Consider the following 56,481-nt stretch of genomic DNA (forward strand, 5'->3'; position numbering starts at 1 on the left):
ATGCTCCTGGACGTGCCCAGGGCCACGCCCCGCTACAACGGCGCGCTGCCCGGCGTCGTGGAGGGTGAACGCCCCACGCTGGATCAGATCCGCCGCGAGCTGGGCGACTGCCGCCGCTGCAAGCTGTGCTCGGGCCGCAAGAACATCGTGTTCGGCTCCGGCAACCCTCGCGCGGACCTGGTGTTCGTGGGCGAGGGCCCCGGTGAGAACGAGGACCTCCAGGGCGTGCCCTTCGTGGGCGCCGCGGGCGACCTGCTCACCAAGATGATTGGCGCCATGGGCTTCACCCGGAACGACGTCTACATCGCCAACGTCGTGAAGTGCCGCCCGCCCGGCAACCGCAACCCGGAGCCGGATGAGATCGCCGCGTGCGAGCCCTTCCTGCGCTCGCAGTTGCTCGCGCTCCAGCCCAAGGTCATCGTCGCGCTGGGCAAGTTCGCGGCGCAGACGCTGCTCAGGGACACCACCCCCATCACCCGCATGCGGGGCCAGTGGCGCGAATACGAGGGCATCCAGCTCATGCCCACCTTCCACCCCGCGTACCTCCTGCGCAACAGCGCGGAGAAGCGCAAGGCGTGGGAGGACCTGCAGCAGGTGATGAAGCTGTTCGGCAAGCACCCGGGCTCCAGCGCGTAGAACGCGCGGCGCACCGCGACCAGGAGAGGCATTGATGAAGGGCGTGCTCGAGACGCGTGAAGTGCATTCCCCCGCGCTGGAGAACAACCCGCTGGGAGATCCGGCCCGCCGCCGGCTCACCGTGTACCTGCCGCCGGGCTACGCGGAAGGCACGCAGCGCTACGCGGTCGTCTACTTCCTGCACGCCTTCGGCAACGGCGGCGGCTCGTGGACCAACGCGTCCGGCTTCTCGCCCTCCGTTCCGGACCGCCTGGACGCGCTCATCGAACAGGGCGCCATCCCGCCCGTCATCGGCGTCTTCCCGGACGCGTGGACGAAGCTGGGCGGCAGCCAGTGGGTGAACAGCGACGCCATCGGCCGCTACCGCGACTACCTGGTCAAGGACATCGTCGGCTTCGTGGACAAGACCTTCCGCACGCTGCCCAAGGCCGCGTCCCGCGCGGTCGTGGGCCACAGCTCCGGTGGCTACGGCGCGCTGGTGATGGGCCGCTACCACCCGGAGATATTCTCCCTGGTCGGCGCGCACGCCCCGGATTCCTACTTCGAGTACTCGTACATGCCGGACCTGCCCAAGGCCGCCACCTCCCTGATGAAGGCCGGCGGCGTGGAGGCGTGGGTGACGGAGCTGCGCCAGCGCGCCGTAGCCACCAAGGTGCGCGGCGACGACTTCCCGGTCATCAACATCCTGGCCATGGCGGCGGCGTACTCGCCGAAGAAGGGCGAGCCGCTCAACCTGGAACTGCCCTTCGAGCAGCACAACGCGAAGCTGCGCCTGGACGTGTGGAACCGGTGGCTCGTGCACGACCCCGTGCGCTTCGTGCCCAAGTTCATGGACTCCTTCCGCAAGCTGAAGACGGTCTACCTGGACGCCGGCACGCGCGACGAGTTCAACCTGCGCTGGGGCACGCGCATGGTGGCGGACGACCTGAAGGCCGGCGGCGTGGACGTGGCGCACGAGGAGTTCGAGGACGGGCACTCGGGCGTGTCGTATCGCTTCGAGCGATCGCTTTCGGTGCTGGTGCCGCTCCTGGCGCGGGACTGATAAGGGGGAGCCCATGGATACCTACGGACTGTCGCGCGTCGTGGCGGAGAAGGGCGTGCTGCCGCAGCGCGCCCGCAAGCTGGACCCCTCGCTGCCGTGCCGCGAGGCGGAGCTGCTCATCGACGTGGAGAGCCTCAACATCGACGCCGCGTCCTTCAAGCAGATCAAGGACGACGTGGGCGGCGACCCCGCGCGCATCGCCTCGCGCATCCAGGACATCGTCCTTGAGCGCGGCAAGATGCAGAACCCCGTCACCGGCTCCGGCGGCATGCTCATTGGCCGGGTGAAGGAGCTGGGCGCGAAGCACCCCGCCAACGGCGTGCTCAAGCCCGGGGACCGCATCGCCACGCTGGTGAGCCTGACGCTCACGCCGCTCGTCATCGAAGAGGTGAAGGCGGTGCACGCGGACATCGACCGCGTGGACATCCGCGGCCACGCGCTGCTCTTCGCGAGCGGCATCTACGCGAAGCTCCCGACGGACATGCCGGACACGCTGTCCCTGGCGGCGCTGGATGTCTGCGGCGCGCCCGCGCTGGTGGCGCGCCACGTGCGCCCGGGCATGACGGTGGCGGTGCTGGGCGCGGGCAAGAGCGGCGCGCTGTGCCTGGCGCAGGCCCGTCGCAGCCTGGAGAGCCGCGGCAAGCTGCTGGCGCTGGACATCTCCCAGAAGGCGCTGGACGCGCTGTCCGCCATCGGCCTGTGTGACGAGGCGCTGAAGGTGGACGCCACCCAGGGCGTGGACGTGATGGAGGCCGTGTCCAAGGCGACCAACGGTCAGCTCTGCGACCTGGTGGTCAACTGCGCCAGCGTGGGCAACACGGAGATGGCGTCACTCTTGTCCGTGAAGGACGGCGGCACCGTCATCTTCTTCTCCATGGCCACCAGCTTCACCACGGCGGCCCTGGGCGCGGAGGGCGTGGGCAAGGACGTCACCATGCTCGTGGGCAATGGTTACGTGCCCGGCCACGCCACCCTCACGCTGGACCTGCTGCGCACCGAACCGTCGTTGCGCCAGCTCTTCGAGTCCCGCTACGTCTAGGGCTTGAGGAAGGCCGCGTGCACGGCCTTCAGCAGCGGATCCCGCTCACCCGCCGGGGCCTCCTTGAGGTGGCCCTGGTTGATGGTCCAGATGATGGCGCCCCCCAGGCCCTGCTCCCGCGTCCAGCGTCCCTTCTCCGTCACGGAGGGGATGTCCTCATAGGAGACGAAGTTGCAGGACTGCGGGCCCTTCGCGTCGGCGTCGGAGAGGTAGGGCACCCGCGCCGTGGCGTCCCAGATGTACTTCATCTTGGGCAGGTACTCCTTCTGGATGTTGGCGTAGCTCATCCGGTTGTCGCTCTGCTCCTCGTACGGATTGTTGGGGCCGTCCACGGGCTGGCCTGGCTCGGTGGCGTTCTTCCAGCAGGTTCCGAAGAAGCCGGTGCCGACGCCCAGGCGCTGCGCGGGGATGCCCGCCGCGAGGTACGCCTTCACGGAGCTGGAGACGGAGGTGGGGTGGGCCAGCGTGTCGCCGAAGAGCGCGCTGGAATGCCACACCTCCCAATCCGCCCAGTCGCCGCTCATCTTGTACGACATGATGTTCAGCTGGTCGACGCGGGCCACCAGCTGGGGGTAGAACTCCTTCTCCTCCTTGCTCAGGCCGAAGTTGGAGTTCACCCAGCCCACGGGCACGGTGATGATGAGCTTGTCGTCCAGGGCGCGCAGGTCGTCCAGGAGGGCGAGCAGCGGCGGCCCATCCCCCGCCGACAGGTCGATGGGTTCCCAGTCCACGTCGACGCCGTCGTAGCCGAACTCGTGCACGGTAGCGACGATGTTGCGGGCGAAGTTCCGGCGCTTCTCGACCGTCTCCGTCGCGCCCTTGAAGCCCGCGTGCTCATCCATGCCGCCCAGCATCAGCAGGGCCTTCTTGCCCGCGGCGTGCGCCTGCTCCGCGATCTTCCGGGCATGGATCGGCCCCTCGTGTTCGCTGATGTCGAAGAGCTTGATGACCGTTCCATCCTCCTTCGGCCGGATGCGTCCCATGGCCACGTGCGTGAGCAGCGACATGTCCACGGTTTCCGCCGGGTAGAGGTCCTTCTGGTAGCCCACCCAGTAGCCCATGACCCAGCTGACCGGGGCGCCACCGCTCCGCGGCGACACTGGCGCGGGCACCCGGGTGCAAGGACCCTCGCCCATCTCGTTGGCCGCGCAGACGCTGAAGGTGTACGCGGTGCCGTTGGCGAGGCCCTCGAACAGCATCCCGGAGGAGGGGGCGTTCACCCGCTGGGTGAGGCCACCGGGCTCCGCCATGATCTTGTAGTAGCTCAAGGGCCGTCCCCCGAAGCTCGCCGGGGCCAGCCAGCTCACGTAGGCCTGTCCATTGCCCGCCGTGGGGTTCACCGCGCGCGGCTGCCCCGGCACCGTGGGGGTCGCGATGGCCATGCCCGCCTGGGGCGTGACGATTTCGGAGTTCATGGAGCCCGGGCCCTCGCCCATCGCGTTCACCGCGGCGACCTTGAAGGCGTAGGGGAAGGCGTTGTTCAGCCCCCGGATGGTGGCCTGCGTGTCGGGCGCGTTCACCAGCGCGCCGCCACACTCGGGGATGCAGCGCACCACGTAGTAGAGGATCGGGCTGCCTCCATCCTTGGGCGGCACCGTCCACGTCACCAGGGCGGAAGCGTCCGCCGGCTGCGCGACGACCTGTTGTGGAGCCTCGGGCGCGGCGGGAGGGGCTTCCTCCTTGTCCGGGCCCATTCCGAAATCACAACCGCCAAACATCCCCGCGAGTGCCAAAACCACACATCGCTGCAACCGCTTTGACCAATGGCTGTTCATTCCCGCACTCCTGATCGGACGCGGGATGTTATGCGGTAGGACCCCCTGTAAGAGTCAAGGTTAGACAAAATATTGCGGTATTTTTGTATGCCTCGTAAAACACTTATTAAGCCGACTAATCCCATTCCCGTAGGTCATCACAGAACCTCCGTGGGTGGGAAATGAAGCCCTGGGGATGGCTGGTGTCCGGGGCGGCTGACAGGCGGCCCCGTCCCTGGCGTGCGGACCTCAGCGCACCTGTGCGGTGGGGGCGTCCGGAAGCGGGGTGGGCGCCACGGGGGCGTCCGGCGTCTGGGTCTGGGCCCAATCATTGGCGGAGCGGCCGCTGGCGTCGCGCAGAGCGGGGGATGCGCCCTGGTGGCGCAGCTGGTCGGCCACCTCCGTGCGGCCGAAGAGGACGGCGAACATCAGGGCCGTCTGGCCCAGCCGGTTGGTCTGGTCCACCGCGCAGGGTTGGGCGGAGAGCAGCTTCACCACGTCCGCGTAGCCCTTGAAGGCGGCGCCCATGAGGGCGGTGTTGCCCCGGCTGTCACCCGCGCACGCGTCCGCCCCGGCGTCGAGCAGCGCCTGCACCGTCTGGGTGTGGCCGTAATAGGCGGCGAGGATGATGGGAGAGAAGCCTCGCGCGTCGCGGGCCTCCACGGGCGTGCCGGCCTTGACGAGCCCCTGGACGATGTCCGTCTCGCCCTCGCGCGCGGCGGCGAGCAGGTAGCGCTCCGCGTCGCTGGTGGCGAGCAGCCGTCCGGCGGGCGTCGCCGGAGCGCGCAGGGACATCCACGCGGCGGTCAGCACCGTGCACACCAGCATCACCAGACCTAGCGAACCGAGCAGCAGCTTGCGAACCATGAGGGCATCTCCAGGGGCCCCGCGCGCGTGCGGGCGGGGACGGGAAAGAGGGGAGGGCAGTGGGGCCGCCGTGGCGTCACCGGCGGCCCCGGTGCGTCAGGTCACGGCTGGCCGGTGGTGGCGAGCGGGGCGATGGTGGCCTTCGCGTCGTCCAGCTTCACGTTGACGGCCTTGGCCAGGCGCGTGCCGTAGTCCGGGTTGGCCGCGTAGAAGTGGCCCACCATGCGCGCCTTGACCTTCGCGTCGCGCACCTGGCCCAGGTCGCCGGCCAGGTTCTGGATGAGCCGCTCCTTGCCGCCCGCGTCGAGCGCCGTCCAGAAGGCGCCCGCCTGCGCGAAGTTGTCCGTCTTCGCGATGGGGCGCTGCTGCGTGGTGCCGGTGAGCGGCGCGTTGGAGAAGAGGGCGGAGGGCGTGTCCTGCGTCTCACGCGTGACGCTGGGCTCGTAGTTCACGTCCGACTTCGTGTTGCCGCTGTTCATCGCGCCGGCCTGGCTGTTGTTGTTCACCGCGGCGCGTGCGCGGTTCACCGGCAGCGACAGGTAGTTGGCGCCCAGGCGGTAGCGCTGCGTGTCCGCGTAGGAGAAGAGGCGGCCCTGCAGCAGCCGGTCCTCGGACGGCTCGATGCCCGGCGGCATCACGCCCGGGGAGAAGGCGGACTGCTCCGTCTCCTCGAAGAAGTTGTCCGGCATCTTGTTGAGCGTGAACTTGCCCAGCTTCACCGGGGGCAGCTTGTCCTTGGGCCACTCCTTGGTGGCGTCCAGCGGATCAAACGTGAAGCCGTCCAGGTCCTTGGGATCCAGCACCTGCACGCTCAGCTCCCACGAGGGGAACTTCCCGGCCTGGATGTTCGTGTAGAGGTCGTGCGTGGCGTGCTGGAAGTCCTCGCCACCCAGCTTCGTGGCCTCCTCCACGGTGAGGCCCTTCACGCCCTGCTGCGACTTCCAGTTGAACTTGACGTACTTCACCTGCCCCTTGGCGTTGACGAACTTGAAGGCGTGCACGCCATTGCCATCCATCTGCCGGTAGCTCGCCGGGATGCCCAGGTCCGAATAGAGCTGGGTGAGCATGTGCGTGGATTCCGGCTGGTGGCTGAAGAAGTCGAAGTAGCGGCCCGGGTCCTGCCGGTTGGTGACCGGGGACGGCTTCAGCGAGTGCACCATGTCCGGGAACTTGATGGCGTCACGGATGAAGAAGATGGGCAGGTTGTTGCCGACCAGGTCCCAGTTGCCCTCGTCCGTGAAGAACTTCAGCGCGAAGCCGCGCGGGTCGCGCAGCGTCTCCGGCGAACCACTGGGGTGGATGACCGTGGAGAAGCGCACGAACATCGGCGTCTTCTTGCCCTTCTGGGAGAAGACGGACGCGCGCGTGAGGTTGGAGAAGTCACCGTAGCTCTCGAAGGAGCCGTAGGCGCCCACGCCGCGCGCGTGCACCACGCGCTCCGGGATGCGCTCACGGTCGAAGCGCGCGAGCTTCTCGATGAGGGCGAAGTCCTCCAGGAGGATGCCGCCCCGCGGGCCGGCCGTCTTGGAGCTCTGGTTCGTGCCCAGCGGCGCGCCCGAGTCGGTGGTGATGGGCGGCGGGTTGCCGGCTGCGAGGACGGGGGCGCCAGACAGCAGGACGGCGAACATCAACGAGCGTCGGTTCAAGGGGGACTCCTTGGGTTACGGGGGAACCGGGCCACCCCTAGAGCACGCCTCGTGCCGACCCTTCGGGCCTTGTGAATTCAACAGGTTGGATACAGGTCGGCGGTGCCTTCCACCGTCATTTCGGTGTGTTCACCGAATTGCCGGTAGTCCTCGTCACCGATTCTTCGGTGCTGGAGGCGGCAATGAAATTTCGGTGAGAAGGTATTTGCGTGATGCGTCTCGCCATTCAAGAGGCGCGGTGCGGCATCGTTTGCTGGCAGTGCGGGGGCCGTGTTCTTGAGCCGAAGGACGCTGCGCTCGGGTAGGGTGCGCGCATGTCAGGCCCGTTCATCGACGACGCGCGGATTGCCGAAGCGCGCAAGCTGGCGGACGAGATCGTCAATCCGATCTTCGACCTCATCCAACGCAACACCACTGTTTCCAATGAGCGCACCGTGTTGCGCTTCTTTGGCATTTCCGGCGCGGGTACGCGCGGCGTACCCCTGGCCAACCTCATGGTGGACAAGCTGCAGTCCGCCGGGGTGCTCAACCGGGGCGCCGCGTACTGGTACGGCCGCGCGCTGCAACTGGGCGCCAGCAGTCCGCTGGACGCCGTGGAGCGCATCACCGCGCTGCCCACGGACAAGCTGGGCGCGCTGTCTCCGGAGATGGAATCCAATCTCCGCGACGCCGTGCGCGAGGAGGCCCGCGCGGCGATGGCGGAGCTGAAGTCCCGCATCGCCCAGCGCAACGCCCTGCGCGAGCAGTTCCCCATGTCGCCCGCGCCGCACAAGTACGTCATCGTCGCCACCGGCAACATCTACGACGACGTGGACCAGGCGCGCGCCGCGGCCCAGGCGGGCGCGGACGTCATCGCGGTCATCCGCTCCACGGCGCAGTCGCTGCTGGACTACGTGCCCCACGGTGCGACGACGGAGGGCTACGGCGGCACCTACGCCACCCAGGAGAACTTCCGCGTGATGCGCGAGGCCCTGGACGACGAGAGCCGCAAGCTCAAGCGCTACATCCAGCTGACCAACTACTCGTCCGGCCTGTGCATGTCGGAGATCGCCTTCTGCGCGGCGTACGAGCGGCTGGACATGCTCCTCAACGACGCGATGTACGGCATCCTCTTCCGCGACATCAACATGCGGCGGACGTTCATCGACCAGTACTTCAGCCGCCGCATCTGCGCCCTGGCCGGAATCATCATCAACACCGGCGAGGACAACTACATCACCACCGCGGACGCCTACGACGCGGCCCACACCGTCATCGCCAGCCAGTTCATCAACGAGTGCTTCGCCAAGCGCGCGGGCCTCAAGGACTGGCAGCTGGGCATCGGGCACTCGTACGAAATCGACCCGTACCGGGACGACACGCTGCTCTTGGAGCTGTCGCAGGCGATGCTGGTGCGCCGCTGCTTCCCGGACGCGCCGCTCAAGTACATGCCGCCCACGAAGCACAAGGAGACGGACATCTTCTTCAGCCACGCGTACGACGTGATGGCGGACCTGGTGGCCATCTGGACGCGGCAGGGCATCCAGCTGCTGGGCATGATGACGGAGGCCATGCACACTCCGCTGCTCGCGGACCGGTACGTGGCGCTCAAGTCCGCGTCGTACATCCACCGCGCGGCGCGGGGCATCGACGAGGAGTTCACCGTTCGCGAGGACGGGAAGATCGCCAACCGCGCGCGTGAGGTCTTCGCCAAGGCGGAGGAGCTGCTGCGCGAGTGCCACACCGAGGGCATGGTGGCGGCCATCGGCAAGGGGCGCTTCGGCGACGTGAAGCGCGAGGAGACCGGTGGCAAGGGCCTGGACGGCGTGCTGGAGAAGGCGCCGGATTACTTCAATCCGTTCCTGGAAATGCTGGAGGCGTCATGATCCTGAGTACCTTTGTTGCCGTGATGATGGCCGCGGGCGGCAGCGCGGATGCGTTGAGCAGCGTCACGGTGAAGAACATCGCGCTGAAGGCCCCGGCGGCGTGGACGCGCTCCAACGTGGACGGCTCCGAGAAGTTCCTGGCGCCCTCTGGCGACGCGTACTTCATGGTGGACGTGGGCACGGTGCAGACCGCGGGCATGAAGGCGGAGCTGTGCCGCACGAAGATCCTCGCGAACATGGGCGGCGACAGCTGGACGATGCTGAAGGTCGGCGGCCAGCCGGCGGCCACGAAGATGGACACGGACGCGGCGCCGGACGGCAGCGGCAACGTGGACACCGTGACGTACGTGGGCTGCAACGGGAAGACGACGTGGTCGGTGGTCTTCTACATGGAGCAGGGCAAGAAGGATCGTTTCTCCGCGGTGGCCGAGAAGGTGGGCACCAGCGTGTCGTTCACGCCGCCCAAGGGCAAGAAGGGCTAGTTCGATGGTGAAGCCGAGCAAGCAGATCATCCGCCCCTACGGCGACCGTCGCGACGACGGCATGGTGCAGCTGTCGTTCACGCTGCCGGTGCCGCTGTCGGAGAAGGCCAAGGAGGCCGCCGCCCAGTTCACGAAGAAGATGGGCTTCACGGACGTGAAGGTGGCCGCCGCCGAACGCGCGGCGGACCAGTACACGTTCTTCGTCGTCTACGCCCGCTCCAACGTGACGCTGGACTACGCGGAGATCGACGTGCCGGAGGTGGTGGTGCGCAAGATGGGGTTTGATGACCTCAACGCGCTCATCAAGGAGAAGGTGCGCCGGCGCATCGTCGTCTTCGGCGCGTGCACGGGCACGGACACGCACACGGTGGGCATCGACGCCATCCTCAACATGAAGGGCTACGCGGGCGACTACGGCCTGGAGCGCTACCCCGGCTTCGAGGCGTTCAACCTGGGCAGCCAGGTGCCCAACGAGGACCTCATCAAGAAGGCCACCGCGAAGCACGCGGACGCCATCCTGGTGTCCCAGGTCGTCACGCAGCGCGACGTGCACAAGGACAACTCGCGCCAGTTCATCGACGCGGCGAAGGCGGCGGGCATCCACGGCAAGACGCTCTTGCTGCTGGGCGGGCCGCGCGTGGACCACAAGCTGGCGCTGGAGCTGGGCTTCGACGCGGGCTTCGGGCCGGGCACCAAGCCGTCCGACGTGGCGAACTACATCGTGCACGCGGTGATGAAGAAAGAGGGCACGGAGTCCGCGGACTCCCACTACCAGGGGGAACCCACGTGAGCACTGGCACCAAGGCGGTACTGCGGCTGCGCATGGGCAGCCACGACGCGCACTACGGCGGCAACCTGGTGGACGGGGCGCGGATGCTCGGTCTGTTCGGGGACGTGGCCACGGAGCTGTGCATCCGCTCGGACGGGGACGAGGGCCTGTTTCGCGCCTACGACTCCGTGGAGTTCCTGGCCCCGGTGTACGCGGGCGACTTCATCGAGGCGGAGGGCGAGATCATCAGCGAGGGCAACACGTCGCGGAAGATGCGCTTCGAGGCTCGCAAGGTCATCAAGCCCCGGCCGGACGTGAATGACTCCGCGGCGGACGTGCTGCCGGAGGCGGTGGTGGTGTGCCGCGCTTCGGGCACGTGCGTGGTGCCCAAGGACAAGCAGCGGGTGAAGCGATGAGCAGGCCCATGGTCATCACCGCCGCCCTGGTGGGCGCGGAGACGACGCGCGAGCAGACGCCGTACCTGCCCATCACCGCCGAGGAGATCGCGGAGGACGCGGCGAAGTGCCGCGAGGCCGGCGCGGCGATGGTGCACATCCACGTGCGCACGGCGGAGGGCAAGCCGTCGCAGGACGCGGAGTTGTTCCGCGCGGCCATTCGCGCCATCCGCAAGCGCACGGACGTGCTCGTCCAGGTGTCCACGGGCGGCGCGGTGGGCATGGACGTGGACGAGCGGTGCGGCGGGCTCACGCTCACCGGCGCGGACAAGCCGGACATGGCCACGCTCACCACGGGCACGGTGAACTTCGGGGAGGAAGTCTTCTGGAATCCCCGGCCTCTGGTGCGCGACATCGCGAAGCGCATCAAGAGCATCGGCCTCAAGCCGGAGCTGGAGTGCTTCGACGTCGGGATGATCGACGAGGCTCGCTACCTGGCGAAGGAGGGGCTGGTGGAGCTGCCGGCGCACTTCGACTTCGTGCTGGGCGTGCCGGGCACGCTGCAGGCGCGGCCGGAGGTGCTGGACTTCATGATCGCCGCGCTGCCGGAGGGGAGCTCCTGGACGGTGGCGGGCGTGGGGCGCCAGCAGCTCCCGTTCGTGGAAGAGGCCGCGAAGCGCGGCGGCAACGCGCGCGTGGGCCTGGAGGACAACATCTACCTGTCCAAGGGCGTGCTCGCGAAGGGCAACTTCGAGCTGGTGGCGGAGGCCGCGAAGCGGGCCCGTGCCGCTGGCCGTGAGATTGCCACCCCCGAGCAGGCCCGGCAGTTGTTGCGCCTGGGCTGAGGACGCCACTCGCGGAGCCACCACACGAGGCCCGGGGCGGATACGTCCCGGGCCTTTGTATTTCGCCCCCACGTGGCCCTCGCGAGGCGCCATGAGCCACCTCGCGAGGTCAGCGAGAGGAAGCTTCGCTCCATGCTGCTCGGGCATCCGGGCTGTTTATGCCGCCCAGGCCCAGCCGACGTGCCCGTCCGGGCGCACCAGCATGCCGCCCACGCCTTCAAGGTCTCCGCGTCCCACGTGGCCCCGTGCGCGCAACGTCGTCACCTGGGAGGGCCAGCCGGGTTCCCAGCGGGGCAGGGGGCGTGCGTCGTCCTCGCCCAGGCCCAGCAGCAGCCACCGGCCCGGATGCAGCGCCGCGTAGAGCCGCGCGTCCGCGCCGTCCCTCCGTGAGAGCTCCAGGTCGCTCAGGCGCCGGCCGCACCACTCGGACAGCAGCGGTGAGGGTGTCTCGGGCGCGGGCATGTCCAGCGGCGCGTAGCCCACGTCGAGCGCCCCGATGTTGTCCGCGAGCTGGCGGTTCAGCCGGGGCTCGCGGAGCAGGCCGCTCAGCAACTCGCGCAGGGCCAGCGTCTCCCGCGTGGCACCCATGAGGGCGGTCTGCGCCAGCGTGTTGTGGATCAATGCTTCACCCACGGGACGGCGCTCGCGCGAGTAGCTGTCGAGCAGTGCCTCCGGCGCGCCGTCCTTCACCACCGCCGCGAGCTTCCATCCCAGGTTCATCGCGTCCTGCAATCCGACGTTGAGCCCCTGGCCTCCCGCCGGGAAGTGGATGTGCGCGGCGTCTCCCGCGAGCAGCACGCGTCCCTCCCGGTAGCGCTCCGCGAGCCGCGTCTCGTTGCCGAAGCGGGACAGCCACCGGGGCTCGCGCATGCCGAAGTCAGAGCCCGCGATGCGCAGCGTGCTCTCCCGCAGTTCTTCCAGCGTGACGGGCTCGCGCACCTGCGCCTTCTCCCGGAGCGGATCCGTGACGACGATGCGGTGGACGCCCGGCGCCATGGGCACCACCATCACGCCGCCCCGCTCGTTCGAGATGCCGAGTGCAGGCTGGACCGGCGGCGCGCCCAACGTCACGTCCCCGAGCATCGCCGTGCGCGTCACGTCCGTCCCCGGAAAGGGGATGCCCGACAGCCTCCGCACCGCGCTCCGGGCTCCGTCCGCGCCCACCACGAATCGTGCCCGGATGCGGAACGTGCCCGCGTCCGTGGAGCCCTCCAGGTCCACGCCCTCGCCGTCCTGGCGCAGGGCCTCCACCGTGTGGCCTCGCCGTATGGCCACGCCCAGCTCCCGCGCCCGCTCCTCCAGCAGGGCCTCGGTCACCGCCTGCGGAAGGAACAGCGTGAAGGGGAAGCGCGTGTCCAGGACGCTGAAGTCCAGGCGCGTGTCGAGCATCGCGAAGTGGCCGGTAGGCAGCGGCCGTCCCCGTTTCAGGAACCGGTCCTCCAGCCCTCGCAGCGCGAGCACCTCCAGCGAACGCGGATGCAGGGTCAACGCTCGCGACTCGCGCACGGCCTCCACGCGCCGCTCGAACAGCTCCACCCGGACGCCCGCCAGCGCCAGCTCGCACGCGAGCCACAGCCCGGTGGGACCGCCTCCCACCACCGCCACATCGAGGACCTCCGCCATGACCGACCTCCCGCCCGAAGGCGTCAAACTAACGTTGTTAGGGATCAACTAACGGCGTTAGATTGTCAAGCCAGCGAGGGTCAGCGCGGGCATGCGAATCCAACGGGAGCAGGTGGTAGCGGCGGCGTGGACGCTGCTGGACGAGCACGGCCTGGAGGGCCTCACGATGCGCGTCCTGGCGAAGGCGCTCTCCATCCAGGCTCCGTCGCTGTACTGGCACTTCCCGGGCAAGCAGGCCCTGCTGGACGCGATGGCGGACACGCTGGTGCGGGACGTGGCGCGGACGCTGACGCCGGAGTCACCGTGGGAGCCGGTGGTGCGCACCGTGGCGGAGGAGTTGCGGCGCGCGTTCCTGGCCCACCGGGACGGCGCTCGCGTCTACGCCGGCACCCTCGTGGTGTCCGAGCACACGCTGCGCGTCTCCGACACCGTGATTGGCGCGCTGGCGCGGGCGGGGTTCGACTCGCAAGCAGCAGGCTGGGCGGCCTTCACCGTGCTCGACTACGTGCTGGGCTTCACCATCGAGGAGCAGGGCTTCACCGCGCAGGACGCCGAAGCGAAGGAGCGGGAAGGGGCGCTGCGTCAGCTTGCCTCGGCGCGCTATCCGCACGCGGCCGGCGCGGTGGACGCCATCCTGGACCGGGACTTCGACCGCCGGTTCGCCTTCGGGCTGGACCTGCTCGTCGCGGGCATCCGCGCGCGGCTGTCCACGCCGTAGCGCGGCGCTGTCAGGAGTCCGGCGCGGATTTCGTCCCGCTGCCCGGCTCGCAGCGCATCCCCCAACACCGCCTCTTCGTCCCGGCTGTCCGCACCGGACGGCTCGGGCATCATGCCGCGCATTCCTCCCGCTCTGACGGGAGCCCACGAGGAGTCGCGAAGCGATGGACACGGGACTGCAGGGCAAGGGCGTGCTGGTGACGGGCGGCGCGGGTGGCATCGGCTCCGCGCTGGTGCGGGCGTTCGCGGGCGAGGGCGCGAAGGTGGCGGTGCACTACCACCGCAGTCAGGAGAAGGCGGCGGCGCTCGCGCGCGAGGTGGGCGGCGCGGCCGTGCGCGCGGACCTCACGGTGGAGGCGGACGTGGACGCGCTGGTGCCCCAGGCGGTGAAGGACCTGGGCCGGCTGGACGTGCTGGTGTGCAACACCGGCGTGTACCCCGCGCCCGATGAACCGCTGTGGAAGATGTCGCTGGAGCGCTGGCGCCGCACGCTGGCGCAGAACCTGGACAGCGTGTTCCTGAGCTGCCGCGCGTTCCTGCGTCACGTGGAGACCACGGGCACGGGCACCATCGTCATCATCAGCTCCACGGCGGGCCTCTTCGGGGAAGCGGGCCACACGGACTACGCGGCGGCCAAGGGCGCGCTGGCGGCGGGCTTCGTGAAGAGCCTGAAGAACGAGCTGCACCGCATCGCGCCCATGGGCCGCGTCAACGTGGTGTGCCCGGGCTGGACGGAAGTGGACCGCAACCGCGACAAGCTGACGGACCCGAAGTTCGTCGGCCGCGTCACGCGGACGATGCCGCTGCGCAAGGTGGGGCAGCCGGAGGACGTGGCGCGCGTCGTGGTGACGCTCGCGTCGGATCGCATCTCAGGCCACGTGACGGGCGAGGTCGTCACCGTGGCCGGGGGCATGGAAGGAAGGGTGCTGCATGAAGACTGAGCTGGACGTGCGGACGTACAACCGCGAGGCGTGGAACGGCGAGGTGGGACGGGGCAACAAGTGGACGTTGCCGGTGTCCCCGGAGGTCATCGCCGCCGCGCGACGAGGTGACTGGAGCGTGGTGCTCACCCCGACGAAGCCCGTGCCGCGTGCGTGGTTCGGGGACCTGAAGGGCAAGGACGTGCTGGGCCTGGCGAGCGCGGGAGGCCAGCAGTGCCCGGTGCTCGCGGCGGCGGGCGCGAACGTCACCGTGTTCGACAACTCGCCCGCGCAGCTGGCGCAGGACCGCAAGGTGGCCGAGCGCGAGGGGCTCACGCTCCAGTACGTGGAGGGCGACATGCGGAACCTGTCCGCCTTCGCCGACGGGAGCTTCGACCTCATCTTCCACCCGTGCTCCAACTGCTTCGCGGAGGAGATCCTCCCGGTGTGGCGCGAGGCCTTCCGCGTGCTGCGCCCGGGTGGCGTGCTCCTGTCGGGCATCTGCAATCCGGTGCGCTACCTCTTCGACCCGGCGGAGGAGGAGAAGGGCGTGATGCGGCTCAAGTACACGATGCCGTACTCGGACTTCACCAGCCTCACGGACGAGGAGCGCCGCCGCTACACCGACAAGGATGAGCCCATGGTCGTGGGCCATTCGCTGGAGGATCAGCTGGGCGGACAGATGGAGGCGGGCTTCGTGCTCACGAACCTGTTCGAGGACAACTACGAGGGAGGGAAGGACCTGCTCTCCACGTTCCTGCCCACCTTCATGGCCACGCGTGCCCTGAAGCCCGTATCGCGTTCGTGACGCAGAAGGGCGTTGCACCCGGCCGCCTGGAAAGCCTACAGGAGAGATGTCCGGGTCCTCCCGGACATCCCCCCATTCGTAGGAGTCGTCCATGAAGGTGTCGCTGCGTCTTTCCGCGGTCGTGTTGCTGGGTGTGTCGCTGCTGGGCCTGGGCTGTGAGGGTGCGGACTCGAGGGATCCGCTGCAGGCCATCGAGGCGGGCGCCGAGGTGAAGGTGGAGCCGGCGCTGGCGGAGGTGAAGCAGGGCGCCGTGGGCGACACGCTGATGCGCTGCACGCAGCCGCAGGATGGCAGCTACCTGGAAGTGGTGCAGACCGCCACGGGCTACGAGGCGGCCACGGTGGTGGAGGCCTATGACCCCTGGGACTGCCGCTGCACGTATGAGAAGCGCACGGTGCTGGGGCAGTACACGCAGTGCCGCCGTTCCACGGTGGATCCGCGCATCATGAACTGCTACCGCGTCGAGCCCACCGGCTCGATTGGCAAGGTGGTGCTGTCCACCACGCGCGTGCAGCGCACGCAGATGGTCATCGGCAGCACGCAGACGGTGTCGTACACGGACCTGAGCATCGCGGCCATCAACCAGGACCCGGGCCAGACGCCGCGCCAGGACTTCACCTACGGCCTGGCGGACTGCCAGTAGCCGGCGCTTTTCCGGAGGCGATTTAACCTTCGGCGGGCTCCGGGGTTTTCAGTGTCAGAGCGCGACGGGGAGCAGGCTGCACGGCTGCTCCCGGAGCGTTTTGACCTGAACCCGGAGTCCACACACCATGTCGCTCAAGTCCATGCTTCGCGGTACCGCCGTCGCCACGCTGCTCCTCGCCGTGCCCGTGCTCGCCCAGACGGCCGCGCCGTCCGACTCCAACGCCAACGCCGGCCAGTGCGAAGGGCGCCGGGGCAAGCACGGCGGCGGGGGCCACAAGTTCGGCCGCATGGAGCACCGGCTGGACAAGCAGGTCGCCGAGGGGCGCCTGTCGCAGGCCCAGGCCGACGGCTTCAAGGCGGAGGCCAGGCAGCTCCACGAGGAGATGAAGGCCGCGCGCGCCTCCAGCAACGGCCAGGTGGATGAGACCACGCGCGCGCAGTTCAAGGAGCGCCGCAAGGCGCTGAAGGAGAAGATCAAGGCGGCGCTGGCGCCCACGCAGCAGGGCGCCTGAGGTCCCGCCGTGATTGGGGGACGTGACGCGAGGGCCCCGGCCGGCACAGACTGACCGGGCCCTTACGTCCGCGGGAGTCCCCATGCTTCGCAGTCTCCTCGTCGCCCTCGTCGCCCTGACCGCTGGCTGCCGCGCGCACTCCAGCGCGCCCCAGGCGGAGGTGGCGCAGGCCCCGGTGGACGCGCCGGACGCGGCGCAAGCCTCGGGGGTGCTGGTGGCGGACGCGGAGCTCCAGCGCGTGCAGAAGCGCGCGCGGTACATCGTCGAATCGGAGAAGGGCGCCATCAGCGCCACGGACCTGCTGCTGGCGCGTCCGGACCTGGACCGCTCGCGGATGAACTGGTTCTTCACCGTGCCGCGCGGCAACGCCTGGTACTCCGTCTTCGGCCGCTTCAATCCGCAGGACGTGTTCGTTCCCTCATACGCGTACCGCGCGCCCATCGAGTTCTCCGGCGAGATGGAGGACTTCCCCGTCGAGTCCCTTCCCGAAGGCATGGACGCCCTGGCCCGCGCCGTGAGCACCGCCTGCGAGCGCGTCTTCCAGGTGCACGGCCGCAAGCAGCTCAACCCCGTCGTGCTGGAGGAGGACGACGGCATCACCGTCTATGTGCTCCAGGGCTTCGACGACTCGAACCTGTACCTGCTGGGCGGCGACTTCCGCTTCAAGTTCAGCAAGGACGGCCGCCAGAAGCTCCAGGAGCTGCCCCTGCACCAGGGGCTCATCCCGGTGTCCGTCGCGCCGGACGCGGACGGCGAGCGGCCCCAGTTCTCCGCGCACGCGCACGTGCTCTTCCCGGGGCCGCTGGAGACGGAGCTCGCGCTGGTGATGCTCTATCCCGCGCTGGGTGGCCTCTTCGTGGGCGGGGCGGACCAGGACTGCGTCTACGCGCTGTCGCCGGATGGCACCATCCGCGCGGTGCGCCTGAGCCGCGAGGAGGTCCTGCGCGAGCTGCGTCCGGACGGCACCTTCGCTCCGCCCAAGGAGCTGAACGTCGCACCGGAGCCCGGCGCGGACGTGGTGCTCTGAACAGCTCCTGCTTGCGCAGTGTTGAGCTTCGTTCACGTCTTTCCCGGCGGTCCGTCATGGCCAGGGGGCGGGGTGCTTGAGTTCGCGCCCTCACGACAGGAGGACGCGGATGGCCTTGCAGAACGACTACCAGGACGTGCTGGACGTGGCGAAGAACGTGGGCGCGAAGATCGAAACGCGCGAGGAGAACGGCAAGCTCGTCATCAAGGGCGCCGTCGATCATGCCTTCGACCGCGATCGCATGTGGGATCAGATCAAGGCGAAGCACCCGAAGTGGAACGACGAGATCATGGTGATGCTCACCGTGACCCACGCCGAGCCCTACGGCGTCCACACCGTGAAGTCCGGCGACACGCTCAGCAAGCTCGCCAAGGACATCTACGGGGACATGAAGCTCTACACGAAGATCTTCGAGGCCAACAAGGATCAGCTCAAGGACCCGGACCACATCAAGGTGGGCCAGGTACTCAAGCTGCCGCCGAAGACCATCGCCAACCGCGCCTGAGCCTCGGCGCTCCCGCTGCCGGTGGACCGCTATCTCGCGGCCCACCGGCCCGGTGCGGTGGTGCGTTGAATCAGGGGCAGTACGGGCAGTCCACCGTCGCCTCGAGCGAGTCGTAGACGAGGCAGTTCTGGTCCGCGGCGCTGTCGTTCTTCTGCTGGCACCGGTAGTTCCACACGGAAGCGCACTGCGTGTAGACCTGCGCGTCGCCGGTGGGCCCCTGGTAGGTGGGCGTGCAGGTGCCGCCCGAGCTTCCACCCGACACGGTGCAGGTGTTGGGGTCGGTGTTGCTCGTGCACTTGAGGCTGGAGCAGTTGGTGCCGCTGCCCATCCACTTGCCCGAACAGCTGGAGGCCGAGGTGCGCTGCTCACAGAGCACGCGGTTCAGGTTCCCGTCGTAGTAGGCGCACGCGCCGCTGCTGCCTCCGCCACCACCACCGCCGCCCGAGCCGCCAGAAGGCGTCCCCCAGCTCCACTCCGGCGTTCTCGGCTCGGAGAAGCTGTTCAGGTACACCTCGCCGTCAGAGAAGCCCACGTCCTCGCACGAGTCGCCGTCGAAGTAGCCGCAGTAGTCCCAGCCGTCGCACCAGAAGTCGCGGCACTCGTCTTCGGTGTCCTCATTGCAGAAGTAGATGGACGAGCCATGGACGCAGGCGCTCTGAGTGGAGAAGCACCCGGGCAGCACGAGGCCCACGGCGAGGGACAGGAGGACAGCGGACACAACGCCCGTGAGCGGACGAGGGGATGGGGTCATGCCGCTGGAATGTAGCTTCAAGCGGCCGCGGAATTCAGCTGGGTCGCCGCTACCACGGGCCTAGAGGCCCCGCAGGCGCGCGGCCCAGGCGAGGTAGGCACCGCGCGGATCCACGAACGGGTCGCGGAAGAGGGCGCGGATGCCGGCGGTGTCCACCTGACCGGCGTCGAAGGCGCGGTAGAGGCTGTCCCCCAGGAGATAGCCGAGCGCGTGGCTGACGCCGTGGAACAGGCGGTCTCGGCGCAGGGGGAGGAGCTTCACGGCCTCGTCGGGGGCCTCGGACTCCGTGGCCTTGTGGGCGAGCACGAAGGCGGCGATCTGCCGCTCCAGGCCCCGGGCCTCGCCGAAGCGCTTCGCCCACTCCGCGACGTTGGGGCAGGTGCGGCGCGGGTTGATCAGCTTGGAGCCGAAGAAGCCCAGGGCCTCTTCCAGACAGCGTGCGTAGAAGGCCTCGGACGCGCCGCGCGGGGCGTCCATGGCGTCGCCCACTGCGCAGTGGCGCACGAAGTGGGCGGCCTCCTCCGCGGCGTGGTTGAGGGACAGCGACGCGAGCCAGGCCGTGCGCGCGCGCGGGATGTAGCCGCTCTCGCGCGACAGGATGTGCTTGCGCAGCTGGGACAGCTCCGCCTGGGTGAAGCGGCCGCGCCGGCGGATGCGGGCGAGCACGTCGCCGTCCGCCGCCGTCGTCACCTCCACCGAGTCCAGTTCGCGGCCCACGGGCACGCCCGCGAGCCCGCCGATGAGCTCCGCCATGTCCCGGAAGCGCTCCGCGGCGCTGCGGTCCAGGAGGGGCGCGTCGTCGCCTTCGGCCTCCAGGTAGTCCAGGAAGCTCTGCTGGCAGAGGACGGGCGAGGCGTTCATCAGGCACAGCGCGCCGTCCGCCAGCTCCACGGCCTCCGCGCTGCCCAGCCGGCCCTCGCGCGCGAGGCGCCACCAGAGGCCTTCCGCGTTCTGGTACACGACGAGGCCGCGGCGCGGATGGGCGTCTCCCAACGCGCGCTCCACCTGCGCGGGCAGGTGGCAGGGCGCGGCATGGAACTGGCCCACCAGCACCATCACCAGCGGGACGTCCTCCGCACGGGCCACTCGGGCGATGCGCTCCGCGGCGAAGGCGTCGCGCAGCGCGAGCGAACGCTCTCCCTGGGCCCGCCGGTCGATGGCGGCCACCTGGAGCTTGAGGCGCTTCGCGAAGGCCAGCACGGCGCGGATGCCGGCGCCGGGACCGAAGCCCGGGGTGGGGCCATGGCCCAGCCGGGACATCAGGGTGCGCTCGGGCAGGCGTCCCGCGAGGTACGCGTCGAGGGCGGCTTGATGACGGCCCTCCACGCACTCCAGCGCCAGCACGACGCGGCGGCCGGAGGCGAGGGCGCGCTCCGCGAGGTCCAGGTAGGTCTGCTGGGCGAGCGGCAGCGTGTGGTAGTCGCCGACGTAGACGAGGTCCGACGCCGCGATGCGCTGGTACACGTGGGTCAGGGGGACCACGCGCTGATAGGTGCTCGTGCGCCGGCGGTAGCGGGCCTCGTAGGCGCGGAAGGCTTCGGTGCGGCCTTCGACCACCCGGGCGATCTGGGCGCGTTGGCGGCGGAAGAGAGCGAGGTGAAGGGCAAGCGACGCGCGCATGGAGCAACAGGCACCGTCGCATGCGCTCGCGGGGGCGGCAAAAAATCAGCGGGACGCGGGCAGGTGGCTTGCTTGACTCGCATGGCCCTGCAACGGACCATCGTCGTCAATCTTGCGGACCGTTCTTCCTCGCTCGCTCATCCTCTGTGCCGTGGTGTTCGCCGCGGCCCCCGTCCACGCACAAGAGGCCGCGCTGCTGCACGCGTCGCCGCCGCGCGCCGAGGTCCGGCAGCCCCTCCAGTTGGATGCGACGCTGGTGGATGGCGGCAAGGTGCTGGAGCTCTTCGTCCGCTATCGCGGCCCGGGCGAGCCGTACGTCCAGGTCCCCATGGAGCGGCAGTACGGAGACCTGTACCGCGCGGTGATTCCCGCCGAGCACATGGTGTCACCCGGCGTGGAGTACTTCGTCGAAGCGGCGATGGTGGATGGGGCGCGCACACCGCTCTTCATGTCCGCGCTCCGGCCCGCCAGGGTGATGGTGGGGACGCAGACCCCGGAGCCACCGCCGGTCCGAGTGCCGCCGGTCCGCAAGGGGACCCGTGAAGCCCCGAGGTCCTCGCCCGACATCGATGCCTTCGCGCCGCCGTCGGGGGCAGGGGAGGACGATGACGCGGGGAGCGCTCCGACGCCGCCTCCTTCCTCGGGTCGTCCGGAGGGGACGGACCCGCGTGCTTCGAGCCGCACGGGCGGTACGGACCCGCGCGCTTCGACCCGGACGGAGGTGCCGGATTCACGCACTGCCCGAACGGACGGCTCGCGCGCGCCGACCCGAACGGAGGCGTCCGACCCTCGGGCCCCGGCTCGCGCGAGCGGTACGGACTCGCGGACTTCCGGCCGCGCGGGCAATAGCTCCGACGATGCCATGGCCGCGCTCAACGCGGACGTGCCTCCGGAACCTCGCACTGACTCCCGCGCGTCCTCATCCCGCAGCACCATGGACGACGACCTGGCGCTCTACAGCGCGGAGGACGTGCTCGCGGTGACGACCCTCCAGGAGGAGGCCGTCCGCACCGTGCCGGCCATCGGCGCTTCCTTCAACCGTGCGCAGATGATCGCGCTGGGCGCCCGCACGGTGGCGGACGTGCTGGACGTGGTGCCCGGCGTGTCCGTCAGCCGCGACGTGCAGGGCTTCCACCGCACCGCCATCCGGGGCCTGCGCAACGACGCGGAGGTGCTCTTCCTGCTCGACGGCCACCGCCTCAACAACTTCTTCGACGGCAAGGCGCTCATGAACCTGCCGGTGGAGAACCTGGAGCGCATCGAGGTCATCCGCGGCCCCGGCTCCGCCGTCTACGGCGCGGGCGCCTTCCAGGGCGTCGTCAACCTGGTCACCAACCACGCCGACGGCGTCCGCGGCGCCATCACCACCGGCGGCGTCCCCCGCGACGACGGCCGCCTGGCGCTCGCCACCGACGGCCACCTGTCCGCCGCGCACACCACCGGGGACCTGCGCCTGTTCGCGGACCTGGACCTCTGGACGCAGGAAGGCGACTCGCTCGTCATCGACCACGACGCGCTCGACGACGAGTCCGTGGCCCAGGGCCTGCGCGACGTGGACCAGCCCGCGGGCCGCACCCGTGACGGCCGCTTCCTCGTCAACGCGGGCGGAGGTGTGTCCTACGGCCTGGACAGCGCCGGCCGCCTGGGTGTCACCGCGCGCTACCTCTCCGAGAAGCGCGACGCGCTCGTCGGCCTGTTCGACACCGTGGGCAACGACTCCCAGCTGTCCTGGGACGTGCTGCTCGCGGACCTCACCTGGGAGCGGCCCCTCTCCGACGGCGGCCAGGTGCGCGCCCGGCTGGGCTTCGATCAACAGTCCACCGACCGGCTGTTCCAGCTCACGCCGCTCGACTTCCGCACCGGCGATGGCGTGGAACGCCTCTTCCCCGAGGGACTCCAGGAGCAGACGCGGGTCACCGTGCGCACCGTGACGGCCTCCGTGGACGCGGACTTCGCGCTGGCGAAGGAGAACCACCTCACCCTGGGCTTCGTCGCCGAACAGCAGTCGCTGTCCCAGTACGACTACACGACGAACTTCACGCTCGACGGCCGCCTGCGCCCCAGCCCCGCCGCCCCTGAAGGACTGGTGGACCTCACGAAGGGCGCGGCCTCCCGCCGCCTCAACCTGGGCCTCTCCGCGCAGGACCAGTGGACCGTGCTCTCCGCGCTCACGCTCACCTTCGGCCTGCGCCTGGACGCCACCCAGCTCCCCGACGCGGAGGCGACGGGCACGCTCGACGCCAGCAAGATGGTGGTGCGGGTCAACCCGCGCGTGGGCCTGGTCATCGCCGCGTCGGACGCGCTGGTGCTCAAGGCGCTGTACGGCCGCGCCTTCCGCGCCCCCACGCCCCAGGAGCTGGTCGAGCGCATCCCCGACACCGACTACAACCAGGGCCGCTTCGAGGGAAACCCGCTCCTGAATCCCACCACCGTGGACACCTTCGAGCTGGGCATGGACCTGGTCCAGGCCGCGGGCGACACCCGCGTGCGTGTGCGCGCCAACGCCTTCCTGCAGAACTTCGCCTCGCCCATCACCCCGGTGGACACCAGCGGCAACATCGTCCCCTTGCGCAACCGCGAGCTGGGCGTGCGTGTGTACGGCGTGGAGGCGGAGGCCCGCCTGGAGGCGTCCAAGCGCGCCGCCGCGTGGGTCAACGCCAGCCTGTCCCGCGCGCAGGACCTGGAGCTGCCGGAGCAGTCCCGGCTGCTCACGGACGTGCCCCAGGCACGCTTCAACGCGGGCGTGTCCATGCCCCTGGGGGACTGGGTGAACCTGGACGTGGTGGTGCGCTCCGGCGCCGAGCGCCGCAACAACAACCGCTCCACGCTGGAGCTCATCCGCCGCTACGAGATTGCCGCCTACAGCCTCATCACCGCGCAGCTGCGCACCGAGCCCATCTGGGAGCACTTCGAGGTGACGCTCTACGCACAGAACCTCTTCGACCACGACCTGCGCGACGACGTGCCCCGGCCGGACCGCGTCACCGGCCTGCTGCCGCGCGAGGGCGTGTCCGGCTACCTCACCCTGAGGGCCTCCTACTGATGGACCGCCGCCACCTCACCGCCGCGCTCGCCGCGCTCACGCTGCTGCCCGGCTGCCTCGCGTACAACGACTCCTGCGCCCCGCTGGTGGACGACCCCGACGCCGTCGTGGGCTACCTGGGCGAGGAGGTCCAGCTGGGCTCCGCCTTCACCCGCCACGACAACAACGCGCTGGGGCAGCTGGCCGCGGACGCGTTCCTCCACGCGGAGGACGGCGCCGCGAAGCCCACGGACCTGGGCATCATCAACGGCGGCTCGCTGCGCGACGAAGGCCTGTGTGTCACCCGCACGTCCCTGCGCACGGGGCCGCTCACCGACGGCGTCCTGCACGAGGTCATCCTCTTCGAGAACCTCCTCGTGACGGTGGACCTCACGGAGAAGCAGCTCGTGGACCTCTTCGAGCACTCCGTGGAGGCGCTGGCCCTGGAAGGGCAGGCCATCGTGTCGCCGTCCGGCGCGTTCCTCCACGTGTCCGAGGGCACCACCCTGCGCGTGGACTGCGGGCGTCCCGCGGGCCAGCGGGTGACGGCGCTGCGGGTGCGCGGCCGCGACGTGTCCATCCCCGCGCGCGACGACGCGTCCATCCGCTACCGGGTGGCGATGTCCACGTTCCTGCTGGAGGGAGGGGACGGCTACGGCAGCATCCTGGGCAACGCGGGACAGGACCCGGACCGCAACCCGGTGACGGCGCGCAAGCTGGGAGGCACGGACGCCAACATCGCGGCGGCGTACATGAAAAGCACGTACCCCAGCCCGGTCCAGGCGCTGAAGGAAGCCCCGCGCATCGTCTTCACCAACTGCGCCCGGCCCTCCCGGCCCGCCCCGCGCTAACGTCGAGCGCGGTGTCGGACTTGCGGGGGCCGGGGTGGACGGAGCCCTTAAGGCTTGGAGGGCTCGTCCGAGGAGGCCGGAGCGCTGGAGGTCACCACCGCCGGAGCGGAGGTGGCCGTCTGCGCCGCGGCAGCCACCGGCCGTGGAGGCAGGGGGCCCAGCACGTCGTTGACCGAAGGCATGCGGCGGATGTCAGCGCGGGCGACCTTCCATGCCTGCTGGACGATCCACGACAGGGAACGATCCTGCCGGGTCGCCTCACGCTGGATCTCTTCCAGCATGTCCTCGGGAAAATAGAGTGATTGCTTGCGGTGATCCGTGGTGGCCATTGCCCTGTCTAAGGCCTTTCTTCGCGCGGGTCCGTGCGCTCGTCGCCCGTGACATCGTTCACGGCAGGGAATGACTTGATGCGGTCGCGGGCGATCTTCCAGGCCTGCTGCACCACCCATGAGAGGGAACGGTCCTGCCGGTTCGCTTCCTCCTGGATCTCCTTCAGCATCTCCTCGGGGAAGTACAGCGACTGCTTGCGCTTGTCGGTGCCTGCCATGCCTGGGTCTCCGGGGCGGATTCGAGGTGACGACCTGAACACACCGGAGCGGTTATCCGACAGACGCCCTGAAGGGTCAACGGTTTCGGAGCACTCAAACGTGCGCCCGCGGGCTGAACGCCCCACTTCCGACAATGGGCGGCAGGTAGGGAAAGAGAAACGCCCCGGCCTCCGCGAGGGAGACCGGGGCGCTTCGGAAAGAGGGACCGCAGGGAGCGAATCTCCGAGCGGCCCCGTGGACCCAGAGGGGGAGGGGGGGGACCCCTAGGTCCAACGTCATGAAGTCCAGAACGTCCGACCAACAACCGCGAAGCGCCGTTCTATTTCCGCCCCGCGTCCTTCCGTTGTGGGGATCATGGAATGCATCCCCACGCCTTCCGTCCACCGCGAATCTGTAACCCGGTCATCTGACACTCCATTCCGAACGCTGGCGCCATGCCTCGCGCATCTCCTGAAAGTTCCTCGCTGCCCGGCAAGCTCGCCCGCTCGTATTCCGAGCACGGCGCCCGCTCGCGCTCGGTGCTGCTCGCCGTCTCCGGAGGCGCGGACTCCACCGCGCTGCTCGTGGGAACGGCGCGCGTGCGCGAGGCGCTGGCGCTGCGCGTGGAGGTGGTGACGGTGGACCACGGCCTCCGGGCGGAGGCCGCGCGGGAGGTGACCTCCGTCGTAGGACTGGCCGAGCGCCTGGGGCTGACCTGCCACGTCCGGAGGCTCGAGCTGTCGCCCGGGGCGGGGATGGAGGCGCGGGCGCGCGAGGCGAGGTACGCGACCCTGGAGGTCCTGCGACAGGAGCGCGGTCTGGACTTCGTGGCCACCGGCCACACGCTCGACGATCAGGCGGAGACGTTGCTCATGCGCCTGTCCCGGGGAACGGCGCTCCGGGGCGCACGCGCCATCCACGCGCGCGCGGACCTGCTCCTCCGGCCGCTGCTCGCGTGCTCGCGCGAAGACGTGCTCGCCTTCCTGGCAACCGAGGAGGTGGGGTTCGTGGTGGATCCGATGAACGCGGACCCCTCCTACTTCCGCACGCGCATGCGCCTGGATGTGCTCCCCGCGCTGAACCGCGCGGCGGGCTTCAGCACGGTGGAGCACCTGGCCACCTTCGCGCGGCTCGCCTCCGAGGACGAGGCCCTGCTCGACGGGCTGGCGGACGGGGCGTGGGCGCGGCTGGCGCTGCCGGGGGGCGGACTGGACGCCGTGGGCCTTCGCGCCCTGGAGCCGCCGCTGTGGCGCCGCGTGCTCGCACGGCTGCTGGGCGCGGCGGGCGCCCGGGTGGACCACGCCACGCTGGAGCGCGCGCGGGAGGTGGTGGCGCGCGGGGGCGTCATGCCGCTGAGCGACGGCTTCCTCCTGAAGGCCACCGGCGGGCGGGTGCGCTGCGTGGGGCCTGGAGGGGAATCACCGCCCGCGCCGCTGGTGCTCGCGGGGCCAGGGGCCCAGGGGGACTTCGGCGCGTGGCGATTCCTGGTGGCCGCGGAAGGATTTCCGCCCCCGGGCGTGTTGGCCCTGATGTTGGAGGAGGGGACGGCGTGGCCACTCATGGTGCGTTCGAGAAAGCAGGGCGACCGCGTCCGGACGCGCGCGGGCCACCGCAAGGTGCAGGACGTGATGGTGGATGCCCGCGTTCCCTCGGAGGAGCGCGACGCGCAACCGGTGGTGGTGGACGCGCGCGGTGCTCCGCTGTGGCTTCCCGGCGTCCTGCCGCGCTCCGTCGAACCTGGAGCGGCTTCGCGCGAGGTGGCTTCCCGACACTCGCTGTGGGCCTTTCCTCCGCTCACGAGCGAACGGAAGACCCCTCCGTTATAGAGTCGAGGCTTCGAATCGGGGGATGGTCGCGGTCCCCTAAATAGTTGAGGGCTTTTTGCTGTTGCTGATACGGTCCGTCGCTGGCCTGCACACGGGCGGGCGCCGGGCACATGACGAACTTCGCCAGGGTTCTTCCTGGCACGGCCCTCATCCCGCCGAGTACCGAAAGGGCAGCTGAAACGTGCGTTCGACCTACAAGACCATCGGGCTCTGGGTCATCCTGATCGTCCTCTTCGTCGCCTTCTACAATTTCTTCTCCCAAGGCAACGAGCAGGTGCAGGAACCGACCTTCACCCAGCTTCTGACCAAGGTGGAGGAGAAGAAGGTCCGTGCCGTCTCCGTCAAGGGCAACACCTACTCCGGTACGTTCAGTGACTCGAACGACAAGTTCCGGACGACGGGGCCCGCGCCGGACGTGGCCGTGCTCAACCAGCTCCGCGCCTCTGGCGTGGACGTGAAGTACGAGCGCGAGGAGCAGAACAGCCTCTGGCTGACCATCCTCGGGCAGTGGATGCCCGTCGTCTTCCTGTTCCTGTTCTTCATCTTCTTCATGCGCCAGCTCCAGGGCGGCAGCGGCAAGGCGATGACGTTCGGGAAGTCGAAGGCGAAGCTCCTCAGCGAGAGCCACAACAAGGTCACGTTCGCGGACGTGGCCGGCGTGGACGAGTGCAAGGAGGAGCTGGAGGAGATCGTCGCCTTCCTCAAGGACCCCAAGAAGTTCACCAAGCTGGGCGGCCGCATCCCCAAGGGCGTCCTGATGATGGGCCCTCCGGGCACGGGCAAGACGCTGCTCGCCCGCGCGGTGGCCGGTGAAGCGGGCGTCCCGTTCTTCTCCATCTCCGGCTCGGACTTCGTGGAGATGTTCGTGGGCGTCGGCGCCAGCCGCGTGCGCGACCTCTTCGAGCAGGGCAAGAAGAACGCCCCCTGCATCATCTTCATCGACGAAATCGACGCCGTGGGCCGCCACCGTGGCGCGGGCCTGGGCGGCGGTCACGACGAGCGTGAGCAGACGCTCAACCAGCTGCTGGTGGAGATGGACGGCTTCGAGTCCAACGACGGCGTCATCCTCATCGCCGCCACCAACCGTCCGGACGTGTTGGACCCGGCGCTCCAGCGCCCGGGCCGCTTCGACCGCCGCATCATCGTTCCCCGTCCGGACCTCAAGGGCCGCCTGGGCGTGCTGAAGGTGCACACCCGCCGCGTGCCGCTGGCCCCGGAGGTGGAGCTGGAGGTCATCGCCCGAGGGACGCCCGGCATGACGGGCGCGGACCTGGAGAACCTGGTCAACGAGTCGGCCCTGATGGCCGCGCGTCAGAACAAGGAGCGCGTGGACCTGGCGGACTTCGAGCAGGCGAAGGACAAGGTCTTCATGGGCCCGGAGCGCCGGTCCATGATCATGACCGACAAGGAGAAGCGGAACACGGCCGTCCACGAGGCCGGCCACGCGCTCCTGGCCAAGCTGCTGCCCGGCTGCGACCCCTTGCACAAGGTCACCATCATCCCGCGCGGTCAGGCCCTGGGCGTCACCTGGAGCCTGCCCACCGAGGACAAGGTGAACGGCTACCGCAAGCAGATCCTCGATCAGATCACCATGGCCATGGGTGGCCGCATCGCCGAAGAGCTCATGTTCAACGAGATGAGCAGCGGCGCGGCGAACGACATCGAGCGTGCGACGGAGACTGCGCGCGCCATGGTGTGCCGCTGGGGCATGAGCGAGAAGATGGGCCCGCTGGCGTTCGGCAAGAGCGACGGTGAGGTCTTCCTGGGCCGCGACTTCAACTCGTCCAAGGACTACTCCGAGGACACCGCCCGGCAGATCGACATGGAGGTCCGCAGCATCGTCGTGGGCTGCTACACGACCGGCAAGCAGCTGCTCACGGACAAGCTGGACGTGCTCCAGCGCGTGTCCGACGCCCTGGTGGAGTACGAGACGCTCGACGCCGAGGACGTGAACATCATCCTCCAGGGTGGCCAGCTCACCCGTGAGCGCCCGGCGCCGCGCGTGAGCTCCTCGCCGAAGCCGACGGAGAAGAAGGACAAGCGGAAGATCCTCGACGCGCTCGAGGGCCTGCCCAACATGGAGCCGAAGAAGGCGTAACGCCTCTCAAGGCTTCCTCCTGAAGTGACGAAGGCCCTTCCCGCGTACCGGGGAGGGCCTTTTCGTTTGTCTTTGTGAACTCCAGGCACCACTCCGGGCCCTCAGGATTCCCTCCCTTGGGGCCGTGTCTCCTGTCCGCGAGCGGATTCGCGCTGGCACCGCGGATGCAATTTCAAGGGACCGCGGGGCTGGGAAGGCCTCGTTGGGGGACGACACGACGATGCGGAACGGATGGAAGCGGGGCGCGCAGGGGGCCGCGGCGTTCGCGATGCTGGCGCTGTTGCCACGGTGCGGCGGAGCGGTGGACGCGCGGGACGAGGTCCAGGACGGGGCGTTGAAGGCGGTGGCGCAGGCGGCGCTGCCCACGATCTGCCAGCCACGGACCTATCTGGACCCGCGGACGGTGGTGGCGGAGCACGACGGCGCGGTGCGGAATGACCAACCGAACCTGAACATGAGCAGCCAGTCCACGCTGTACGTGGACGCGGCTCCCACGCGCTATCAGTCGTATCTGCGTTTCCACCTGGAGGGGGAGGGCGGCGAGCTCGTCCAGGCGCGGCTGCGGCTGTACGCGAAGCAGGGCACGAACACGGGCCTGTCGTTCCACCCGGTGACGGGAGGTGTCTGGGAGAGCACCCTCACCTGGAACAACCGGCCGATGGAGGGCCCCGCCATCGCCACCGTGTCGTCCGTCGCCAACGACGCGTGGCTGACGGCGGAGGTGAAGGGCGCGGCGAGCGACCGCGAGACCCTGTCCGTGGGCGTCTTCCCGCTGGGAGATGACGGGGCGGAGTTCTCCTCGCGCGAGGCGTCCAACGTTTCGCGACGGCCGCAGCTGGACACGGTCTTCCGCTACGACTGGTGCACGTACCGGGGGAGCAGTACGCCCTCCCAGTCCTGGGCGAAGACGCTGGGGGGAGCGGCGCGGGAGAACGCGGCGGCGCTCTTCAACCTGCCGGATGGCACCGGCTTCGTGCTGGGGGGAAGGTACAGCGACGGTCCGGCGCAGGCGGGCGGCGCGGCGTTGCCGGGGCCCTCGGGCTTCCTGGTGGCGCGCTTCAACACGGCGGCCCAGCACCAGTGGTCGCGCGCGTACGGGGTGGGGCAGCAGGTGTCCATGGAAGCGATGACGGTGACGCCGCTGGGCAACGTGCTGGTGGTGGGCACCTACCTGGGCAGTCCGGACTTCGGCACCGGCGCGCTGCCGTACATCGATCCCAATACCGCCGGAGCCGGGGATGGGATGTTCGTGCTCAAGCTGTCCCCCACCGGTAATCCCGTCTGGGCGCACGGCTTCCGCGCGGAGAAGCGACCGGGCTGGGCGGAGGGGGCGGTCTATCCCACCATCGCCGTCCCCACCGCCGTCGCCACCGACGCCAACGGGAGCGTCATCGTCGCGGGCCACTTCAAGGGCTACATGGACCTGGGCGGCGGCGACATCTACGCGGGCCCGATGAGCGAGAGCCGGGATGATTCGACCCAGTCCCTCTTCCTGGCGAAGTTCGACTACGACGGCGGCCACCAGTGGTCGCAGGCCTTCTACACCGTGGACGAGTACACGGAGGCGAACGCGCTCGCCACGGACGCGGCGGGCAACATCCTGATGGGTGGCCGCAGCAACAACGCCACGCTCGCGACGCCGGGCATGCGCGTGGGCACGGCCTTCGTGGCGCGCTTCACCTCCAGCGGAGCGCCGGTGTGGGGCTACGGACTGAAGGGGGGAGCCATCGGCCGCATCCGCGGCCTGGCGGCCCTGCCCGACGGGGGCGTTGCGTTCGCCGGAGGCTTCAACGGGACGTTCACCTTTCAGGGCCAGACGTATTCGAGCCATGACGACACCCACGACGTGCGTCCGGATGACGGCGTGTTCGGCACGCTCACCGCGTCCGGCGGCGAGGGCTGGGTGCGCGTGCTGACGACATATCCCTCCGGGGACGTGGCCGAGCAGGTGGCGGTGGATGGCGCGGGCAACCTCGTGGTGAAGGGCCGCGTGTCGGCGTACACGCTGGACCTGGGCGGCGGCGAGCTGGGCACGCCCGGCCTGCCCCGGGGCGGTGCGCTCCGGTTCGTGGCCAGCTTCAGCCCCACGGGGACCCATCGCTGGTCGCGCATGCTGGGGACCCAGGTGTCCAACGCGTTCATGGCGGTGTTGCCGGACGGCTCCACCCGGCTGGCCTTCACGTTCGAGGGCTCCACGCCGGTGGGCGCCACGACGTTCGTGTCGTCGGGGCAGACGGACATGGGGCTCATCCAGTTCACGCCGTGATGGCTTCGCGGCCGGTGTGAGCGGCGCACGCAGGGTCCGGTGCCTCCCTTGTGAGTCGCCGGGCCCGTTGCGCGTTCCTGCCGTCCTCCCTTCCCTGGACCCGGCGAAGCGGCGACACTGATTGTTCGCCGTCCTCACGCTCCGAAGAGGTCCTGACCGTGCTGCGCGCACGCCTCATCTCCCGCGACCGTCCCGACGACCTGTCGCTGGTCCTCCGCCGCCTGAACCTGTCCCCCCGCAACCGCGAACACCTGTCGCGCGAGCTGGGTTACGCGCACGTGCTCGTCACCGGGGGCCGCCCCTCCTACGAGGAGGAGCTGGTGCCGCCGTACGGCTCCAAGGAGCGGGAGAAGCTGCCCACCTGGACGCCGGGCGGACACGTGGACCACCCGGGGGAGGTGCTCCTGTCCGGCAGCCGCCAGCAGTTCGACCGGCTGATTTCGCTCGCCCGCAAGTCCCCTCGCACGGACGGCCTGGCGCGGGCCCTGGAGGAGGTGCTGTCCCCCGCGCCCATGCCGGCCTTGACCCTGAGCGGGCGCCGGTTCGAGTGGGGCACGCGCACGTACCTCATGGGCGTGGTGAACGTGACGCCGGACAGCTTCTCCGACGGCGGCAGCTTCCCGGACGCGGCCAGCGCCGTGGAGCACGCGCTGAAGCTGGTGGACGCGGGCGCGGACATCCTCGATGTGGGCGGTGAATCCACGCGCCCGGGCTCGCTCCCGGTGTCCGCGGACGAGGAGCTGTCGCGCATCCTCCAGGTGGTGGAGGGCATCAAGCGCCGCTCCACCGTGCCCATCTCCGTGGACACCACGAAGGCGGCGGTGGCGAAGGAGGCGCTCAAGGCCGGCGCCCACCTCATCAACGACGTCACCGGCTTCCACTTGGACCCGGCGCTGGCCGGCGTGGTGGCCGCCGCGGGCGCCGCGTGTTGCCTCATGCACACCCAGGGCATGCCGAAGACGATGCAGCAGGACCCCCGCTATGCGGACGTCGTGGGCGAGGTGATGGACTACCTGGAGGAGGGCATGTTCCAGGCCACCGAGGCGGGCATCCCTCGCGAGCGCATCCTCCTGGACCCGGGCATCGGGTTCGGCAAGACGCTGGAGCACAACCTCTTCCTCTTGCGCCGCCTGGAGGAGCTGAGGGGGCTGGGGCAGCCCCTGCTGGTGGGCACCAGCCGCAAGTCCTTCCTCGGGAAGCTGACGGGCGGCAAGGGCCCCCAGGAGCGCCTGGCGGCCACCCTGGGCTCCGTGGCGGCCATGGCCATCCTGGGGGGCGCGGACGTGGTGCGGGTGCACGACGTGGGCGAGGCGCGGGACGCGCTGGCCGTGGCGGACGCCATCCGGAGGGCCCGGGGCGGCGGCGACCTGTACGGCGGCTGACGGGGGCAAGCCCCGGCGTCGTAGACAGGCCAGGTCCGCACGCCTGGGCGCTTGCCTGGGTGACACCGCATCCCTAGCTTCGGGCCCACGTGCCGGACGGGGTATAAGCCCCGGACGCGAGTGGCCGGAGCCCTTCCGGCAATGGGAAAGGTGGAGCGGCACACATGGCGTACAGGATGGACATGCCCCCCAAGGAAGCTCAGAAGACGGAGCGGCTGTTCGGCACGGACGGCGTTCGTGGCGTGGCCAACGTCTATCCGATGACGGCCGAGGTCGCGATGAAGCTCGGCCGCGCCCTGGCGTACCTCATCCGCAACGGTCCGCACCGCCACCGCGTCATCGTGGGCAAGGACACGCGCCTCTCCGGCTACATGCTGGAGCAGGCCCTGTCCGCCGGCCTCATCTCCATGGGCGTCGACGTGGAGCAGGTGGGCCCGCTGCCCACGCCCGGCATCTCCAACCTCACCACGTCCATGCGCGCGGACGCGGGCGCCGTGATTTCGGCGTCCCACAACCCGTACCAGGACAACGGCATCAAGTTCTTCTGGCGCGACGGCTTCAAGCTGCCGGACGAGACGGAAGCGAAGATTGAAGAGCTGGTCTCCAGCGGCGAAATCGACAACATCCGCCCCACGGCGACCAAGATTGGCCGGGCCATCCGCCTGGACGACGCGCGCGGCCGCTACATCGTCTACCTGAAGGCCACCTTCCCCCGCGAGCTGACGCTGGAGGGGATGACCATCGTGGTGGACTGCGCCAACGGCGCGGCGTACCGCACGGCGCCCGCGGTGCTGGAGGAGCTGGGCGCGAAGGTCATCGCGCTGGGCGTGTCCCCGGACGGCAAGAACATCAACCACAAGTGCGGCGCGCTCCACCCGGAGGGCCTGGCCAAGGCGGTGGTGAAGCACGGTGCCCACCTGGGCGTCGCGCTGGACGGCGACGCGGACCGCCTCATCGTCGTGGACGAGAAGGGCAACGTCGTGGACGGCGATGCCATCATGGCCATCTGCACGGGTGAGCTCGTCGCGCGCAAGGAGCTGAAGAAGAAGACGCTCGTCTCCACGGTGATGAGCAACATCGGCCTGGAGCGCGCGGTGTCCCAGTGGGGCGTGAAGGTGGTCCGCACGCGCGTGGGCGACCGGCACGTCGTGGACGAGATGCGCCGCAACGGCTACAGCCTGGGCGGCGAGCAGAGCGGCCACCTCATCTTCCTGAACCACACCACCACGGGCGACGGCACGCTCGCGGCGCTGCAGCTGTTGGCCGTGATGTGCCGCCAGCAGAAGCCGCTGTCGGAGCTGGCCTCCATCTTCCAGCCGGTGCCGCAGACGCTGCTCAACGTCGTGGTGAAGCAGAAGCGCGAGCTGGGTGAGCTGCCCACGGTGATGAAGGCCATCAAGAACGTGGAGCAGAAGCTGGGCAGCAACGGCCGCGTGCTGGTGCGCTTCTCCGGCACGGAGCCCAAGGTCCGCGTCCTGATTGAAGGCGAGGACGCGGCGCGCAACGAGGCGTACGCCCGCGAAATCGTCGAGGCGCTCTCCAAGGCGCTCAACGGCTAGCGACAGCGGTTGACTTCCGGACGCCGGCCACGAATAGAGGGGCCGGCGCGGGCCCGGGTCCCTGGACAATCCCGCACCGCGCCAGCGCAAGGAGCGGGACGATGGGACAGCGACTGGGTGTCAACGTGGATCACGTGGCGACGCTGCGGCAGGCGCGGCGCACCGTGTATCCGGATCCGGTGACGGCCGCGGCGATGGCGGAGCTGGCCGGCGCCCGGCAGATCACCATCCACCTGCGCGAGGACCGGCGCCACATCCAGGACAGGGATCTGCGCATCCTCCGTGAGACGGTGCAGACGCTCCTGAACCTGGAGATGGCCGCCACCGCGGAGATGGTGAAGATCGCCTACGAGTACAAGCCGGACGTGGTGACGCTCGTCCCCGAGCGGCGCGAGGAGCTCACCACCGAGGGCGGCCTGGAGGTCGCGGGCCAGCGCGAGTCCATCGCGAAGATCATCAAGAACCTCAAGGACGGGGAGATCGCCGTCTCGCTGTTCATCGATCCCGACCTGGACCAGGTGCGCGCGTCGCACAAGGTGAACGCGGACCGGGTGGAGCTGCACACGGGCCGCTACTGCGAGGCGCGCAACGAGAAGGAGCGCGCGCGGGAGCTGGCGCGCATCGTGGACGCGGCCAAGGCGAGCGCCAAGCTGGGCATGGGCGTGGCCGCCGGGCACGGGCTCAACTACGACAACGTGCAGGCCATCGCGCGCATCCAGGAGATCGACGAGCTGAACATCGGGCACGCCATCGTGGCGCGCGCGGTGCTGGTGGGCTTCGAGCGCGCGGTGCGTGAGATGCTCGAACTGATGCGCGACCCGGGGTAGGCCCGCATGCCCATCGTCGGACTGGGGTTGGACCTCTGCTCCATCGAGCGCATCCAGCGCATCCTCGACGGTCCGCGCGCGGAGGCGTTCCTTCAGCGCGTTTACACCGACGGGGAGCGCGCGTACTGCGCGCCCCGGCACGACGCGGCCAGCGCGTACGCGGCGAGGTTCGCGGCGAAGGAGGCGCTGGTGAAGGCGATGGGCGTGCCTCCGGGCGTGAAGTGGCGGGACATGGAGGTGGTGCGCGGGGGCGGTCCGCCGCGCTTCGTGCTCTCCGGCGTGGCCCGTGAAGTGATGGAAGCGCGGGGGTGGGACGCGATGCTCGCGCTCACCCATGATGCCGGCGTGGCCGCGGCCACGGTGGTGCTCCAGACGAAGTAGGGAGGTTGGAAGCCATGCAGCGCGTGCTCACCGCGAACCAGATGCGTGAGGCCGAGAAGGCCGCCCAGGACCAGCACGGGATGCCGTCCGGGTTGTTGATGGAGAACGCGGGCCGCGCGCTCGCGGAGGCCGCCCGGAGCGTCGCGGGCCCCGGCGGGCGCTTCACGGTGCTGTGCGGCCCCGGCAACAACGGCGGGGACGGCCTGGTCGCCGCGCGCTTCCTGCTGGAGGGAGGCGCCCGGGTGGTGGTGGCGCTGGTGGGGGACACCGAGAAGCTCACCCCGGAGGCGAAGCGCAACCTCCAGGCGCTGGAGGGCTTCGGCGAGTCGCCGCGCGCCTTCGAGGCGCTGCCGGAGGCGGGCTCGGGCGACGTGGTGGTGGACGCCCTCTTCGGCACGGGGCTCAAGCGCGCGCCGGAGGGCGTCTTCGCGGACGCCATCGGCACCGTGGCGCGGTGGCGGCGCGCGGGGGCGAAGGTGGTGGCCGCGGACGTGCCGTCCGGCCTGCAGAGCGACACGGCGGAGCCCTTCTCGCCGTGCGTGGAGGCGGACGTCACGGTGGCCTTTGGCTTCGTGAAGCCCGCGCATGAGCTGGAGCCCGGCGCTTCGCTGTGCGGCGACGTGCGGCGCGTGGACATCGGCCTGGGCGGTGAGTCGACTCGCGCGGTGTCCGGGGCGGAGCTGTTCCGCGTGGAGGAGAAGGACGCGCGCGAGGCGCTGCCCAAGCGCCGCGCGGATTCGCACAAGGGCACCTACGGCCACGTGCTGGTGGTTGCGGGCAGCCCGGGCAAGACGGGCGCCGCGGCGATGGTGGCCCTGTCCGCGCTGCGCAGCGGGGCGGGGCTCGTCACGGTGGCCACGCGCCCGGAGGCGCTGCCGTGGGTGATGGCGCACTCGCCGGAGATCATGGGCATCCCGCTGCCGGGTGAAGGCCCGCTGGGGAAGGGCGACCTGGAGGCCCTCAAGGCCGCGCTGGAGGGCAAGGACGCGCTGGTGATGGGGCCGGGCATCCCCCGGGGCCCTGAGACGGGCGCGCTGATTGGCGACCTGCTGGCGTCCGTGGAGGTGCCCGCGGTGCTGGACGCGGACGCGCTCAACGCGGTAGCCGAGGACCTCAAGGTGCTGCGGCAGGCGAAGGGGCCCGTGGTGCTCACGCCGCATCCCGGGGAGATGGCGCGGCTGTGGGGCCGGACGACGAAGGACGTGCAGGCGCACCGCGTGGGCGTGGCGCTCAACCTGGCCACGTCGCTCAACTGCACGGTGGTGCTCAAGGGCTCGCGCACGCTCATCGCGGAGGCCGGTGGGCGCGTGTTCATCAACCCCACGGGCAACGCGGGCATGGCCACCGGTGGCACGGGCGACGTGCTGTCGGGCGTGTGCGGCGCGCTGCTCGCGCAGGGGATTCCGCTGCCCAAGGCCGCGTGGACGGCGGTGTACGCGCACGGGCTCGCGGGCGATTTGATGGCCCAGCAGCGCGGGCTGATGGGCCTCATCGCCACGGACCTGCTGGTGGGCCTGGGCCACGTCTGGACGCGGTGGGAGCGATGACGATGCCGCGCCTCAGGTCTTCACGCCGGGCGGACGTGCTCGTGGGCCGCGGCCTGGTCTCGGCGCGGAGGACGCGATGAGCGGAGATGCGCAGCCCACGCGCTCGCGGCGGCTGGTGTCTCCGTCTCCGGAGGAGACGCACCGGTTGGGCGTGAAGCTGGGACAGCTGCTCCAGCCCGGGGACTTCGTGGGGCTGATTGGCGACCTGGGCGCGGGCAAGACGCACCTGGTGCGTGGCGTGGCGGAAGGGGCGGGGGTGGCGCAGTCGGAGGTGGCCAGCCCCACCTTCGCCATCGTGTACCCGTACGCGGGCCGCATCCCGCTGTACCACGCGGACCTGTACCGCCTGACGGACTACGACGAGCTGTACGCCACCGGGTTCCTGGACCTGGTGGGCGGTGACCACGCGATGCTGGTGGAGTGGTTGGACCGCATCCCCCAGGCCGCGCCGCGCGACTTCCTGCGCGTCACGCTCCGCCATGAGGGAGAGGACGCGCGGAGCCTCGACGTGGAGGCCTTCGGCGCGCGTCCGTCCGCGTTGCTCGACGCGTGGCTGGGCTGACTCAGACCGTCGCGTGCTGCTCTTGCGGCCGCGGGTTCAGCACCCCGTCCGCCAGCGTCTGCACCTTCCAGCGGTGGAACGTGAGCCGCGAGTCCACGCCCACCACGTCCTCTTCATCCACCGGCACCCAGTGCGGCCCGCCGCACAGCGACTCGCTGGCGACCAGGAACTGCTGAAGCGGCACGCCCGTGTTCGGCGCGCGCAGGACTTCCGGGCAACCGCCGATGCCGGACGAGATGAAGAGGGTGCGGTTGCGGCGCGTGGCCACCATCGCCTCGCCGTCCGTGACGAGGAAGTTCATCGCGGAGCGTTCCTTCGGCTCGCGGCTCCCTGGCACGTCCGTCAGCGTGGACACCAGCGTCATCGTCTCCGCGAGCGCCTGCGCCATCGCCTCCACGCTCACCGTGCCGTCGAGCGGCCCGCGCGCCGACAGCCGCGACAGGAACAGGTAGAAGCAGCGCTCGCTGTCCGTGGTGCCCTTGATGTTGACGCGCAGCTCCGGGTGGATGAGCGCTTCCACGGTCGCCTTGTGCTTCGCGAACTCGCGCAGCGTGCCGTTGTGCACGAAGGACCAGCGGCCGAAGTAGAACGGGTGCGAGTTGCGCAGCTCCACCGCGCCCACGCTCGCCAGCCGGATGTGCGCCACCACCGTGCGCGCGGAGACCTGGCTCGACACACGCTCGAAGTCAGGGTCGCAGTGCGCGGGGCCCACGCCATGCGCGACGAGCGGCGAGGACTCCGGCCCGTACGTGGCGATGCCCCAGCCGTCCTTGTGTTCACGCGACTGGATGAGGAGGGAATTCCTCTCCGTCACAAGGGCGGTATGGACAGCGGCGGGAACAGCACTCCTGAATCCAAATAATCGGCACATGGTGGCAGCTGATCTCTACAACGGCCGGCCCACGAGGGAAGTTCCACCTGCCCCCTCGTCTGATGCCTGTTGTTCAGCGGCATCCACTCAGGGGCAGTGATTCATACGCGCGTGAAACACCACTCGCCCGCCCTTCACCACCACACGCGCGTGACTGATACCCAGATGATAAGGCAGATGCCGGTAGCTGCGACAGGAGAAGACCACCAGGTCGCCCGCATCACCCACGGCCAGACGCCCCTGCCGTTGCAACCCCAAGCATTGCGCGGCCCCTCGGGTAGCGGCCCAGTAGGCTTCCGCGGCTGACAGGCCGTTCTCCAGGCAGGCGAGCCCCAGCACCAACGCCAGGTTCTCCGTCATGGAGGAGCCAGGATTCACGTTGGAACCCAAAGCAATGTTGACGCCCGCGTCGCGCAGCTTCCGGCCGGGCGCGTAGGGGCGCATGCGCAGGAAGAGGGTGGAGGTAGGCACGAGTACGGCGGTGACGTTCGCGGCGGCGAGCGCGCGGATGCCCTCGTCCGTGACCTGCTCCAGGTGGTCCGCGCTGGCGGCGCCCACCTCCGCGGCGAGCGCCGAAGCGCCACACGCGGTGAGCTGATCCGCGTGCAGGCGCGGCGTGAGGCCCAGCGCCTTGCCCGCGTTGAGCAGCCGGCGGGACTCCTCCACGGTGAAGGCGCTGTCCTCGGTGAAGACGTCGCAGAAGCGCGCCAGGCCCTCGCGCGCCACGGCCGGGAGGATCTCGTTGATGCAGAGGTCCAGGTACTCGGCGCGGCGGTCCTTGTACTCCGGGGGCACCGAGTGCGCGCACAGCAGCGTGGGCACCAGCTCCAGCGGTGACAGGGCGCTCAAGCGGCGCACCGCGCGCAGCATCTTGAGCTCGTCCGCCAGATTCAGGCCGTAGCCGCTCTTCACCTCGGCGGTCGTCACGCCCTGCGCGAGCAGCCGCTCCAGGCGGGGCAGGGCGAGCGTGGCCAGCTCCTCCTCGCTCGCGGCGCGCGTGGCGCTCACCGTGTTGGCGATGCCGCCGCCGGCCTTGGCGATTTCCAGGTACGTGGCGCCCTGGTTGCGCAGGTCGAACTCGGCGGAGCGCTCGCCCGCGAACACCAGGTGCGTGTGCGGATCCACGAAGCCCGGGCCCACGAAGCCGCCTTCGGCATCGATGATCTCCGTCGCGTCCGTGAGCGCGCCCTTGGGCAGGCCGGACTCCGGGCCCACGTAGGCCACGCGTCCGTCCTTCACGCCAATGCCCGCTCCCGGGCGCGGGGTGAGGGCTGCTTCCGCGGGCTCGCGGTGGGTGCCCTCCACGGTGAGCACTTCGGAGGTGTTGCGCACCCACAGGTCCAGGGCTTCCATGCTCAGCGTCCTCCGCGTGCGCCCATGACAGGCGCGTTCCAACTGGTGTCACCCGAGTGCGCCCGGCCGAAGCCTCCGGACAGCTCCAGCTTCGTGCGCGACTCGCCGAACTTGAGCTGCGCCGCCACCACGGCGCCGTAGAAGTGCGTCGTCACCTGCGAGCCGGGGTTCACCAGCGACTGCTGCACGCTGAAGAACGGCACCAGGCCCAGCGACATGCCGGGCTCCGGCTGCACGGTGAACGCGCAGGTGGCCTCCACGCCGAACAGGCTGCTGGTGGCGGGGCCGAACACAGTGCCGTTGCCGTCGCCGAACACGCCGCTCTGGTTGTCGTCGTTTCCCAGGCCGAAGTCGGACGCGCCCCGCACGGACAGGGCAGGGGCCAGCCCCAGCCGCTCCGACCCGATGTAGTACGACAGCCCGGTGTAGACGCCGTAGGCGGGCACCGGCAGGCCGACGAACTCGCCCTGCAGGCCCAGGTGCCACGACAGCCGGTCGCTCACGGGCACCGTCACCGAGCCGTCGATGTCGATGCCCCACTGCTCGTTCTGGAAGGGCTTCGCGTCGCCCTGGAAGGGGTCGTTCGCCCCACGCTCCGACAGCTGCGGGGCGTTGAGGCGGGGGCCGGCGCGCAGGCCCAGCTGGAAGAAGTTCTGCTGGGGCACTCCCGGGCCCAGGCGCATCACCATGGGCCCGGCGGTGGTGGGCGTGCAGCCCGCGAGCACACCCATCACCGCGGTCATCACGAAGGCTCGGACGCGTCGTGGCATCCGCCGCACTCTAGGCGGTGAGGCCGGGGATGCGCACGCCCCGCTCCTTCGCCACGTCGATGGCCTCCGGGTAGCCCGCGTCCGCGTGGCGCAGCACGCCCATGCCGGGGTCGGACGTGAGGACGCGCTCGATGCGGCGCGCGGCCTCCGGCGTGCCGTCAGCGACGATGACCTGGCCCGCGTGCAGCGAGTAGCCCATGCCCACGCCGCCGCCGTGGTGGAACGACACCCACGAGGCGCCGTTCACCGCGTTCACCAGCGCGTTGAGGATGGGCCAGTCCGCCACCGCGTCCGAGCCGTCCTTCATGGCCTCCGTCTCGCGGTTGGGGGACGCGACGCTGCCGCAGTCCAGGTGGTCGCGGCCAATCACGATGGGCGCCTTCACCTCGCCCTTGCGGACCAGCTCGTTGAACGCGAGGCCCGCCTTGGCGCGCTCGCCGTAGCCCAGCCAGCAGATGCGCGCGGGCAGGCCCTGGAACGCCACGCGCTCCTGGGCCATGTCCAGCCAGCGGTTGAGCGACGCCTTCTGCGGGAACAGCTCGCGCACCGCGCGGTCCGTGCGGCGGATGTCCTCCGGGTCTCCGGACAGCGCCACCCAGCGGAAGGGCCCCAGGCCCTCGCAGAACAGCGGGCGGATGTACGCGGGCACGAAGCCGGGGAACTCGAAGGCGTTCTGCATGCCGCCCACCTTCGCCTGGCCACGCAGGTTGTTGCCGTAGTCGAAGACGTGGCTGCCGGCGGCCTGGAAGTCGTTCATGGCCTGCACGTGCATGATCATCGACTCGCGGGCGCGCTTCACGTAGCCCTCCGGGTCGCGCTTGCGCAGCTCCGCGGCGGCCTCCAGCGACAGGTCCGTGGGGATGTAGCCGTTGAGCGGATCATGCGCGCTCGTCTGGTCCGTGACGAGGTCCGGCTTGATGCCGCGCTTGTACAGCTCCCGGAACACCGACGCCGCGTTGCCGATGATGGCGATGGAGCGGCCCACGCGCTTTGCTTGCGCGTCCTTCGCCAGGGCCAGCGCTTCATCCAGGTCCTTGGCCACGACGTCCAGGTAGCGCGTCTCCAAGCGGCGCTGCGCGCGGTGCGGATCGATTTCCACGCCCAGGAACACGGCGTTGTTCATGGTCGCGGCCAGGGGCTGCGCGCCGCCCATGCCGCCAAGGCCACCGGAGAGGATGAGGCGGCCGGCCAGGTCCTCGCTGCCGAAGTGGAAGCGGCCCGCGGCGGCGAAGGTCTCGTAGGTGCCCTGCAGGATGCCCTGCGTGCCAATGTAGATCCACGAGCCGGCCGTCATCTGGCCGTACATCATCAGGCCCTTCTTCTCCAACTCGTGGAAGTGCTCCCAGTTGGCCCAGTGGCCCACGAGGTTGGAGTTGGCGATGAGCACGCGCGGCGCGTCCGGGTGCGTGCGCAGGATGCCCACGGGCTTGCCGGACTGCACGAGCAGCGTCTCGTCATCGGTGAGGCTCTGGAGGCTGGAGACGATGCGGTCGAAGGAGGGCCAGTCCCGCGCGGCCTTGCCGGTGCCGCCGTAGACGACCAGGTCGCCGGGCTGCTCGGCCACTTCCGGGTCGAGGTTGTTCATCAGCATCCGGAGCGCGGCCTCCTGCACCCAGCCCTTGCAGGAGAGGGTGGTGCCGCGAGAGGCGCGGATGATGCGGGACATGCGGAAGACTCCTGGAAAGGGGGCGCCGCACCCTAACCGAACCCCCGGGGCCGCGGGGGGCTTGCGTGCAGGGCCAGCGTTGCTCCCGGACACGCTGGACGCCGTGCGTCAGTAGTCCTTGCGCGAGTCGATGTAGGCGCTGAAGTGGAACACGTTGGTGGAGTCGTAGAACTTGAAGTAGTTGCCCTGGCCCGCGGGCAGGCTCAGCCAGTATGCGGTGCCCGTGCAGCCGGTGCAGATGAACGCGCCGTTGCGGCGGATGTTCCAGATGCCGGTGATGTCGTCCACGGTGGTCGCGATGGCCGGCGAGCCCACCAGCTCGAAGTCGTACTCGTTGCCGCCCGCGAACCCGTGGAAGTTCACGAACGCGGTGTTGGTGGACTGGTTCCAGGCGACGACCGTGTTGGAGCTGGTCACCGTGTAGCGCCCGGTGCTGTCGGAGACGTAGAGGCCTCGGCTGGACCAGATGCTGTGGACCACCGGCGCGGCCAGGGCAGGGAGGGACAGGAACAGCGCGGCGACGATGGCGGAACGGAAGGCCTTCATGGGGGATGCCTCCTGCTGCGGGGGTTGACGCGGAGCGCCGGGGAGCACTCCGCGTGAAGCCCAGTCTACAAGAGCCCTGTCAGGCTTGAAATCATGGTTTTCCGTGGAGTCGCGGGGACTCAGGAGTCCTGACGCGTCCGCTTCAGAGATGCCGGGCCGGCCGGCCCGGGCCCCCGCCTGTCGGGAAGGCTCGGGCGCGGTAGAGTCGCGCCGCGCAGAGGTGGGACATGGAGCAGGGACAGGACGGGAAGGGGAACGCGTTGGCGGTGCCGGCGGCCCAGCCTCCGTTGGAGAACCGGGCTCCGGACGTGGGGCCGGTGAAGACGGTGGCGGGCGGGGTGACGGCGGTGCTGAGCGCGTTCAAGCACGTGCTGGGTGAGGCGGGGCCGTGGCGCGGCGGCAAGCTCATCTGGAAGGTGAACCAGACGGACGGCTTCGACTGTCCAGGGTGCGCGTGGCCGGACCCCTCGCACCGGTCCGTGCAGGAGTACTGCGAGAACGGCGCGAAGGCGCTGGCGGAGGAGGGCACGCAGGAGCGCGTGACGCCGGAGTTCTTCCGTGAGTGGAGCGTGGCGCGGCTCGCGGAGCAGTCCGACCTGTGGCTGGGCAAGGCGGGCCGGCTCACGCACCCCATGGTGTTGCGCGAGGGCGCGGCGCACTACGAGCCCATCTCCTGGGACGAGGCCTTCGCGCTGGTGGCGGAGGAGCTGAACGCGCTGGGCTCACCGGACGAGGCGGCCTTCTACACCTCCGGCCGCACGAGCAACGAGGCCGCGTTCCTCTACCAGTTGTTCGTGCGGCAGTTCGGCACCAACAACCTGCCGGACTGCTCGAACATGTGCCACGAGTCCAGCGGCACGGGGCTGTCGGAGACGATTGGCATTGGCAAGGGCTCGGTGACGCTGGAGGACTTCGACCACGCGCAGGCCATCTTCGTCATCGGGCAGAACCCGGGCACCAACCACCCGCGCATGCTGACTGCGCTCCAGGCCGCCGCGCGCCGGGGCTGCGAAATCGTCAGCGTCAACCCGCTGCCGGAGACGGGGCTCAACCGCTTCAAGCACCCGCAGGAGGTGCTGCACCTGTTCGGCCCGGGCACGGCGCTGAACAAGCTGTTCCTCCAGGTGCGCATCAACGGCGACGTGGCGCTTCTCCAGGGCCTGGGCAAGGCGCTGCTGGACCGCGAGGCGAAGGCGCCGGGCACGGTGGTGGACCGGGCCTTCGTCGAGGGCAAGACGACGGGCTTCGACGCGTACGTGGCGCACCTGGCCACGGTGTCCTGGGACGAAGTGGTGGAGCAGAGCGGGGTGGCGCGCGAGCAGATTGAAGAGGCGGCGGACATCCTGGCGCGCTCGGAGCGCACCATCTTCTGCTGGGCCATGGGGCTCACGCAGCACAAGAACGCGGTGGGCAACGTGCAGGAGATCGTGAACCTCACGCTCCTGCGCGGCAGCATTGGCAAGCAGGGCGCGGGTGTGTGCCCGGTGCGCGGTCACAGCAACGTGCAGGGCGACCGCACCATGGGCATCTGGGAGCACGCCAAGCCGGAGTTCATGGACGCGCTGTCGAAGGAGTTCGGCTTCGCGCCGCCGCGCCACACCGGCCTGGACACGGTGGGGACGATCCAGGCGCTGCACGACGGGCGCGTGAAGGTGCTCTTCGCCATGGGCGGCAACTTCCTGTCGGCCACGCCGGACACGGAGTTCACCGCGCGGGCGCTCCGGCGTGCGCGGCTCACGGTGCACGTGTCCACCAAGCTCAACCGCGCGCACCTGGTGCACGGTCAGCGCGCGCTCATCCTCCCGTGCCTGGGGCGGACCGAGCACGACGTGCAGGCGTCGGGGCGGCAGTTCGTGACGGTGGAGGACTCGATGGGGATGGTGCACGCGTCGCGCGGCGCCGTGGCCCCCGCGTCCGAGCACCTGCTCAGCGAGCCCGTCATCGTGGCCCGGCTGGCGCAAGCGGTGCTTGGGGCGCGCTCGAAGGTGGCGTGGATGTCCCTGGTGGAGGACTACGACCGGGTGCGTGAGCTGATCCAACGGTGCATCCCGGGCTTCGAGGACTTCAACCGCCGCGTGCACCAGCCCGGTGGGTTCGCGCTGCCCAACGGTCCGCGCGAGGGGCGCTTCACGACGAAGGACGGCAAGGCGCACTTCACGGTGCACGAGATGCCTCGCCACCGGCTGGAGCCCGGGCAGTTGATGATGATGACGCTGCGCTCGCATGATCAGTACAACACCACCGTGTACGGACTGGACGACCGCTACCGGGGCATCCACCAGGGGCGGCGCGTGGTGTTCCTGCACCCGGAGGACGTGAAGGCGCGCGGGCTGACGGCGGGGCAGAAGGTGGACCTCACCAGCCACTTCCAGGGAGAGACGCGGGTGGCGCGCGAGTTCCTGGTGGTGCCGTACAACATCCCGCGCCAGTGCGCGGCCACCTACTTCCCGGAAGCGAACGTGCTGGTGCCGGTGGGCAGCTTCGCGGACAAGAGCCGCACGCCCACGTCGAAGTCCGTGATCATCACCGTGGCCCCCAGTCCGGAGCCCACGGCCCTGGTCCCCGTCAGCACTCCGAGGTCCGGGTGAGCCTCATGCCGTTGGTGGAAGCCTCCTCCTGGCCGGAGCCGCTCCAGGCCCTCCACGCGCGCGTCGCCGCGGCGGCGCCCCAGGAGGCCGTGGCGTCGAGCGCGGAGTGGCGCGAGGACTTCGCCCGCTGGGTGCGCGGTGCTTCGCTGGAGGAGCGCACGCGCGCCCAGGCCGCCGCGTGGGAGCGGTTGTCCCCGGGAGAGCGCACCCCGGCCGAGCTCCTCTTCCTCCTGTCCACCCTCAGCGAGCTGCTCTGGCCCTACGAAGAGCCGCGCCCGGGATTGTTGAAGCAGTTGCTCGCGAGGCGGGACGCCGCGGTGACGGCGCTTCGCGAGGCGGGCGACACGGAGAGCGCCGAGCGCATCCAGAAGGAGAGCACCGTCACGGTCTCCACGGTGCTCACGCGCTACCTCAAGCGCCGCCCGGAGACGCTGTCGACGCTGGTGCGTGACGTGCCCTGCACCTACGACGGCCGCGCGCTGCGCTTCCAGGACGCGGTGGAGGTGGACCTCAAGTACGTCATGGGCACGGGCGCGAAGTCCGTGGACCTGCTGGAGCAGCTGCGCTCGCTGCTTCCCGACACCCGCGACGGTGGCCGCGACAAGCTCACCGACTTCATCCGCACGCGCGCCGCGCGCATGCCGTGGCGTGAGGCGAGTGAGGTGCTGGGTGAGCGCCTCTTCGCGCTGGCCACGTCGCAGGACGGCCGCAGCGGCATGCGCGGCTTCCTCGCGTGCTATCCCAACGGGCGCAAGGAGCCGGACTGGTGCTCGCGCGCGGGGCTCTTGCTGGCGCGCACCGTGGAGGTGGGCGGGCCGCCCGCGGTGGTGGAGAACCTCTGCGACCTGCTCACGCTCTTCGACGCGCCTCCGGTGGACGGGCTGCGCGGCGCATTGGGCGCGCTCGTGCAGAGCGACTTCGAGACCGCCGCCGACCTGGGCCACGCGCGCTTCGTGCTCGACCACTGCCAGGGCACGATGCGCAAGGCCGAGCCCGCGCTGGCGCTCACGCTCCTGTGGCTGGAGGAGCGCCTGTTCCGCGCCTCCGTGCGGCGTGGCGTGCCGGAGGCGTTCGAGCGGCGCACCCGCGCTCGCGCGAAGCTGGAGTCACTGCCCGGCTTCACGCACCTGGTGTGGCTGGCGGAGGAGTGCGCGGAGATGTGGCCGCGCTTCCGCACGCCCGCGCGGCCCGGGCTGGATGGGTTGGTCGCCTGGCGCAAGGAGGTCACCTGGCGCATGGGCAGGAAGCCCGTGCTGCGCAAGGCGGCCATCGAGTTCCTCCTGTGGTGCGCACCAGATGAAGCCTCGTCGGAGGCGGAGCTGGCCACGCTGTCGCTCGTCCGCAACGCCACGGATCGGCGGCTGGTGCGCAAGATGTTGGAGCATCCGTCTCCCCGGGCCCGCTTCCGCGCCCGCTCGCTCCAGTCCTACCTCCAGGCCGGAGCAGGGCAGGACAAGCACGCACCTCCCTCCGAGCCCTCCGAGCCCGCGACGCTGACGGCCTCCCTGCGCCACCTGCACGTGACGCGCGCGGTGCCCGTGGGCGGACGCACCTGGCTGCGCGACCGCGACCTGGAGGACCTGCTCGTGGGCGCGGTGGGCCGCGTGGAGTCGGAAGCCGCCCAGCGCCATCTCCAGCGCTTCCGCGAGGAGACGCCGGAGCTGATCGCGGGCCTGCTCGAAGGGCTGCGCTCGGAGCTGGCGCATGTGCAAGCGGCGCTGGGTTCGCTGGTGGCGTCGCCGCTGTCACTGTCCATGACAGTGCACCGCCACCCGGAGCCTCCGCAGGAAGCCGCTTCGGAGATCGCCTTCATCGTGTCCGTGGAGCGCGAGGGCTTCGTGCGCACGCGCCGTGTCGTCCGCGTGCCGGTGGCGAAGCTGGAGCAGCGCGGAGAGGGGCAGTGGCTGCCCACGTTCCGCCTGGGCCGTGAGCGCCTGGACGCGCTGCTCTCCCGCACCGAGGCCGCCTTCTGCCTCTTCCTGGTGCCCGCCTTCGTGCGCCCGGAGCTGTGGGTGATGCCGGCCCGGCTGGCCCGCGCCTCGATGGAGGCGCAGGGCGCCCTCTCCGGCGTGCCGCGCGAGGCCGCGCAGGGGGCATCCCGGTCCCTGGCGCAGTGGCTGGTGTACGACGTGCTGGGCCTGTGGGTGGGCGACGAGCGCCCCGACGTCATCGACGCCTCCCGCGAGGGAGACGCCGCCGCTGGCTTCGTGGTCGACCTCACCGTGCGCTGACCACGCCGGAAAAGCCCCCGGGAATTGTCCGGGAATATCCAGAAGCCCCGGCGTAAAGGCCCACGAGGGGTGCTGGAACACGCCTGGGAGGGGTCCCGGGTCACAGGTCCGTCCGTCGGCTGACGGGATGGCATGCCTCCACGCGCGCGTCGTCGCCGTGTCTCCAGGGAAGCGAGAGGCAGTCGTCATGAAGACTTCGTTGCGCGCGGCGTGGGCCCTGCTGGGTCTGGCCGCCACGGTTGGACTGGGTGCGTGTGGTGAAGGCACCGGAGTGAACGCCGAGCACCGGCTCGTGTCGTCCTCCGGCGAGCCCGTCCTCGCCCAGCAGTCATCGGCGCTGTCGGACACGCTGGAGCAGTACGCGGCCAAGTGTGACGCGGCCATCGGCGCGACGGTGCCGGACTTCAACTGCGAGCTGGGCACGCTCGTTCCCACGACGAACCACGTCAACGGCAAGTGTGACCGGCCCAACCGGCTCAACGAGCAGTGCGATCCCGGCAGCCGCTTCCAGGTGCTGAAGGACACGGCGGACGTGTCCATCGTCGCGCACTGCCGCAAGCAGGGGAACGCGGCGAACTACTACGGCGACATCGCCGTCATCCAGACGAACAAGAAGAACGGCGCCACCTGCTTCTACCAGGCGCTGGGCACGCTCTACGGCGCGGCCGTGAAGGCGCCCTCCAAGGGCACGGGCGCGTGGAGCTGGAAGACGCCCGCGGACACGGCGTCCATCCGCTGCGTGCGCTGCCATGACAACGGGGCGCTGATCCGCTCGCCGTACCTGACGCAGCTGACGGGCGTGAACAAGCTGCCGGGCGCGGGCGACTACGGCTTCAACCGCGACCAGCCGTACCGCTTCATCGGCGCCGACTTCGCCACGTGGAAGGCCTACAAGGTGGAGGTCGCCGGCAACGTGTGCCTGGGCTGCCACCGCATGGGCACGAACAACCAGCTGGGCTACGACGACGGCGTGGCGCTGGACCTGGGCATCCGCGCCACCGCGACGTCGGAGGTGGCGAAGAACCCGCACTCGCCCGCGTCGCCCATCTGGATGACGCCGGGCTCCACCTACTACAGCGCGGACAACGCCGCGGCCGCCGCCGCCCTCCGCGCCTGCGCGCTGCGCCGCAACGAGGTGCCGCTGCCCAACACGGCCGCGTGCCGCATCACCCAGTACACGGACGTGGGCGTCCCCAACCTCCCGGGCACCTTCACGGCGGTGTGGGAGCCGAGCACGCAGTCGGAGATCCAGGCCTACGCCCGCACCTACGCGGACTACCGCGAGAAGTATGATCAGCTCTGGCCGCAGGGCTGGCGGCTGCACACGCTGCAGCCGTACGTGGTGGGCACGCAGGTGCTCTACAACGCCGTCTGGCGCCCCAGCACGGAAGGGGAGATCCAGCTCTACGGCGCCACGTACACCGCCTTCCGCGCGAAGTACGACGAGCTGTGGCCGCAGGGCTGGCGCCTGAAGATCCTCCAGCCGTACGTCGTGAGCGGGCAGACGTATTACACGGCCGTCTGGCGCCCGAGCACGGAAGGGGAGATTCAAATCTACGGCGCGACCTATGCGTCGTACCGCGCGACGTACGACTCGCTGTGGCCGCAGGGCTGGCGTCTGAAGCTGCTGCAGCCGTACGTGGTGAACGGGCAGACGTACTACACGGCCGTGTGGCGCCCCAGCACCGAGGGCGAGGTGCAGGTGTACGGCGTCACGTACGCGTCCTACCGCGCGACGTATGACTCGCTGTGGCCGCAGGGCTGGCGCCTGAAGCTGCTGGAGCCGTACGTGGTGAACGGGCAGACGCTCTACACGGCGGTGTGGCGGCCTGGCACCGCGGGCGAGCTCCAGCTGTATGGCTCGGACTACAGCGGCTACCGGGGCTCCTACGACGAGCTGTGGCCGCAGGGCTGGCGCCTGAAGATCCTCCGCGCCTACTGAGCGCGGTCCACCATCCGTCACCGGTCCGGGGGGGACCGTTTCCTCAATGAACCTGCCGAGCGAGGAGTCCGCCGTGCCGCGTTTCCACTGCGAGATGAAGTCGGAGCAGAAGGGGGCGCGCGCGCGGGCCCAGGATGAAGGTCCAGGGACCTACGTGGATGGGGTCCGGTGGCGCCAGTCACGAGCCCGGGTGCGGAGCGGATCCACGGGCGGCTATTCGGCCGCGCGACACGAAGCGCGGGACGAGACGGTGGCGCCCGCGCCGTTGAACCGCGATGAGGCGCAGCGGGCGCTCCGGATGCAGGTCGCTCCGGAGCCCGCGGAGGCGCTCCCGCCGGTGACGCACGAGCCTGCAAAAGGGCAGGCGACCTTCGGGGAGCTGGTGGCCACGTCCGCCGCGGCGAGGGCCAGCTTCGAGCGCATGGCGTGCGCGGCGGCATGCAACGCCACGGTGCTGCTGGAAGGGGAGACGGGCACGGGCAAGAGCCGCGCGGCGCTCGCCATCCACCGCGCCGGGGCTCGCGCGAACGCGCCGTTCCTCGTCGTGGACTGCGGTGCGCTCCCGGCCAACCTCCTGGAGAGCGAGCTGTTCGGCCACGAGAAGGGGGCCTTCACCGGCGCCATCCAGCGCCGCGTGGGCGCCTTCGAGGAGGCCGACGGAGGCACCATCTTCCTGGACGAGATTGGCGAGCTCCCCGCCGAGCTCCAGCCGAAGCTGCTGCGCGTGCTGGAGAACCGGGAGATCCGCCGCGTGGGCTCCAACACGCACCAGGCGGTCAACGTGCGGGTCATCGCGGCCACGCACCGCGACCTGCGCGCGGAGGTCCAGGCAGGCCGCTTCCGCGCGGACCTGTTCTTCCGCCTCGCGGTGGTGGGCATCCCGCTCCCGTCGCTGCGCGAGCGCACGGAGGACATCCCGCTCATCGTCGAGCGCATCCTCGCGGGGCTGGGCGCCACGCCCGAACAGCTCGCGAGGCTCACCACGCCGGACTTCCTAACGCGCCTCCAGCGCGCCGCCTGGCCGGGCAACGTGCGCGAGCTGCGCAACCACCTGGAGCGCTGCCTCGTCTTCCAGAGCGCGCTTCCGCCCATGGCGCCGGATGCCGCGAATCCCATGGCCCACGCTGCCCCTCGCGCGGTGGATGCCTCGCTGACGTATGCGGAGTCGCGCCGCCGGGCGCTCGAAGCTTTCGAGCACGACTACGTCGAAGCGCTCCTCAAGCTGCATGGAGGCAAGGTGTCCCAGGCCGCCGCCGCCGCGGACATGGACCGCGTCTACCTGTACCGGCTCCTGCGCCGGCACGGGCTCAAGAGCTGACGCAAGCGGGGCTCACAAATCCCGCGCGCGGCGGGAGCGGGTGTCGGAGAATCCTCCGCATGTCCGCTCCCATCCTCGACCTGCACTCGCTCCCGGCGATGCCCGCCGCGCTCCTGCGCGCGGCCATCCCCTTCGGGAAGACCCGGGGCCGCAACATGCTTCCGGCCCTGACGCTGCGGGCGCATGGCTGTCGCGCGTCGCCCGTGCTGCTGGAGCGCTACCGGACCGCGTGCGGCTTCGACGCCGACGGCTTCCTTCCGCTCACGTACCCTCAGGTCATGGCCACGCCGCTGCACCTCCAGCTCCTGGGCCAGCCCGACTTCCCGTACTCCGTGCTGGGCACCGTGCACGTGCGCAACCGCATCCAGCAGCACCACCGCCTGCCGGAAACCGCCGCGCTCACGGTGGCCTGCCGCTTCGACGGTCAGCGCGAAGTGCCCGCGGGCCAGGAGTTCGACATCGAGACGCGCGTCGAAGCCCAGGAGAGCGGCGAGCTGCTGTGGCAGGCCGTCAGCACCATGCTGCGCCGCCACGCGGACCGGAAGGACAAGGACAGCGCGCGCAAGGCCCCGCCGCCGGAGGACACTCGCTTCGCTTCCAGCCGGCCCGCGCCCTGGAGCATCCCCGCGGACACCGGGCGCCGCTACGCGCGGGCCTCCGGCGACTTCAATCCCATCCACCTCACCGCCGTCACCGCGAAGCCCTTCGGCTTCCCTCGCGCCATCGCGCACGGCATGTGGACGCTCGCGCGCTGCGTGGCGGAGCTGGGGGATGCATCCCACGCGGACGCGCTCCAACTGGATTGCGACTTCAAGAAGCCCCTCTTCCTGCCATCCCGGGTGACGTTCCAGACGGCTCGCGAGTCCGCGGGCGTGGCGTTCCGGGTGCTGTCGGAGGAGGGGAAGCCGCACCTCGTGGGGCGGCTGGGCTGAAGAGACGGGCGACGCGCCGGCGGGCCGGAAAGGGGCCCGCCAGACGCGTCAATCACTCAGCTCCGGGAGGTCCGGCAGACTGTCCGGGTCCAGCTTCATCAGGGCGCACAGCCGGCTCAGCGTGGGGATGGTGGGGACCATCACCCCTCGCTCGACGCGGGCCAGGACTTCCACGCCCAGTTCCAGATGCTCCGCGACTTCCTCCATGGAGAGCCCCGCCTGCTGCCGCGCTGCCTTCAGCGCGGCGCCAAGCGCTTCGGCCCGCTCTCTCCGACTCTGTGTCATCCCCCGAGCATGGCGCCATCCGGCCCGCACGTCACTTGAATCCCACACGCACCCCTCGCGGACGGTGGCCCGGCCGGGGGGCGCCTCCCCGGGACGTGAAGTCCCCAACAGCCCGCTTCCCCCAGGATCCAGGCGGCTCCAGGCCCCCTCCGGGCCCGCCGGAACCCCGCTTGGGCGACCCTGGCCCCGCCCCTGGACGACAGGGCTGGGTGGGGTGGCGGCGCGTCCCGGCCGTGCGCACGCTGCTGCCCAGGAGGGGCCTTGCGCATTGGCGCCGGACAGGGGCTGTGTTACGCCGCCGCACCCTGTCTTCCATCTGTGGGACCCCAATCGAGGAGAAGTGAATGACCCGTCGTCACGTGCGCGTCGTCGGCGCGATGCTCCAGAACGAGATGGGTCGCTACCTCATCACCCAGCGTCCTCCCACCGCGTCGCTGCCCCTCCTGTGGGAGTTCCCGGGCGGCCGGGTGGAGGAGGGGGAGCAGGACACGGTGGCGCTCGCCCGCGAGCTGCTCGAGGAGATGGGGGTCCAGATCCAGGTGCTCGAGCAGGTCATGCACACCCGCCACGAGTACCCGACCTACGACATCGACTTCCGCGTGTTCCGCTGCCGCCTGAGCCACCCGGACGCGGAGATCCACCACCTGCGCGTGCATGACCACCGCTGGGTGGCGCTGGAGGAGATGGGCCAGTACCGCTTCCCCGACGCGGACGCGAAGACCCTGGCCCGGCTGCTGGACCTGGACCACTGACCGTGGGCCCCACCACGCGTCTGGTCGCCGCCGCGGGCCTCCTGCTGTCCGCCGCCTGCTCCAGCTCCCGGCCCACGCCCTCGGCCTCCAGCGCCCCGGACGCCGGCATGCACCAGGTGCCCGCCACGGGGCTCGAGGGCTGCCTGCTCTACACGGACGGCCGCCAGACGGGCGCCGTGCCCCGCCAGGTCCCGGAGCTGTCCGGCCTGGCCGCCAGCCAGCGCCACCCGGGCATCTTCTGGGGACACAACGACTCCAACAACGCCTTCGAGCTGTTCGCCCTGGACGAGACGGGCGCGGTGAAGGCCACGCTGAGCCTCACCGGCGCGGATCCTCGCGACATCGAGGACATCGCCGTGGGCCCGTGCGCGCCCGGCGGCAACGAGTCCTGCATCTTCCTGGCGGACACCGGCGACAACTTCGAGCGGCGCAAGGAGGTGCGCCTGTTCCGGCTGCCGGAGCCCACGTCCGTCACCAACGCCACGCTCGCGGTGGAGGCGCTGCCCTTCACCTACGAGGACGGCGCCCATGACGCCGAGTCGCTCATCGTCGACAGCCGCTCCGGGCAGGTGGGCATCCTCACCAAGACGCGCGCGTCCCTGGGGGACCTGTACTCGGTGGAGGGCCTGAAGCCCGGCGCCACCGGCAAGGCGCGCAAGCTGGGCACCCTGCGCGTGCCGGATGACGTGGACCGCCTGTCCACCGCCGCCGCCCTGCACCCCTCCGGCGAGCGCCTGCTGGTGCGCACGTACACCCGCGTGTGGGAGCTGCGCCGCCCGGACGCGAAGCGGCTGGAGGACTTCGTCCAGGCGCAGGTGGTGGAGGTGCCCGGCGCCAGCCAGGCCCAGTCGGAGGCCGTGACCTTCCTCCAGGACGGCCGCGGCTACCTGTTGGGCAGTGAGTTCGCGGGCGAGCCCCTGGTCCGCGTCGACTGCCGCTGATCGGACAGTCCCGACCTCGTTCGTTGTCGTCCGATCACGCCCGGCGGTTGACGGCTTGGCGGGGGTGACCATCTTTGGCCGGCTGAGGGAACCGTCACACGACATGGTGTCGGTGTGTACGGGGGAGGGGGAGGGCGAGCGTGCCGACGATGAAGCCACAGGACCTGCCGCCGGGGATGGGCCCGCGCGGAAAGAAGAGCGACAAGCCAACACCCACGAAAGGTGGGTTCAAGTTCGGCTCACCACTGGGCTACATCCTCCTGCTCGTCCTGGGGTTCCTGCTGTTCCGGAACGTGTTTCAGGACGCGGGCGTGCGCCGGGTGTCGTACAGCCAACTGCGCGACGCGGTGGAGAACAACCAGTTCAGCCGTGTCCAGATTTCAAACGAGTGGGTGAAGGGCTTCCTCAAGGAGAACGCCCAGCCCCCTCCGGGCGAGCGAGGCACGCTGCGCAGCGAGCCCAGCGCCCTGCCGTGGATGGCCTACCGCGTCCCCGGTGACGAGGGCCTGGTGCCCCTGCTTGAGCAGAAGGGCATCCAGTTCGAGGCCGTGCCGCAGTCCAGCTTCAGCGAGGTGCTGTGGATCTGGCTCATCCCGATGGGCCTGCTCATCCTCTTCTGGAGCTTCATGATGCGCCGGATGTCCGGCGGCATGGGCCAGGGCCCGCAGAGCGTCATGTCCTTTGGCAAGACGCGCGCGAAGGTGCAGGCGGAGTCCGACACCGGCGTGGGCTTCAAGGACGTGGCCGGCGTGGACGAGGCCGTGGAGGAGCTCCGCGAAATCGTCGAGTTCCTCAAGACGCCGGAGAAGTTCCGCCGCCTGGGTGGCCGCATCCCCAAGGGCGTGCTGCTCGTGGGGCCTCCGGGCACGGGCAAGACGCTGCTGGCGCGGGCCGTGGCGGGTGAAGCGGGCGTGCCCTTCTTCAACCTGTCCGGTTCGGAGTTCGTGGAGATGTTCGTCGGCGTGGGCGCGGCCCGCGTCCGAGACCTCTTCGCCCAGGCCACCGCGAAGGCGCCGTGCATCATCTTCATCGACGAACTGGACGCCATCGGCAAGAGCCGCAACTCGGGCGTGGCCGGCGGTCACGACGAGCGCGAGCAGACGCTCAACCAGCTGCTCGCGGAGATGGACGGCTTCGACAGCCGCGCGGGCCTCATCATCCTGGCGGCGACGAACCGTCCGGAGATCCTGGACAGCGCGCTGATGCGCCCGGGCCGCTTCGACCGGCAGGTGCTGGTGGACCGCCCGGACAAGCGCGGCCGCGAGCGGGTGCTGGAGATCCACGCCAAGGGCGTGAAGCTGGCCCAGGACGTGGACCTCAAGGTGATTGCCTCGCGCACGCCGGGCTTCGCCGGCGCGGACTTGGCCAACGTGGTGAACGAGGCGGCGCTGCTCGCCGCGCGCAAGAACCGCGACGCGGTGATGCGGGCGGACTTCGAGGAGGCCATCGAGCGCGTGGTGGCGGGCCTGGAGAAGAAGAACCGCCGCATGAACGAGCGCGAGAAGGAGATCGTCGCGCACCACGAGGCGGGCCACGCGGTGGTGGGCTGGATGCTGCCCTACGCGGAGCGGGTGACGAAGGTGTCCATCATCCCGCGCGGCCTGGCGGCGCTGGGCTACACCATGTCGCTGCCGCTGGAGGACCGCTACCTCATGTCGCTGGACGAGCTGCGCGACAAGATGGCGGGCATGATGGGCGGCCGCGCGGCGGAGGAGATCTTCATCGGCGAGGTGTCCACCGGCGCGTCCAACGACATCAAGCAGGCGACGGAGATCGCCAAGATGATGGTCCGCGACTACGGCATGAGCACGCTGGGGCCGGTGGCGCTGAGCGGTGAGCAGGGGCCGGGCTTCTTGCGGTCCGCGGGCCTGCCGGAGTCGCGCAGCTACTCCGAGCAGACGGCGCGGATGATCGACGAGGAGGTCCGCAAGATGGTCTCCGAGGCGTTGGACCGCGCCCGGGACGTCCTCCACACGAACCGCGAGAAGGTGGAGGCGCTGGCGGCGCGGCTCCTGGCGACGGAGGTCATCGAGGAGGAGGCGATGATCACCATCCTGGGGCCCAAGGTGCAGGCGCAGCGCGGCCTGCTCCACCCAGAGGCGCGCACGGTCATCTCCGCGCACCCCGTGGGGGGCACGGAGTCCGAGCCGCCGGTGCCGCCCACGCAGCACGCCGAGGGCAAGCTCGACTCGTAGCGTGTGCCTGCCTGCCCTCCGGGCAGCCCTTCGCCCACCGGATCCACCGCCAGCCTGCGGTGACCGGTGGGCGAAATTACTTTCCAACGACAAGGAGGCGTCGCCGTGGAGAACCGCATTGGAAAGAGCTACGTCGCGCGGAAAGCGTTGTTCGCCAAGGGCCTGAAGGACGGCCGGCTCACGGTGCAGGAGATCGAGGAGGCGCTGCCCGCGGGGACTCTGACGGCCGCCGAGCGGTGGCTCCTCTACTACTCCCTTCGCGCCGCGCAGGTGGAGATCATCGACGAGGTGACCGGGCAGGTGGATCACGGCTTCATGGCGGAAGCGCCGCCCCAGGCCCCGTCCAACCACTAGGCGCGTTGACAGGACCGTCCTCGCGGTTACGTTCGCGCCGCTCATCGAGGTCCGCTTCTTCCAACCCCTGGCGCAGGTTCGACAATGGACGGCAATCCCCGCAGCGACGAAACCCCGGAGACGCAGGCCCCCGCCGATACGCAGGCGGAGGCGGCTGACTCCGACACGCAGGCCGAGGCCACCCAGGATGGCGAGGTGGCGCGGCTCCAGGCGGAGCTGGAGGCGGCGCGCCGCCGGGTGAACGAGCTGGCCCGGGGGCTCCAGGACCTCACCAAGGACCGCGAGGAGTTCAAGCAGCGCATCACCCGCGAGCGTGAGCGCATGCTCGACGTGGAGCGTGGCAACGTGGCCAGCACGCTGCTGGAGGCCATCGACGAGCTGGACCTGGTGCTGAACGCCAGCCCGCAGGACGCGTCCCCCG

Annotated in this window: 50 protein-coding genes (1 of these 50 only partly in view); 36 read left to right on the forward strand and 14 right to left on the reverse strand. The window is 70.1% G+C overall.

Annotated features, from left to right (window positions below; translation table 11 throughout):
- From D7Y21_RS04660 to D7Y21_RS04670, 3 genes are all read left to right on the forward strand, one after another.
- Positions 1-636, forward strand: a 636-nt coding sequence (locus D7Y21_RS04660) for a uracil-DNA glycosylase family protein (protein WP_233611981.1), incomplete at its 5' end; no start/stop codon positions are given.
- Between the two features lie 34 nt (positions 637-670).
- Positions 671-1,678, forward strand: a complete 1,008-nt coding sequence (locus tag D7Y21_RS04665) for an esterase family protein (protein ID WP_120562672.1) — start codon at positions 671-673, stop codon at positions 1,676-1,678.
- A 13-nt stretch (positions 1,679-1,691) separates the two neighbouring features.
- Entirely contained in the window at positions 1,692-2,717 is a 1,026-nt protein-coding gene (locus tag D7Y21_RS04670) for an L-erythro-3,5-diaminohexanoate dehydrogenase (RefSeq protein WP_120562673.1), read from the forward strand.
- Here the strand turns inward: D7Y21_RS04670 and D7Y21_RS04675 are convergent.
- The 3 genes from D7Y21_RS04675 to D7Y21_RS04685 all read right to left on the reverse strand — a co-directional run bounded on the left by D7Y21_RS04675 (position 2,714) and on the right by D7Y21_RS04685 (position 6,984).
- Entirely contained in the window at positions 2,714-4,411 is a 1,698-nt protein-coding gene (locus D7Y21_RS04675; RefSeq protein ID WP_233611982.1) for a glycosyl hydrolase family 18 protein, read from the reverse strand. The genes D7Y21_RS04670 and D7Y21_RS04675 overlap by 4 nt on opposite strands.
- Positions 4,412-4,720: 309 nt before the next feature.
- Positions 4,721-5,338, reverse strand: a complete 618-nt coding sequence (locus tag D7Y21_RS04680; protein ID WP_120562675.1) for an ankyrin repeat domain-containing protein — start codon at positions 5,336-5,338, stop codon at positions 4,721-4,723.
- Positions 5,339-5,439: 101 nt separating this feature from the next.
- A complete protein-coding gene (locus D7Y21_RS04685; protein WP_304988552.1) occupies positions 5,440-6,984 on the reverse strand; it encodes a catalase in 1,545 nt (514 codons plus the stop codon).
- Between the two features lie 314 nt (positions 6,985-7,298).
- Between D7Y21_RS04685 and D7Y21_RS04690 the strand changes: the two genes are divergently transcribed.
- The 5 genes from D7Y21_RS04690 to D7Y21_RS04710 are packed head-to-tail and all read left to right on the forward strand — an operon-like array spanning position 7,299 to position 11,340.
- Complete coding sequence (locus D7Y21_RS04690) at positions 7,299-8,849, forward strand: lysine 5,6-aminomutase subunit alpha (protein WP_120562677.1); 1,551 nt, start codon at positions 7,299-7,301, stop codon at positions 8,847-8,849.
- Positions 8,846-9,331 (forward strand): hypothetical protein, encoded by a 486-nt coding sequence (locus D7Y21_RS04695; protein ID WP_120562678.1) that lies wholly within the window; start codon positions 8,846-8,848, stop codon positions 9,329-9,331. Before D7Y21_RS04690 ends, D7Y21_RS04695 begins: the two co-directional genes overlap by 4 nt.
- 4 nt (positions 9,332-9,335) lie before the next feature.
- Positions 9,336-10,121: an OAM dimerization domain-containing protein gene (locus tag D7Y21_RS04700; RefSeq protein ID WP_120562679.1), complete on the forward strand. Its 786-nt coding sequence runs from the start codon at positions 9,336-9,338 to the stop codon at positions 10,119-10,121.
- Positions 10,118-10,516 (forward strand): hotdog fold domain-containing protein, encoded by a 399-nt coding sequence (locus D7Y21_RS04705; protein WP_014396341.1) that lies wholly within the window; start codon positions 10,118-10,120, stop codon positions 10,514-10,516. The genes D7Y21_RS04700 and D7Y21_RS04705 overlap by 4 nt, the downstream gene beginning before the upstream one ends.
- Positions 10,513-11,340: a 3-keto-5-aminohexanoate cleavage protein gene (locus tag D7Y21_RS04710; RefSeq protein ID WP_120562680.1), complete on the forward strand. Its 828-nt coding sequence runs from the start codon at positions 10,513-10,515 to the stop codon at positions 11,338-11,340. The genes D7Y21_RS04705 and D7Y21_RS04710 overlap by 4 nt, the downstream gene beginning before the upstream one ends.
- Positions 11,341-11,496: 156 nt before the next feature.
- Here D7Y21_RS04710 and D7Y21_RS04715 read toward each other — a convergent pair whose 3' ends face one another.
- Complete coding sequence (locus D7Y21_RS04715) at positions 11,497-12,963, reverse strand: FAD-dependent monooxygenase (protein ID WP_121711523.1); 1,467 nt, start codon at positions 12,961-12,963, stop codon at positions 11,497-11,499.
- 91 nt (positions 12,964-13,054) lie between these two features.
- On the opposite strand from D7Y21_RS04715, the gene D7Y21_RS04720 reads away from it, so the two are divergent.
- The 7 genes from D7Y21_RS04720 to D7Y21_RS04750 all read left to right on the forward strand — a co-directional run bounded on the left by D7Y21_RS04720 (position 13,055) and on the right by D7Y21_RS04750 (position 18,097).
- The gene (locus D7Y21_RS04720; protein WP_120562682.1) at positions 13,055-13,681 is read left to right on the forward strand and encodes a TetR/AcrR family transcriptional regulator C-terminal domain-containing protein; all 627 of its coding nucleotides are present in this window, start codon (positions 13,055-13,057) and stop codon (positions 13,679-13,681) included.
- A gap of 163 nt (positions 13,682-13,844) precedes the next feature.
- A complete protein-coding gene (locus tag D7Y21_RS04725) occupies positions 13,845-14,621 on the forward strand; it encodes an SDR family NAD(P)-dependent oxidoreductase (RefSeq protein WP_120562683.1) in 777 nt (258 codons plus the stop codon).
- Complete coding sequence (locus D7Y21_RS04730; RefSeq protein WP_121711525.1) at positions 14,611-15,408, forward strand: class I SAM-dependent methyltransferase; 798 nt, start codon at positions 14,611-14,613, stop codon at positions 15,406-15,408. Before D7Y21_RS04725 ends, D7Y21_RS04730 begins: the two co-directional genes overlap by 11 nt.
- Positions 15,409-15,499: 91 nt before the next feature.
- Positions 15,500-16,051, forward strand: coding sequence for a hypothetical protein (locus D7Y21_RS04735; RefSeq protein ID WP_120562685.1), 552 nt, complete (start codon positions 15,500-15,502; stop codon positions 16,049-16,051).
- Positions 16,052-16,178: 127 nt separating this feature from the next.
- The gene (locus tag D7Y21_RS04740; RefSeq protein ID WP_121711527.1) at positions 16,179-16,565 is read left to right on the forward strand and encodes a hypothetical protein; all 387 of its coding nucleotides are present in this window, start codon (positions 16,179-16,181) and stop codon (positions 16,563-16,565) included.
- An 82-nt stretch (positions 16,566-16,647) separates the two neighbouring features.
- Complete coding sequence (locus tag D7Y21_RS04745) at positions 16,648-17,592, forward strand: hypothetical protein (RefSeq protein ID WP_120562687.1); 945 nt, start codon at positions 16,648-16,650, stop codon at positions 17,590-17,592.
- Positions 17,593-17,701: 109 nt separating this feature from the next.
- Positions 17,702-18,097 (forward strand): LysM peptidoglycan-binding domain-containing protein, encoded by a 396-nt coding sequence (locus D7Y21_RS04750; protein ID WP_120562688.1) that lies wholly within the window; start codon positions 17,702-17,704, stop codon positions 18,095-18,097.
- 70 nt (positions 18,098-18,167) lie between these two features.
- Here D7Y21_RS04750 and D7Y21_RS04755 read toward each other — a convergent pair whose 3' ends face one another.
- Positions 18,168-18,848, reverse strand: coding sequence for a hypothetical protein (locus D7Y21_RS04755; RefSeq protein WP_120562689.1), 681 nt, complete (start codon positions 18,846-18,848; stop codon positions 18,168-18,170).
- 60 nt (positions 18,849-18,908) lie between these two features.
- Positions 18,909-20,468, reverse strand: a complete 1,560-nt coding sequence (locus tag D7Y21_RS04760) for a ChaN family lipoprotein (protein WP_121711529.1) — start codon at positions 20,466-20,468, stop codon at positions 18,909-18,911.
- A 112-nt stretch (positions 20,469-20,580) separates the two neighbouring features.
- Between D7Y21_RS04760 and D7Y21_RS04765 the strand changes: the two genes are divergently transcribed.
- Both D7Y21_RS04765 and D7Y21_RS04770 read left to right on the forward strand, forming a co-directional pair.
- The gene (locus tag D7Y21_RS04765; protein WP_121711531.1) at positions 20,581-23,511 is read left to right on the forward strand and encodes a TonB-dependent siderophore receptor; all 2,931 of its coding nucleotides are present in this window, start codon (positions 20,581-20,583) and stop codon (positions 23,509-23,511) included.
- The gene (locus D7Y21_RS04770; protein ID WP_120562692.1) at positions 23,511-24,341 is read left to right on the forward strand and encodes a 5'-nucleotidase C-terminal domain-containing protein; all 831 of its coding nucleotides are present in this window, start codon (positions 23,511-23,513) and stop codon (positions 24,339-24,341) included. The genes D7Y21_RS04765 and D7Y21_RS04770 overlap by 1 nt, the downstream gene beginning before the upstream one ends.
- Positions 24,342-24,388: 47 nt before the next feature.
- Here D7Y21_RS04770 and D7Y21_RS04775 read toward each other — a convergent pair whose 3' ends face one another.
- Together D7Y21_RS04775 and D7Y21_RS04780 are read right to left on the reverse strand one after the other, a co-directional pair.
- Positions 24,389-24,670: a TIGR04563 family protein gene (locus D7Y21_RS04775; protein ID WP_014396355.1), complete on the reverse strand. Its 282-nt coding sequence runs from the start codon at positions 24,668-24,670 to the stop codon at positions 24,389-24,391.
- 8 nt (positions 24,671-24,678) lie between these two features.
- Positions 24,679-24,888 (reverse strand): TIGR04563 family protein, encoded by a 210-nt coding sequence (locus D7Y21_RS04780; RefSeq protein WP_014396356.1) that lies wholly within the window; start codon positions 24,886-24,888, stop codon positions 24,679-24,681.
- Between the two features lie 435 nt (positions 24,889-25,323).
- On the opposite strand from D7Y21_RS04780, the gene tilS reads away from it, so the two are divergent.
- From tilS to tsaE, 9 genes are all read left to right on the forward strand, one after another.
- Positions 25,324-26,694 (forward strand): tRNA lysidine(34) synthetase TilS, encoded by a 1,371-nt coding sequence (gene tilS, locus D7Y21_RS04785; protein WP_121711533.1) that lies wholly within the window; start codon positions 25,324-25,326, stop codon positions 26,692-26,694.
- 181 nt (positions 26,695-26,875) lie between these two features.
- A complete protein-coding gene (gene ftsH, locus D7Y21_RS04790) occupies positions 26,876-28,792 on the forward strand; it encodes an ATP-dependent zinc metalloprotease FtsH (RefSeq protein WP_120562694.1) in 1,917 nt (638 codons plus the stop codon).
- Positions 28,793-29,012: 220 nt separating this feature from the next.
- Positions 29,013-31,058 carry a DNRLRE domain-containing protein gene (locus tag D7Y21_RS04795; RefSeq protein WP_147469185.1) on the forward strand — a complete coding sequence of 682 codons (2,046 nt, stop codon included), beginning with the start codon at positions 29,013-29,015 and terminating at the stop codon, positions 31,056-31,058.
- Between the two features lie 158 nt (positions 31,059-31,216).
- Positions 31,217-32,440 (forward strand): dihydropteroate synthase, encoded by a 1,224-nt coding sequence (folP, locus tag D7Y21_RS04800; RefSeq protein WP_121711537.1) that lies wholly within the window; start codon positions 31,217-31,219, stop codon positions 32,438-32,440.
- A 164-nt stretch (positions 32,441-32,604) separates the two neighbouring features.
- Positions 32,605-33,999 (forward strand): phosphoglucosamine mutase, encoded by a 1,395-nt coding sequence (glmM, locus tag D7Y21_RS04805; RefSeq protein ID WP_120562697.1) that lies wholly within the window; start codon positions 32,605-32,607, stop codon positions 33,997-33,999.
- Between the two features lie 101 nt (positions 34,000-34,100).
- Entirely contained in the window at positions 34,101-34,826 is a 726-nt protein-coding gene (locus D7Y21_RS04810) for a pyridoxine 5'-phosphate synthase (protein WP_120562698.1), read from the forward strand.
- Between the two features lie 6 nt (positions 34,827-34,832).
- Entirely contained in the window at positions 34,833-35,207 is a 375-nt protein-coding gene (locus D7Y21_RS04815; RefSeq protein WP_121711539.1) for a holo-ACP synthase, read from the forward strand.
- Positions 35,208-35,221: 14 nt separating this feature from the next.
- Positions 35,222-36,754, forward strand: coding sequence for an NAD(P)H-hydrate dehydratase (locus D7Y21_RS04820; RefSeq protein WP_121711540.1), 1,533 nt, complete (start codon positions 35,222-35,224; stop codon positions 36,752-36,754).
- A 76-nt stretch (positions 36,755-36,830) separates the two neighbouring features.
- Positions 36,831-37,316 (forward strand): tRNA (adenosine(37)-N6)-threonylcarbamoyltransferase complex ATPase subunit type 1 TsaE, encoded by a 486-nt coding sequence (gene tsaE, locus D7Y21_RS04825; RefSeq protein WP_121711542.1) that lies wholly within the window; start codon positions 36,831-36,833, stop codon positions 37,314-37,316.
- A 1-nt stretch (position 37,317) separates the two neighbouring features.
- On the opposite strand, the gene D7Y21_RS04830 is transcribed toward tsaE, so the two are convergent.
- The 5 genes from D7Y21_RS04830 to D7Y21_RS04850 form a co-directional block, all read right to left on the reverse strand.
- Entirely contained in the window at positions 37,318-38,187 is an 870-nt protein-coding gene (locus D7Y21_RS04830; protein WP_121711544.1) for a class II glutamine amidotransferase, read from the reverse strand.
- 87 nt (positions 38,188-38,274) lie between these two features.
- Positions 38,275-39,540 (reverse strand): imidazolonepropionase, encoded by a 1,266-nt coding sequence (gene hutI, locus D7Y21_RS04835; protein ID WP_120562703.1) that lies wholly within the window; start codon positions 39,538-39,540, stop codon positions 38,275-38,277.
- Between the two features lie 2 nt (positions 39,541-39,542).
- A complete protein-coding gene (locus tag D7Y21_RS04840) occupies positions 39,543-40,310 on the reverse strand; it encodes a hypothetical protein (RefSeq protein WP_121711587.1) in 768 nt (255 codons plus the stop codon).
- 10 nt (positions 40,311-40,320) lie between these two features.
- The gene (gene hutU / locus D7Y21_RS04845; protein WP_121711546.1) at positions 40,321-41,976 is read right to left on the reverse strand and encodes a urocanate hydratase; all 1,656 of its coding nucleotides are present in this window, start codon (positions 41,974-41,976) and stop codon (positions 40,321-40,323) included.
- 108 nt (positions 41,977-42,084) lie between these two features.
- Positions 42,085-42,522 (reverse strand): hypothetical protein, encoded by a 438-nt coding sequence (locus tag D7Y21_RS04850; RefSeq protein WP_120562705.1) that lies wholly within the window; start codon positions 42,520-42,522, stop codon positions 42,085-42,087.
- 227 nt (positions 42,523-42,749) lie between these two features.
- Here D7Y21_RS04850 and D7Y21_RS04855 point away from each other — a divergent pair, with 227 nt between their 5' ends.
- The 5 genes from D7Y21_RS04855 to D7Y21_RS04875 all read left to right on the forward strand — a co-directional run bounded on the left by D7Y21_RS04855 (position 42,750) and on the right by D7Y21_RS04875 (position 51,533).
- Positions 42,750-45,110 carry an FdhF/YdeP family oxidoreductase gene (locus D7Y21_RS04855; protein WP_121711548.1) on the forward strand — a complete coding sequence of 787 codons (2,361 nt, stop codon included), beginning with the start codon at positions 42,750-42,752 and terminating at the stop codon, positions 45,108-45,110.
- Positions 45,111-45,115: 5 nt separating this feature from the next.
- Positions 45,116-47,341 (forward strand): hypothetical protein, encoded by a 2,226-nt coding sequence (locus D7Y21_RS04860; protein ID WP_121711589.1) that lies wholly within the window; start codon positions 45,116-45,118, stop codon positions 47,339-47,341.
- Positions 47,342-47,528: 187 nt separating this feature from the next.
- On the forward strand, positions 47,529-49,283 hold the full coding sequence (locus D7Y21_RS04865) for a hypothetical protein (protein WP_120562708.1): 1,755 nt from the start codon (positions 47,529-47,531) through the stop codon (positions 49,281-49,283).
- A 73-nt stretch (positions 49,284-49,356) separates the two neighbouring features.
- On the forward strand, positions 49,357-50,601 hold the full coding sequence (locus D7Y21_RS04870) for a sigma-54 interaction domain-containing protein (protein ID WP_370038128.1): 1,245 nt from the start codon (positions 49,357-49,359) through the stop codon (positions 50,599-50,601).
- 59 nt (positions 50,602-50,660) lie between these two features.
- Positions 50,661-51,533: a MaoC family dehydratase gene (locus D7Y21_RS04875; RefSeq protein WP_121711552.1), complete on the forward strand. Its 873-nt coding sequence runs from the start codon at positions 50,661-50,663 to the stop codon at positions 51,531-51,533.
- Between the two features lie 48 nt (positions 51,534-51,581).
- Here the strand turns inward: D7Y21_RS04875 and D7Y21_RS04880 are convergent, their stop codons facing one another.
- Positions 51,582-51,818 (reverse strand): helix-turn-helix domain-containing protein, encoded by a 237-nt coding sequence (locus D7Y21_RS04880; protein ID WP_043321491.1) that lies wholly within the window; start codon positions 51,816-51,818, stop codon positions 51,582-51,584.
- 344 nt (positions 51,819-52,162) lie between these two features.
- On the opposite strand from D7Y21_RS04880, the gene D7Y21_RS04885 reads away from it, so the two are divergent.
- From D7Y21_RS04885 to D7Y21_RS04905, 5 genes are all read left to right on the forward strand, one after another.
- Positions 52,163-52,570 (forward strand): (deoxy)nucleoside triphosphate pyrophosphohydrolase, encoded by a 408-nt coding sequence (locus D7Y21_RS04885; RefSeq protein ID WP_120562711.1) that lies wholly within the window; start codon positions 52,163-52,165, stop codon positions 52,568-52,570.
- A gap of 107 nt (positions 52,571-52,677) precedes the next feature.
- On the forward strand, positions 52,678-53,511 hold the full coding sequence (locus D7Y21_RS04890; RefSeq protein ID WP_121711591.1) for a hypothetical protein: 834 nt from the start codon (positions 52,678-52,680) through the stop codon (positions 53,509-53,511).
- Positions 53,512-53,660: 149 nt separating this feature from the next.
- Complete coding sequence (gene ftsH / locus D7Y21_RS04895; RefSeq protein ID WP_370038138.1) at positions 53,661-55,706, forward strand: ATP-dependent zinc metalloprotease FtsH; 2,046 nt, start codon at positions 53,661-53,663, stop codon at positions 55,704-55,706.
- Positions 55,707-55,811: 105 nt separating this feature from the next.
- Positions 55,812-56,060, forward strand: a complete 249-nt coding sequence (locus tag D7Y21_RS04900) for an RNA polymerase sigma factor region1.1 domain-containing protein (RefSeq protein ID WP_014396380.1) — start codon at positions 55,812-55,814, stop codon at positions 56,058-56,060.
- A gap of 84 nt (positions 56,061-56,144) precedes the next feature.
- Positions 56,145-56,481, forward strand: partial view of a nucleotide exchange factor GrpE gene (locus tag D7Y21_RS04905; RefSeq protein ID WP_120562713.1) — the 5' portion only. The gene runs 254 nt beyond the window's last position; only the first 337 of its 591 coding nucleotides appear in the window; the start codon lies at positions 56,145-56,147; the stop codon falls past the right edge of the window.

Origin of the sequence: Corallococcus sp. AB045 (genome assembly GCF_003668895.1) — a bacterium.
Taxonomy (GTDB): Bacteria; Myxococcota; Myxococcia; order Myxococcales; family Myxococcaceae; genus Corallococcus; species Corallococcus coralloides.

What these genes read in the sequence shown, in the direction of transcription:
- D7Y21_RS04665 (WP_120562672.1), top strand. Translation starts at nt 671, where the DNA reads ATGAAGGGCGTGCTCGAGACGCGTGAAGTGCATTCCCCCGCGCTGGAG.
- D7Y21_RS04670 (WP_120562673.1), top strand. Translation starts at nt 1,692, where the DNA reads ATGGATACCTACGGACTGTCGCGCGTCGTGGCGGAGAAGGGCGTGCTG.
- D7Y21_RS04675 (WP_233611982.1), bottom strand. Translation starts at nt 4,411, where the DNA reads ATGGGCCCGGACAAGGAGGAAGCCCCTCCCGCCGCGCCCGAGGCTCCA.
- D7Y21_RS04680 (WP_120562675.1), bottom strand. Translation starts at nt 5,338, where the DNA reads ATGGTTCGCAAGCTGCTGCTCGGTTCGCTAGGTCTGGTGATGCTGGTG.
- D7Y21_RS04690 (WP_120562677.1), top strand. Translation starts at nt 7,299, where the DNA reads ATGTCAGGCCCGTTCATCGACGACGCGCGGATTGCCGAAGCGCGCAAG.
- D7Y21_RS04695 (WP_120562678.1), top strand. Translation starts at nt 8,846, where the DNA reads ATGATCCTGAGTACCTTTGTTGCCGTGATGATGGCCGCGGGCGGCAGC.
- D7Y21_RS04700 (WP_120562679.1), top strand. Translation starts at nt 9,336, where the DNA reads ATGGTGAAGCCGAGCAAGCAGATCATCCGCCCCTACGGCGACCGTCGC.
- D7Y21_RS04710 (WP_120562680.1), top strand. Translation starts at nt 10,513, where the DNA reads ATGAGCAGGCCCATGGTCATCACCGCCGCCCTGGTGGGCGCGGAGACG.
- D7Y21_RS04715 (WP_121711523.1), bottom strand. Translation starts at nt 12,963, where the DNA reads ATGGCGGAGGTCCTCGATGTGGCGGTGGTGGGAGGCGGTCCCACCGGG.
- D7Y21_RS04720 (WP_120562682.1), top strand. Translation starts at nt 13,055, where the DNA reads ATGCGAATCCAACGGGAGCAGGTGGTAGCGGCGGCGTGGACGCTGCTG.
- D7Y21_RS04725 (WP_120562683.1), top strand. Translation starts at nt 13,845, where the DNA reads ATGGACACGGGACTGCAGGGCAAGGGCGTGCTGGTGACGGGCGGCGCG.
- D7Y21_RS04730 (WP_121711525.1), top strand. Translation starts at nt 14,611, where the DNA reads ATGAAGACTGAGCTGGACGTGCGGACGTACAACCGCGAGGCGTGGAAC.
- D7Y21_RS04735 (WP_120562685.1), top strand. Translation starts at nt 15,500, where the DNA reads ATGAAGGTGTCGCTGCGTCTTTCCGCGGTCGTGTTGCTGGGTGTGTCG.
- D7Y21_RS04740 (WP_121711527.1), top strand. Translation starts at nt 16,179, where the DNA reads ATGTCGCTCAAGTCCATGCTTCGCGGTACCGCCGTCGCCACGCTGCTC.
- D7Y21_RS04745 (WP_120562687.1), top strand. Translation starts at nt 16,648, where the DNA reads ATGCTTCGCAGTCTCCTCGTCGCCCTCGTCGCCCTGACCGCTGGCTGC.
- D7Y21_RS04750 (WP_120562688.1), top strand. Translation starts at nt 17,702, where the DNA reads ATGGCCTTGCAGAACGACTACCAGGACGTGCTGGACGTGGCGAAGAAC.
- D7Y21_RS04755 (WP_120562689.1), bottom strand. Translation starts at nt 18,848, where the DNA reads ATGACCCCATCCCCTCGTCCGCTCACGGGCGTTGTGTCCGCTGTCCTC.
- D7Y21_RS04760 (WP_121711529.1), bottom strand. Translation starts at nt 20,468, where the DNA reads ATGCGCGCGTCGCTTGCCCTTCACCTCGCTCTCTTCCGCCGCCAACGC.
- D7Y21_RS04770 (WP_120562692.1), top strand. Translation starts at nt 23,511, where the DNA reads ATGGACCGCCGCCACCTCACCGCCGCGCTCGCCGCGCTCACGCTGCTG.
- D7Y21_RS04775 (WP_014396355.1), bottom strand. Translation starts at nt 24,670, where the DNA reads ATGGCCACCACGGATCACCGCAAGCAATCACTCTATTTTCCCGAGGAC.
- D7Y21_RS04780 (WP_014396356.1), bottom strand. Translation starts at nt 24,888, where the DNA reads ATGGCAGGCACCGACAAGCGCAAGCAGTCGCTGTACTTCCCCGAGGAG.
- tilS (WP_121711533.1), top strand. Translation starts at nt 25,324, where the DNA reads ATGCCTCGCGCATCTCCTGAAAGTTCCTCGCTGCCCGGCAAGCTCGCC.
- D7Y21_RS04795 (WP_147469185.1), top strand. Translation starts at nt 29,013, where the DNA reads ATGCGGAACGGATGGAAGCGGGGCGCGCAGGGGGCCGCGGCGTTCGCG.
- glmM (WP_120562697.1), top strand. Translation starts at nt 32,605, where the DNA reads ATGGCGTACAGGATGGACATGCCCCCCAAGGAAGCTCAGAAGACGGAG.
- D7Y21_RS04810 (WP_120562698.1), top strand. Translation starts at nt 34,101, where the DNA reads ATGGGACAGCGACTGGGTGTCAACGTGGATCACGTGGCGACGCTGCGG.
- D7Y21_RS04815 (WP_121711539.1), top strand. Translation starts at nt 34,833, where the DNA reads ATGCCCATCGTCGGACTGGGGTTGGACCTCTGCTCCATCGAGCGCATC.
- D7Y21_RS04820 (WP_121711540.1), top strand. Translation starts at nt 35,222, where the DNA reads ATGCAGCGCGTGCTCACCGCGAACCAGATGCGTGAGGCCGAGAAGGCC.
- tsaE (WP_121711542.1), top strand. Translation starts at nt 36,831, where the DNA reads ATGAGCGGAGATGCGCAGCCCACGCGCTCGCGGCGGCTGGTGTCTCCG.
- D7Y21_RS04830 (WP_121711544.1), bottom strand. Translation starts at nt 38,187, where the DNA reads ATGTGCCGATTATTTGGATTCAGGAGTGCTGTTCCCGCCGCTGTCCAT.
- hutI (WP_120562703.1), bottom strand. Translation starts at nt 39,540, where the DNA reads ATGGAAGCCCTGGACCTGTGGGTGCGCAACACCTCCGAAGTGCTCACC.
- D7Y21_RS04840 (WP_121711587.1), bottom strand. Translation starts at nt 40,310, where the DNA reads ATGCCACGACGCGTCCGAGCCTTCGTGATGACCGCGGTGATGGGTGTG.
- hutU (WP_121711546.1), bottom strand. Translation starts at nt 41,976, where the DNA reads ATGTCCCGCATCATCCGCGCCTCTCGCGGCACCACCCTCTCCTGCAAG.
- D7Y21_RS04850 (WP_120562705.1), bottom strand. Translation starts at nt 42,522, where the DNA reads ATGAAGGCCTTCCGTTCCGCCATCGTCGCCGCGCTGTTCCTGTCCCTC.
- D7Y21_RS04855 (WP_121711548.1), top strand. Translation starts at nt 42,750, where the DNA reads ATGGAGCAGGGACAGGACGGGAAGGGGAACGCGTTGGCGGTGCCGGCG.
- D7Y21_RS04860 (WP_121711589.1), top strand. Translation starts at nt 45,116, where the DNA reads ATGCCGTTGGTGGAAGCCTCCTCCTGGCCGGAGCCGCTCCAGGCCCTC.
- D7Y21_RS04865 (WP_120562708.1), top strand. Translation starts at nt 47,529, where the DNA reads ATGAAGACTTCGTTGCGCGCGGCGTGGGCCCTGCTGGGTCTGGCCGCC.
- D7Y21_RS04875 (WP_121711552.1), top strand. Translation starts at nt 50,661, where the DNA reads ATGTCCGCTCCCATCCTCGACCTGCACTCGCTCCCGGCGATGCCCGCC.
- D7Y21_RS04880 (WP_043321491.1), bottom strand. Translation starts at nt 51,818, where the DNA reads ATGACACAGAGTCGGAGAGAGCGGGCCGAAGCGCTTGGCGCCGCGCTG.
- D7Y21_RS04885 (WP_120562711.1), top strand. Translation starts at nt 52,163, where the DNA reads ATGACCCGTCGTCACGTGCGCGTCGTCGGCGCGATGCTCCAGAACGAG.
- D7Y21_RS04890 (WP_121711591.1), top strand. Translation starts at nt 52,678, where the DNA reads ATGCACCAGGTGCCCGCCACGGGGCTCGAGGGCTGCCTGCTCTACACG.
- ftsH (WP_370038138.1), top strand. Translation starts at nt 53,661, where the DNA reads ATGAAGCCACAGGACCTGCCGCCGGGGATGGGCCCGCGCGGAAAGAAG.